At 40.2% G+C, this 57,671-nt stretch carries 54 protein-coding genes, 1 tRNA gene and 1 pseudogene (1 of these 56 running past the window's edge); 21 read left to right on the top strand and 35 right to left on the bottom strand.

The window, feature by feature from the left end; all coding sequences use genetic code 11:
• The 3 genes from NZ900_06775 to NZ900_06765 all read right to left on the bottom strand — a co-directional run.
• Positions 1-12: the 5' end (the start) of an ABC transporter permease gene (locus tag NZ900_06775; GenBank protein ID MCS7233793.1), read on the bottom strand. The gene continues 843 nt to the left of window position 1, outside the view; only the first 12 of its 855 coding nucleotides appear in the window; the start codon lies at positions 10-12; the stop codon falls past the left edge of the window.
• The gene (locus tag NZ900_06770; protein MCS7233792.1) at positions 9-1,031 is read right to left on the bottom strand and encodes an ABC transporter permease; all 1,023 of its coding nucleotides are present in this window, start codon (positions 1,029-1,031) and stop codon (positions 9-11) included. Before NZ900_06770 ends, NZ900_06775 begins: the two co-directional genes overlap by 4 nt.
• 71 nt (positions 1,032-1,102) lie before the next feature.
• Positions 1,103-2,674 (bottom strand): ABC transporter substrate-binding protein, encoded by a 1,572-nt coding sequence (locus NZ900_06765; GenBank protein MCS7233791.1) that lies wholly within the window; start codon positions 2,672-2,674, stop codon positions 1,103-1,105.
• Positions 2,675-2,734: 60 nt separating this feature from the next.
• Here NZ900_06765 and ggt point away from each other — a divergent pair, with 60 nt between their 5' ends.
• Positions 2,735-4,339, top strand: coding sequence for a gamma-glutamyltransferase (gene ggt / locus NZ900_06760; GenBank protein ID MCS7233790.1), 1,605 nt, complete (start codon positions 2,735-2,737; stop codon positions 4,337-4,339).
• 20 nt (positions 4,340-4,359) lie between these two features.
• Here ggt and NZ900_06755 read toward each other — a convergent pair whose 3' ends face one another.
• Entirely contained in the window at positions 4,360-5,076 is a 717-nt protein-coding gene (locus NZ900_06755) for a hypothetical protein (protein MCS7233789.1), read from the bottom strand.
• 172 nt (positions 5,077-5,248) lie between these two features.
• Between NZ900_06755 and NZ900_06750 the strand changes: the two genes are divergently transcribed.
• Genes NZ900_06750 through pdxA form a run of 3 tightly spaced genes read left to right on the top strand, consistent with a single transcriptional unit; the run spans position 5,249 to position 8,631 of the window.
• Positions 5,249-6,196, top strand: a complete 948-nt coding sequence (locus NZ900_06750) for a 2-keto-3-deoxygluconate permease (protein MCS7233788.1) — start codon at positions 5,249-5,251, stop codon at positions 6,194-6,196.
• Between the two features lie 31 nt (positions 6,197-6,227).
• On the top strand, positions 6,228-7,571 hold the full coding sequence (locus NZ900_06745; protein MCS7233787.1) for a four-carbon acid sugar kinase family protein: 1,344 nt from the start codon (positions 6,228-6,230) through the stop codon (positions 7,569-7,571).
• Between the two features lie 25 nt (positions 7,572-7,596).
• Positions 7,597-8,631 (top strand): 4-hydroxythreonine-4-phosphate dehydrogenase PdxA, encoded by a 1,035-nt coding sequence (pdxA, locus tag NZ900_06740; GenBank protein ID MCS7233786.1) that lies wholly within the window; start codon positions 7,597-7,599, stop codon positions 8,629-8,631.
• Between the two features lie 5 nt (positions 8,632-8,636).
• Here pdxA and NZ900_06735 read toward each other — a convergent pair whose 3' ends face one another.
• From NZ900_06735 to NZ900_06680, 12 genes are all read right to left on the bottom strand, one after another.
• Positions 8,637-9,383 carry an SDR family oxidoreductase gene (locus NZ900_06735; protein ID MCS7233785.1) on the bottom strand — a complete coding sequence of 249 codons (747 nt, stop codon included), beginning with the start codon at positions 9,381-9,383 and terminating at the stop codon, positions 8,637-8,639.
• On the bottom strand, positions 9,374-11,002 hold the full coding sequence (locus NZ900_06730) for an FAD-binding protein (protein MCS7233784.1): 1,629 nt from the start codon (positions 11,000-11,002) through the stop codon (positions 9,374-9,376). The genes NZ900_06735 and NZ900_06730 overlap by 10 nt, the downstream gene beginning before the upstream one ends.
• A gap of 5 nt (positions 11,003-11,007) precedes the next feature.
• Positions 11,008-12,873, bottom strand: coding sequence for a TRAP transporter fused permease subunit (locus NZ900_06725; GenBank protein ID MCS7233783.1), 1,866 nt, complete (start codon positions 12,871-12,873; stop codon positions 11,008-11,010).
• A 107-nt stretch (positions 12,874-12,980) separates the two neighbouring features.
• The gene (locus tag NZ900_06720; protein ID MCS7233782.1) at positions 12,981-13,982 is read right to left on the bottom strand and encodes a TAXI family TRAP transporter solute-binding subunit; all 1,002 of its coding nucleotides are present in this window, start codon (positions 13,980-13,982) and stop codon (positions 12,981-12,983) included.
• Between the two features lie 44 nt (positions 13,983-14,026).
• Entirely contained in the window at positions 14,027-14,911 is an 885-nt protein-coding gene (locus tag NZ900_06715; GenBank protein ID MCS7233781.1) for a dihydrodipicolinate synthase family protein, read from the bottom strand.
• A gap of 112 nt (positions 14,912-15,023) precedes the next feature.
• Complete coding sequence (locus NZ900_06710; GenBank protein MCS7233780.1) at positions 15,024-17,111, bottom strand: DUF3160 domain-containing protein; 2,088 nt, start codon at positions 17,109-17,111, stop codon at positions 15,024-15,026.
• Between the two features lie 32 nt (positions 17,112-17,143).
• Positions 17,144-17,674 carry a hypothetical protein gene (locus tag NZ900_06705; GenBank protein ID MCS7233779.1) on the bottom strand — a complete coding sequence of 177 codons (531 nt, stop codon included), beginning with the start codon at positions 17,672-17,674 and terminating at the stop codon, positions 17,144-17,146.
• 154 nt (positions 17,675-17,828) lie between these two features.
• Positions 17,829-18,695: an FkbM family methyltransferase gene (locus NZ900_06700; protein MCS7233778.1), complete on the bottom strand. Its 867-nt coding sequence runs from the start codon at positions 18,693-18,695 to the stop codon at positions 17,829-17,831.
• Positions 18,696-18,896: 201 nt separating this feature from the next.
• Positions 18,897-19,907 carry a 2,4-diaminopentanoate dehydrogenase gene (gene ord, locus NZ900_06695; protein ID MCS7233777.1) on the bottom strand — a complete coding sequence of 337 codons (1,011 nt, stop codon included), beginning with the start codon at positions 19,905-19,907 and terminating at the stop codon, positions 18,897-18,899.
• A 15-nt stretch (positions 19,908-19,922) separates the two neighbouring features.
• Positions 19,923-21,167 carry a DUF1015 family protein gene (locus tag NZ900_06690; GenBank protein ID MCS7233776.1) on the bottom strand — a complete coding sequence of 415 codons (1,245 nt, stop codon included), beginning with the start codon at positions 21,165-21,167 and terminating at the stop codon, positions 19,923-19,925.
• A gap of 3 nt (positions 21,168-21,170) precedes the next feature.
• Entirely contained in the window at positions 21,171-22,367 is a 1,197-nt protein-coding gene (locus NZ900_06685) for an MFS transporter (protein MCS7233775.1), read from the bottom strand.
• Positions 22,368-22,370: 3 nt separating this feature from the next.
• On the bottom strand, positions 22,371-23,585 hold the full coding sequence (locus NZ900_06680) for an MFS transporter (protein ID MCS7233774.1): 1,215 nt from the start codon (positions 23,583-23,585) through the stop codon (positions 22,371-22,373).
• A 149-nt stretch (positions 23,586-23,734) separates the two neighbouring features.
• Between NZ900_06680 and NZ900_06675 the strand changes: the two genes are divergently transcribed.
• Both NZ900_06675 and NZ900_06670 read left to right on the top strand, forming a co-directional pair.
• Positions 23,735-24,514, top strand: coding sequence for an FprA family A-type flavoprotein (locus tag NZ900_06675; GenBank protein ID MCS7233773.1), 780 nt, complete (start codon positions 23,735-23,737; stop codon positions 24,512-24,514).
• Positions 24,515-24,875: 361 nt separating this feature from the next.
• Positions 24,876-25,361, top strand: a pseudogene (locus tag NZ900_06670) (methyl-accepting chemotaxis protein).
• Positions 25,362-25,363: 2 nt separating this feature from the next.
• On the opposite strand, the gene NZ900_06665 reads toward NZ900_06670, so the two are convergent.
• A complete protein-coding gene (locus NZ900_06665; protein ID MCS7233772.1) occupies positions 25,364-26,410 on the bottom strand; it encodes a pyridoxal-phosphate dependent enzyme in 1,047 nt (348 codons plus the stop codon).
• Positions 26,411-26,427: 17 nt separating this feature from the next.
• Positions 26,428-27,240, bottom strand: a complete 813-nt coding sequence (locus NZ900_06660; GenBank protein ID MCS7233771.1) for a D-alanyl-D-alanine carboxypeptidase — start codon at positions 27,238-27,240, stop codon at positions 26,428-26,430.
• 154 nt (positions 27,241-27,394) lie between these two features.
• Here NZ900_06660 and NZ900_06655 point away from each other — a divergent pair, with 154 nt between their 5' ends.
• Positions 27,395-28,087 carry a DUF4198 domain-containing protein gene (locus tag NZ900_06655; protein ID MCS7233770.1) on the top strand — a complete coding sequence of 231 codons (693 nt, stop codon included), beginning with the start codon at positions 27,395-27,397 and terminating at the stop codon, positions 28,085-28,087.
• A gap of 71 nt (positions 28,088-28,158) precedes the next feature.
• Here NZ900_06655 and NZ900_06650 read toward each other — a convergent pair whose 3' ends face one another.
• On the bottom strand, positions 28,159-28,767 hold the full coding sequence (locus NZ900_06650; GenBank protein MCS7233769.1) for a class I SAM-dependent methyltransferase: 609 nt from the start codon (positions 28,765-28,767) through the stop codon (positions 28,159-28,161).
• Between the two features lie 107 nt (positions 28,768-28,874).
• Here NZ900_06650 and NZ900_06645 point away from each other — a divergent pair, with 107 nt between their 5' ends.
• The 3 genes from NZ900_06645 to NZ900_06635 are packed head-to-tail and all read left to right on the top strand — an operon-like array spanning position 28,875 to position 33,161.
• Positions 28,875-29,756 carry a fumarylacetoacetate hydrolase family protein gene (locus NZ900_06645; protein MCS7233768.1) on the top strand — a complete coding sequence of 294 codons (882 nt, stop codon included), beginning with the start codon at positions 28,875-28,877 and terminating at the stop codon, positions 29,754-29,756.
• Positions 29,757-29,814: 58 nt separating this feature from the next.
• A complete protein-coding gene (locus tag NZ900_06640; GenBank protein MCS7233767.1) occupies positions 29,815-30,705 on the top strand; it encodes a glycyl-radical enzyme activating protein in 891 nt (296 codons plus the stop codon).
• A gap of 5 nt (positions 30,706-30,710) precedes the next feature.
• Positions 30,711-33,161: a glycyl radical protein gene (locus NZ900_06635; protein ID MCS7233766.1), complete on the top strand. Its 2,451-nt coding sequence runs from the start codon at positions 30,711-30,713 to the stop codon at positions 33,159-33,161.
• A 226-nt stretch (positions 33,162-33,387) separates the two neighbouring features.
• On the opposite strand, the gene NZ900_06630 is transcribed toward NZ900_06635, so the two are convergent.
• Genes NZ900_06630 through NZ900_06595 form a run of 8 tightly spaced genes read right to left on the bottom strand, consistent with a single transcriptional unit; the run spans position 33,388 to position 37,843 of the window.
• Entirely contained in the window at positions 33,388-33,792 is a 405-nt protein-coding gene (locus NZ900_06630; GenBank protein ID MCS7233765.1) for a hypothetical protein, read from the bottom strand.
• Positions 33,789-34,040 (bottom strand): hypothetical protein, encoded by a 252-nt coding sequence (locus tag NZ900_06625; protein MCS7233764.1) that lies wholly within the window; start codon positions 34,038-34,040, stop codon positions 33,789-33,791. The genes NZ900_06630 and NZ900_06625 overlap by 4 nt, the downstream gene beginning before the upstream one ends.
• Before the next feature lie 10 nt (positions 34,041-34,050).
• A complete protein-coding gene (locus tag NZ900_06620) occupies positions 34,051-34,494 on the bottom strand; it encodes a hypothetical protein (protein ID MCS7233763.1) in 444 nt (147 codons plus the stop codon).
• 34 nt (positions 34,495-34,528) lie between these two features.
• Positions 34,529-35,671: an FAD-binding oxidoreductase gene (locus NZ900_06615; protein MCS7233762.1), complete on the bottom strand. Its 1,143-nt coding sequence runs from the start codon at positions 35,669-35,671 to the stop codon at positions 34,529-34,531.
• Positions 35,668-35,952, bottom strand: a complete 285-nt coding sequence (locus NZ900_06610) for a (2Fe-2S)-binding protein (protein ID MCS7233761.1) — start codon at positions 35,950-35,952, stop codon at positions 35,668-35,670. Before NZ900_06610 ends, NZ900_06615 begins: the two co-directional genes overlap by 4 nt.
• Positions 35,942-36,439: a 4Fe-4S binding protein gene (locus tag NZ900_06605; protein MCS7233760.1), complete on the bottom strand. Its 498-nt coding sequence runs from the start codon at positions 36,437-36,439 to the stop codon at positions 35,942-35,944. The genes NZ900_06610 and NZ900_06605 overlap by 11 nt, the downstream gene beginning before the upstream one ends.
• Entirely contained in the window at positions 36,432-37,538 is a 1,107-nt protein-coding gene (locus NZ900_06600; protein MCS7233759.1) for an NAD(P)/FAD-dependent oxidoreductase, read from the bottom strand. The genes NZ900_06605 and NZ900_06600 overlap by 8 nt, the downstream gene beginning before the upstream one ends.
• Positions 37,535-37,843 (bottom strand): (2Fe-2S)-binding protein, encoded by a 309-nt coding sequence (locus tag NZ900_06595; GenBank protein ID MCS7233758.1) that lies wholly within the window; start codon positions 37,841-37,843, stop codon positions 37,535-37,537. Before NZ900_06595 ends, NZ900_06600 begins: the two co-directional genes overlap by 4 nt.
• 366 nt (positions 37,844-38,209) lie before the next feature.
• Here NZ900_06595 and NZ900_06590 point away from each other — a divergent pair, with 366 nt between their 5' ends.
• The 7 genes from NZ900_06590 to NZ900_06560 all read left to right on the top strand — a co-directional run bounded on the left by NZ900_06590 (position 38,210) and on the right by NZ900_06560 (position 43,980).
• Positions 38,210-38,779 (top strand): nitroreductase family protein, encoded by a 570-nt coding sequence (locus NZ900_06590; protein ID MCS7233757.1) that lies wholly within the window; start codon positions 38,210-38,212, stop codon positions 38,777-38,779.
• A 52-nt stretch (positions 38,780-38,831) separates the two neighbouring features.
• Positions 38,832-38,910, top strand: a tRNA-Pro gene (locus NZ900_06585).
• A 56-nt stretch (positions 38,911-38,966) separates the two neighbouring features.
• Entirely contained in the window at positions 38,967-39,836 is an 870-nt protein-coding gene (rsmA, locus tag NZ900_06580) for a 16S rRNA (adenine(1518)-N(6)/adenine(1519)-N(6))-dimethyltransferase RsmA (GenBank protein ID MCS7233756.1), read from the top strand.
• 45 nt (positions 39,837-39,881) lie between these two features.
• Complete coding sequence (locus NZ900_06575; protein MCS7233755.1) at positions 39,882-40,925, top strand: C-terminal binding protein; 1,044 nt, start codon at positions 39,882-39,884, stop codon at positions 40,923-40,925.
• Complete coding sequence (locus tag NZ900_06570) at positions 40,925-41,623, top strand: RraA family protein (GenBank protein MCS7233754.1); 699 nt, start codon at positions 40,925-40,927, stop codon at positions 41,621-41,623. Before NZ900_06575 ends, NZ900_06570 begins: the two co-directional genes overlap by 1 nt.
• A gap of 1 nt (position 41,624) precedes the next feature.
• The gene (gene larA, locus NZ900_06565; GenBank protein ID MCS7233753.1) at positions 41,625-42,908 is read left to right on the top strand and encodes a nickel-dependent lactate racemase; all 1,284 of its coding nucleotides are present in this window, start codon (positions 41,625-41,627) and stop codon (positions 42,906-42,908) included.
• A gap of 13 nt (positions 42,909-42,921) precedes the next feature.
• A complete protein-coding gene (locus tag NZ900_06560) occupies positions 42,922-43,980 on the top strand; it encodes a 2-dehydro-3-deoxygalactonokinase (GenBank protein ID MCS7233752.1) in 1,059 nt (352 codons plus the stop codon).
• Here NZ900_06560 and NZ900_06555 read toward each other — a convergent pair.
• From NZ900_06555 to NZ900_06520, 8 genes are all read right to left on the bottom strand, one after another.
• Positions 43,952-44,605 carry a GntR family transcriptional regulator gene (locus tag NZ900_06555; protein MCS7233751.1) on the bottom strand — a complete coding sequence of 218 codons (654 nt, stop codon included), beginning with the start codon at positions 44,603-44,605 and terminating at the stop codon, positions 43,952-43,954. The genes NZ900_06560 and NZ900_06555 overlap by 29 nt on opposite strands.
• A gap of 35 nt (positions 44,606-44,640) precedes the next feature.
• On the bottom strand, positions 44,641-45,777 hold the full coding sequence (locus NZ900_06550; GenBank protein MCS7233750.1) for a citrate/2-methylcitrate synthase: 1,137 nt from the start codon (positions 45,775-45,777) through the stop codon (positions 44,641-44,643).
• 134 nt (positions 45,778-45,911) lie between these two features.
• Positions 45,912-47,279 carry an MmgE/PrpD family protein gene (locus tag NZ900_06545; protein ID MCS7233749.1) on the bottom strand — a complete coding sequence of 456 codons (1,368 nt, stop codon included), beginning with the start codon at positions 47,277-47,279 and terminating at the stop codon, positions 45,912-45,914.
• A gap of 2 nt (positions 47,280-47,281) precedes the next feature.
• Complete coding sequence (locus NZ900_06540) at positions 47,282-48,784, bottom strand: tripartite tricarboxylate transporter permease (protein MCS7233748.1); 1,503 nt, start codon at positions 48,782-48,784, stop codon at positions 47,282-47,284.
• A gap of 12 nt (positions 48,785-48,796) precedes the next feature.
• Positions 48,797-49,276, bottom strand: coding sequence for a tripartite tricarboxylate transporter TctB family protein (locus tag NZ900_06535; protein MCS7233747.1), 480 nt, complete (start codon positions 49,274-49,276; stop codon positions 48,797-48,799).
• Between the two features lie 57 nt (positions 49,277-49,333).
• The gene (locus NZ900_06530) at positions 49,334-50,311 is read right to left on the bottom strand and encodes a tripartite tricarboxylate transporter substrate binding protein (protein ID MCS7233746.1); all 978 of its coding nucleotides are present in this window, start codon (positions 50,309-50,311) and stop codon (positions 49,334-49,336) included.
• 31 nt (positions 50,312-50,342) lie between these two features.
• The gene (locus NZ900_06525; GenBank protein MCS7233745.1) at positions 50,343-51,317 is read right to left on the bottom strand and encodes a tripartite tricarboxylate transporter substrate binding protein; all 975 of its coding nucleotides are present in this window, start codon (positions 51,315-51,317) and stop codon (positions 50,343-50,345) included.
• An 18-nt stretch (positions 51,318-51,335) separates the two neighbouring features.
• Positions 51,336-52,508 (bottom strand): 3-methylitaconate isomerase, encoded by a 1,173-nt coding sequence (locus tag NZ900_06520; GenBank protein MCS7233744.1) that lies wholly within the window; start codon positions 52,506-52,508, stop codon positions 51,336-51,338.
• Positions 52,509-52,623: 115 nt separating this feature from the next.
• On the opposite strand from NZ900_06520, the gene NZ900_06515 reads away from it, so the two are divergent.
• The 4 genes from NZ900_06515 (at position 52,624) to NZ900_06500 (ending at position 57,660) form a co-directional block, all read left to right on the top strand.
• Positions 52,624-54,579 carry an aconitate hydratase gene (locus NZ900_06515; protein MCS7233743.1) on the top strand — a complete coding sequence of 652 codons (1,956 nt, stop codon included), beginning with the start codon at positions 52,624-52,626 and terminating at the stop codon, positions 54,577-54,579.
• Positions 54,580-54,582: 3 nt separating this feature from the next.
• Positions 54,583-55,779, top strand: a complete 1,197-nt coding sequence (gene icd / locus NZ900_06510; protein ID MCS7233742.1) for an isocitrate dehydrogenase (NADP(+)) — start codon at positions 54,583-54,585, stop codon at positions 55,777-55,779.
• 133 nt (positions 55,780-55,912) lie between these two features.
• The gene (locus NZ900_06505) at positions 55,913-56,185 is read left to right on the top strand and encodes a hypothetical protein (protein MCS7233741.1); all 273 of its coding nucleotides are present in this window, start codon (positions 55,913-55,915) and stop codon (positions 56,183-56,185) included.
• Between the two features lie 2 nt (positions 56,186-56,187).
• Positions 56,188-57,660 (top strand): sodium/solute symporter, encoded by a 1,473-nt coding sequence (locus tag NZ900_06500; GenBank protein ID MCS7233740.1) that lies wholly within the window; start codon positions 56,188-56,190, stop codon positions 57,658-57,660.
• Positions 57,661-57,671: the final 11 nt, after the last annotated feature.

Raw genomic sequence — 57,671 nt, 5'->3', positions numbered from 1 at the left:
GCTTCTTTTCATTCCTTTCCTCCCAGTCTTATCCTCGGATCTATTACTACATAAGCTATATCCACAACCAGATTGACTATGACATAAATAATCGTAGTTAGTATAACCACACCTAAAACTGCTGGAAAATCCACATTTGTCATAGCTTCAACCGCATATCTTCCAAGACCCGGCCACCCAAATATGCTCTCGGTCAACACGGCACCTGCTAAAAGATAGCCAAACTGGTAACCTATAAAGGTTAAAGGAGCTATCAGAGCATTACGCAAAGCATGCCTAAATACTATTTGCCAAAAACCTAACCCCTTGGCCCTTGCAGTCCTTATATATTCCGCACTTATCACATCAAGCATAGAAGAGCGCATCACCCTTGCGGTCATGCCAGTAGTGGCATAAGCTAAGGTCATAGCGGGGAGTATAATATGCTTTATGCTACTTGTGAAGGCATCCCACCTTCCCGTAAGAAGGCTATCTAATATATAAAGACCGGTTATCATAGGAGGTGGAACTATATGAGGATCAAGCCTTCCCGGCCCGGGAAGGATACCAAGCTTAAAGTAAAAAACTAAAAGCAATATAAGCCCTAGCCAGTAGACAGGCATGGAAACCCCACTTAAAGCAAAAATTCTTATAATATGATCTAAAGAGGAGTTTCTCTTAATCGCAGAAATAACCCCTAAAAGGATCCCCATTGGAACCATGATTAGCATACTTGCTAAAGTCAGTTCAAGCGTAGCTGGGAAAAACGTCATAAGATCATCAAGAACAGGCCTCCTGGTCAAAATAGATCTTCCCAGATCCCCCTTAATTAGCTTTTTAAGATACATAAAATACCGAACATAAATGGGCTTGTCTAAACCAAGCTCAAGATTAATTTGCTTAAGCTGATCACCTGTAGCACGTGGACCAGCTATAAGCCTTGCAGGATTACTCGGAACAAGATAAATAAGGAAAAAGGTTATAGTGATAACTCCAAGAAGAACAGGGAAAAGAAGAAGAATCCTTCTAATCACATAATGACGGAGCTTCAACTAGCTTAAACACCTCACTATAATAAGATAATTCAGAGGGCTCTCCTAAAATTAGAGAGCCCTCAAAGGATCTACCTATAAAGATCATAAAAACAAGGAGTTTCGTAATAAATGGGATTTAAGACGTACCCCTTTATCCAATCTCTTATTGATACTATCTGAAGCCTTTCAGCACACCATATAGCTGGACAATCTTCCATTACAATCCTAACTGCCTTAGCAAACAATTCTCTCCTTTTAGCTTCGTCAGTCATATACCTTGCTTCATCAAGCAACTTATCGACCTCGGGATTAGAATAGTAAGACTCATTAAACCCTCTATCCCCCCACATAGAGGAATGATACTGATAGTAAAGAAAATTCTCCACATCCGCATAATCAGCATACCAGTGAGTATTAAAAACCTGAGGGGCCTCTTCCTCCTTAGCCATCTTAGCCCATATAGTGGTCCATGACAAGAACTGAATGTTGACCTTTATCCCAAGCTCCTTAAGGCTTTGCTGAAAAACCAAGGCCGCCTGTTTATGTATATCACCACCTGTTTCAACTATGAAATCCAAAGTGAAACCACCGTTAGGATATCCGGCTTCAGCTAGTAGTTTCTTCGCTTTTTCTATATCCCTCTTATAATATGGATAACTCTCATCATAGTTCCATATAGCGCTTGGAACAGGCCCCTTCAGCCTTTGAACAAATCCACGCATTGCATCGTTTATAAAAGCATCATAGTCAAAAGCATATGCTAAAGCCTTCCTAACTCTAACATCTTGCAAGGGACCCTTCTTAACATTAAACCCAATATAAAATATAGTTAAAGAAGGCTGTGTTAAGACCTTTATCCCTTTTTGGTCCCTTATCTTTAGCAAATCATCCTCAGAAACTCTGAAAGCTATATCCACATCTCCCTTCTCAAGCAGAAGCCTTCTTTCGGATGGCTCCTTTATAGTCCTTATTATAGCCATCTCAAACTGATTATCCTTCCATCCTTTAAAATAACCCGGATTCTTAACCAAAACTATCTGCTGTTCATGAACCCACCTATCAAGCTTATAAGGACCAGAGCCTGCAACTTTATCATGAAGCCAATCTAAGGCCCACACATCTTTCTCAGTAGCATGAGCTTTCACTAACTTGCTATTCAAAATGGAAGCACCAGACTGAGCTAAAAGAGTTAAAAACCATGGGGTAGCATGATTAAGCTCAAACTTAACAGTATATTTGTCAACTACTTCGATATTCTTTACTATCTCCTTAAGCTGAGCCCCTGGACCCTTGTTCACCCCTATAGTTCTATCAATAGAATATTTTACATCCTCTGCAGTAAGCTCCGTACCATCATGAAACTTAACTCCCTTAACTAAGTAAAATACATAGGTTTTACCCTCGTCCCTAACTTCCCACCTTTCAGCAAGCTCCCCCTTAACTTTAGTTGCGCTTTCCCCATCCATTACAACAAGCGTGTTATAACAGTTCTTTATAACAAGCTGAGCCTTAGGTTCCCAAGCTACAGCAGGATCAAGAGTAGTCGGATCCTCAGGTGTAGCGACTATTACTATCTTTGATCTATCCAGAGCCATAACTGAAAAAGAAAACAAAACCCCTAAAGCAAGAGAGAAAAACAAAAACCAAGCTATCTTCTTCAAAACAAACACCTCCTTCAAAGTTTTAATTTAAATTATATAATAAACTTGGAGGTGAGAGAAATGAGTTTCAACCCATTTTCTTATAGATATCCTTCAAGAAGAAGCCTAGTTTATGGAAATAAAGGCATGATCGCAACATCCGTTCCCCTAGCAGCCCAAGCTGGCCTTGAGATTTTAAAAAGGGGTGGCAACGCCATAGATGCCGCTATAGCTACAGCTATATGTCTAACAGTCGTCGAACCCACAAGCAATGGTATAGGTGGAGATGCATTTGCTATAGTTTATCATAACGGTAAGCTCGTTGGTTTAAACTCAAGCGGCTTTGCTCCAAAGCTCATCTCAGCAGAGAAATTCATCGAACGAGGCTTAAAGAGGATACCAAAATATGGTTTTCCTCCGGTAACTGTCCCGGGAGCGCCTGCAGCCTGGGCATATCTATCCAGAAAGTTTGGAAAGCTACCCTTTAAGGAGCTCTTTGAACCAGCTATAGCTTACGCAGAAGAAGGCTTCCCGATATCAGTAACCGTGGCAAGCTCATGGAAAAAGGCCTTCGAAACATACTCGAAACTCTCCGGAGAAGAGTTCTCCTTCTGGTTTAAAGCTTTCTGCTATGAAGGGCGACCACCCGAACCAGGAGAGATAATTAAACTTAGAGATCATGCAAAAACCTTAAGAAAATTAGCAGAAAGTCACTCTGAAGAGTTCTATAAGGGGGAAATCGCCGAACGAATAGATAACTTTTCAAGAAAGTATGGAGGATATATAAGAAAGGAAGATCTTGCTTCCTTCGAACCTGAAGAGGTAAATCCCTTAAGTATTAATTATAGAGGTTATGAAGTTTACGAACTTCCTCCTAATTCCCAGGGAATGGTGGTACTAATAGCCCTGGGAATACTTTCTGGTTTTAAGATGCCACCTCCCGATACCCCAGAAGCCTTACATCTTCAAATAGAATCGATAAAGCTTGCTTTTGAAGATGCTTTCCACTTTATATCCGACCCTAGATTTAGAGAAATCCCTATAAAAGAGCTTTTAGGCGAAGATAGACTAGAAAAGAAAAGGGCCTTAATAAGCGATAGAGCTTATCTTCCAAAAGTAGACATAATTAAGGAGTTTGGAACAGTTTACTTAGCCACAGCAGATAAAGAAGGAAACATGGTATCCTTCATACAAAGCAACTTTACTGGCTTTGGCTCAGGTTTAGTTGTTCCAGAAACCGGAATAGCCCTTCATAATAGAGGTTACAGTTTTAGCTTAGATCCTAAAAGTCCTAACTTTTTAGAGCCAGGCAAAAGACCTTATCATACGATTATCCCAGGCTTTCTGATGAAGGAAGGAAAGCCGATAGGTCCCTTTGGTGTTATGGGAGCTTTTATGCAACCTCAGGGACACCTACAGGTACTTTCTAGGATTATAGACTGGGGGATGAATCCTCAAGAAGCCTTGGATGGCCCAAGATGGCAATGGAGAGGAGAGAAAACATTACATCTTGAGAGCAAATTTTTAAAAGAAGTAGCTGAAACTTTAAAACAGATGGGGCATGAAATTTTATATAGCGATGATGTAGACTCTTTCGGGAGAGGACAAGTTATATGGCAACTTGAAAACGGAACCTTAATAGGAGCTACAGAACCAAGGGCCGATGGTTATATAGCTGTATTTTAAAGATTAGTTCAAAAACTTAGCTATGCAATTTTAATACTAGTTATTACATTATCTGGGATTACAACTCCTAACGCCTTTAGAATCAAGAGATTAATTCTTTCGCTCTGCGGTATCTTCCACAGCTCAAGCTTGTCAGGCTCTCCACATATATCAACTCCGATAATCTTTTCCCTTGAAATAGAGATCAATAAATTTAAAAGCTCATCTAAAGAAAGCCATCCCCTACCCCATCGTGTCAATGGAAGATCAAGCACATCCTTATCTATGCTTATATAAACTTGCTTGCCCTTAATAAGATTGCTGAGCTTAGATGGATCTGGTGGAAGAAAGCAAATCTTGTCCCGCCTTACTTCAGCCTTACAAATAAATACAAGCTTAAACAAGTTCTTAAGCCCTAAGGCATCTCTTATCCAAGAATCGCATCTGATAAAGTTATCCTCTCTTTTTAGAGCATCAAAATGCTTATCAAAAAGAAGCAAAACAAATGGAAAGCTTATCCTTCTTAAAAAGAGCAGAGAAAAATGATGATACTCCCCACCCCCAAGAAAGCAGATAAGCTTTTGCCTTTTCGGAATCAGATCATCAATTTCACAAAGCTTAGAAGGAAAACACATGAACTTAACCCCATCTACCTTTCTCAAATCTATAACCCTACCCAGGGAAGATAAGTAATATTGTTCGCCATATATACCATCAAAATCAAGAATGATAATTAAAGGCTTTTCCTCTCTAAACATTCTTCACCTCTATTCGTTCAAAAGGATTAAATTATAGGAGATAACAACAAACATAAGAATAAATATAATCGAAAATATCCTAACAATCAGTTGACAATTATACTAAATAGTGATATTTTCATCTTATGAAAGATTTATCATTATAAAGCTAAATAATAGGAGGTGTATTTTCATGATCAATGTCCCAATAGTAACTACCTTACAGCGCGTTCCCGGTGGAATGATGCTGATACCTCTTCTTCTTGGATCTATAGTAAGGACAACCTCTCCCGGCTTCTTAGATCTCGGATCATTTACCACAGCGCTCTTTAAAAACGGTGCTTTACCACTTATCGCCTTATTAATATTAGCTACAGGAGCACAGATTAATCTCCGCCAAAGTGGAGCAGTAATGATTAAAACAGGAGTATTGCTTTTAGCTAAAACGATTATACCAGCTATACTTGTGGTCATCTATGGTTACATATTTGGGCTTAATGGGATATTCGGTATGTCTTTGCTTGCCGCAATGACAGCCTTTATAAACTCTAATGGCGGTCTCTGGTTAGCCTTAGCAGCTCAATACGGCAATCATGAGGATCGTGGTGCCTATATCGCCAGCGCATTAAACGATGGCCCATTCTTTACACTCGTCTTCTTAGGACTGAGCGGTTTAGGAGCTATACCTCTTAAATATATTTTAGCAGCTATAATACCATTCCTGGTAGGCTTTATTTTAGGCAATCTAGACCAAAAGTTTGCAGACATGATGAAACCAGCAAGCTCAATAACCGTACCATTTTTCGCCTTTGCTTTGGGAGCAGGAATAGATCTAAAATCATTAGCACTAGGAGGAGTAACCGGTATATGGTTAGGCTTACTTGTATCTTTGATAACCGGAACTCTGGGATATCTATCCTATCGTCATATTCTAAAGGAAAGAAGCGCTGTTGGATTTGCAATCGGGACAACCGCAGGCAACGCTGTGGCTACCCCTGCTGTAGTAGCTCAAGCGGATCCAAGGTTCGCTCCATTTTCCTCAGTGGCAACAGCTCAAGTTGCTGCCTCAGTCTTAGTCACCGCAATAGTAACTCCTCTTATAACCCATTATCTACATAAGAGACTTAACAAAAACAAGTGATCCGCTTATAACTCTAAAAGAGGTGTTAATTTTGAAAAGCAGGGTTTTTGCCATAATAGCGGATGATCTAACCGGGTCAGGAGACACCGGTGTCCAATTTGCGGTAGCAGGATTAAGAACAAGGGTTTTACTTGGGGAATGGACACCAGAATCTTTATTAGAAACTGATGTAATCGTGCTTAACACTGAAAGTAGACCATTAAAAGCAGAGGAAGCATATAATGCAGTTCTCTCAACTGCAAAATCTGCCAAAGAAAAAGGCGTATATCCCATATATAAGAAAATAGACTCCACCATGAGAGGCAACGTAGGCGTAGAGACCGATGCGATGATGGATGCTTTCGCTTTTGACATGGCTATAATATGCCCCGCTTTTCCAGATAACGGAAGGACCGTAATAGGAGGATACCTATTAGTAAATGGAGAATTAGTATCCAGAACATCTATATCTCGCGATCCAGTTTCACCGGTAAGAGAAGCTCATATACCAACCTTGTTATCAAAAAACGTTCGGCGACCTGTACTTAGCATAGATATAAAACAACTACAATATGGACCAGAAAAGCTAACCGAAACCCTTGCTAATTTTAAGAGAGCTGGCGGAAGTATAGTGGTGATAGACGCCATAACAAACGAAGACCTAGAAACGATAGTTAAATCTTTATTCTTACACGAGGAAGATATACCATACTTCTTGGATGAAAAAGGAAACCCCTGTAGAGTAATTTTGACTGGCTCAGCTGGATTAGCCCGTCCTTTAGCAAAGACCTTAGCAAAGAAGCTTAAAAAAGAGCCACCTAAGCCTAAGTTAAAGACGATATTATTACTCATTGGATCAGTTAACCCTGTAACAAGAGAACAATTATCCTTGCTTAAAGAAAAGAAAAATCCATGGATAATAACTTTAGATGTAAGCGTTGTCTTAGAAAATGAACACTTACAGGATAAAGCTTTAATGGAAGCATTAAACTCCTCAGAAACCGCAATTAATCAAGGGCATAACATAATGGTTCTAACAACACCAGCCGATCCAAACTTTATAGATTCAATAAAGATTGAAGCTGAAAAAAGAGGAATTGACAAAACGACTTTATCTCTCAAAGTTGCTAAGCTCTTAGCCAAGCTAGCTTCCCTAATGTTAGAGAAAATAAACGTTCACGGAGTAATAGCTACAGGTGGTGACACCGCAAGAGCGCTTCTTAACGAGCTTAGGGGTAATGGTATCGACTTAATCTCTGAGGTTTCACCAGGAGTTCCAGTCGGTACAGTAAGCGGTGGAAGCAAACCTAACCTTAAGATAATAACTAAAGCAGGGGGGTTTGGCAAACCCGATATTTTGATACAAGCGGTAGATTATCTAGTTAACATGCCATGAAAATTAAAAGGGAGGGATTGGCCAAATGAGTGAGCTTCCGGTAGTTGGTATAACAATGGGGGACGCTGCTGGAATAGGACCGGAGATAATAGTCAAGGCCTTAGCTAAAAGGGAAATCTGGGAAACATGTAAACCATTGATAATAGGAGATTTTCATATAATGGAGCAAAACCTAAAGTTTTGGCCAAAAGATTCGGAGATCAAAGACCCAAAGCTTATCTTAATTAGCTCTCCAGAATACGCTTCCTGGGAAGTAGGTAAAATTAATATCATACAGCCAATCCCTTCCTTAAAAGGGATAGAACCTGGCAAACTTTCCTTAGAAGCAGGAAGAGGAGCAGCCTTATATGTAAAGGCAGGAGCAGAGCTTGCCAAAAAGGGACTTATACATGCTATAGCTACAGCTCCGCTAAACAAAGAGGCTATAAATAAAGCCGGCTTTAACTATCCAGGCCATACGGAGCTTTTAGCCAGTGAATTCGGAATAGAACGATACTCCTTAGTTTTAACAGCAAGAGACATTTTTATCTTCCACGTAACAACCCATGTTTCCTTGCGTGAAGCAATTGACCTTATAAACATAGAACGTATATTAAATCAGATAAGGTTAGCGCACCTATTCTCCAAGGCCTTGGGGTACGATAAAGAGAAGATCGCTGTATCAGCTTTAAACCCACACGCAGGTGAAGGGGGGCTTTTCGGAAGAGAAGAAATCGAGATCATAGAACCAGCCGTTAAAATAGCTCAAAGCGAAGGAATAAATGCGATAGGTCCTCTACCTGGGGATGCCCTCTTCCCAGCTGCCACTAAAGGAAAATACCGTTTCCTCATAGCCATGTATCACGACCAAGGACATATATTCTTCAAAAGCTTATTCTTCGATGAGGGAGTTAACATAACTGTTGGACTACCTATCCTAAGAACGTCAGTAGATCATGGTACAGCTTTTGATATCGCTGGTTTAGGAATAGCCAACGAAAGTAGCATGGCTCAGGCAATAAAGTTAGCAGCCAAGTTAGGACCTAAATGGAAAGAGATATACAAAAACCTTGAAATTTAACTTTATTAATCCATATATGCTCCACCATTGATATTTATAGCCTCACCGGTTATAAAGTTCGACATATCTGAGGCCAAAAACAAAACTAAATTAGCTACATCTTCAGGCAATCCAAGCTTACCCAAAGGGATCTTGCTTATAACTTGATCGCGATAATCCCTCTCCCAGGTAGATACCATCTCCGTCTCTATAGGACCGGGACAAATAGCATTGACATATATGTTATATTTACCCATCTCTAAAGCTAGATGCCGAGTTAAATATATTATTCCTGCTTTAGAAGCACCATAAGCAGGAGATGCATTCGGATGGGGAGCTTTTCCTCTTGTAGAGGATATATTTATAATCTTGCCATATTTCTGATTAATCATATAAGGCAAGACCGCCTTACAGCAATAAAATGTACCGCTTAAGTTTACTTCTATTATCCTACGCCATTCCTCTGGTTCAGTATCCAAAGTAGTAGTACGCGTTATTATGCCTGCATTATTAACAAGAATATCAATATGGCCAAATTCATCAAAAGCAGATTTCGCAAGCTTGACCCCCGTATCGGGATCAGACACATCTCCAACTTGAATAATACATTTCCGTCCCATGCTCCTTATTTCATCCCTCAACTTCTCCAAAAGTTCACCCTTAGTCCCATTAATCACAAGAAAAGCACCATGCTGAGCAAAGACCAAAGCTATAGCCTTACCTATACCCCTGCTCGCTCCAGTGATTATGGCTACCTTTCCCTTTAAAAGCAAGACTTGAAACCCTCCTCAGTGGGACTCCGAGATACTTTTCTCCAGCAGACGGAACCATCCTCCCCCTTAAATATCTCAATCGAGCACTGCCACTGGGGCTTAATAAAGGGATAATCCTCTCTATAGTGAGAACCACGTGTTTCTTCCCTTAAAAAGGCAGCTTTTATCAGCAATAAAGCAGAAAGAACTGTCTGATATGAGAAGGTATCGAGCTTAAGCTCGGTAGATTCGAGAATATCGCTTATAAGATTAAATGCCCTCTCAAGTTCACACCCACTACGTCGAAAACCAAAAGCCTTTCTTAATATATCTTTTATTAAACAAATTTTCTCTCCCATAATAGAAGCGTTTCTCTTAAACCTTATAGAACTATCTATTAAGCTTTTCTTTCCCAAAGCTTTTTCAAACTCCCTTTCATTCTCTTCTCTTTCTTTAGCTATTTCCTCCGCTGCTAAAATTCCTGAGACTAAAGCTTGTGTAGCAGCATTACCACCCAACCTACATGCACCATGTATTCCACCAGCAGCCTCCCCTATAGCGAAAAACCCTTTCACAGACGTCCTATACCCTCTTTCCACCTTTATACCTCCAGAGTGACTGTGAGCCATTGGGCCAACTTCTAAGAGGTCCCTTTTTGGATCCAGACCAACACTAACAACTCTATTATAAAACCATGGATAAGCCCTTAACGTGCTCTCAGGTATATGTCGCAAATCAACATAGATCCCACCGTGAGGTGAACCATTACCCCTAGATACTTCATCCCAAATAGCCATGTTAATCAAACTCTTAGGCGCTCCAGCCTCCCCTTGCGGTCTAAATCTTAGCAAAAACCTCTCACCATTTTTGTTTAACAGGTAAGCCCCCTCACCAAGCATAGCAGTAGGGCAGGGCTCGCCTCTTAAAGATGGGGGATGAAGTAAAACAAGGGGCTCAAACTCTAAGAACTCTAAGTCAATAAGAGAAACTCCAGCTTCAAAGGCAATAGCAAGACCTCTTCCATCCACATCTGAAGGGTAGGTAGAATCAGGAAAAAGCGTACCTATACCACCCCACGCAGCAACCACAACAGGAGCAAATATATTTTTAGAATCACTTTCATCATGGGTAACAAAGCTCACACCGTAAACCCTACCATCATAAACTATTAAGTTATTACAAAAACCCCTTACAAACTTTACTCCTTTTCGCAAAAGAACCTCTCTCAGTAAACTACTAATTTGTCCTCCTATCAATCCACTAGTTTGACAGAGTGACCGGGGATAGCTTGAACCAGAGGTACGTCTGCGAAGAAAATCACCATCCTTTGATGCAAATCTTACTCCCCACTCTTGCAAAAGTTCTATACATCTTGGAGCAGAAAAACACATCTCCTCAACAAGCATCGGATCATTTATCCAGAAACCTGCTTCCATTGTATCTAGGTAATGCTGCTTAACACTATCCCCCCACGGATTATATGGTAAAGCTACATTTATAGCCGCTATATATGGGGTAGCTCCTGATCCAGGAGATAGAACTAAGATATTCGCCTTTTCAAGCTCTAATATACGCATTGCAGCACATAAGCCGGAAAGTCCAGAACCCAAGATTATCACATCATAGCGAGACCCAATCATTCAAGTCACCCCTTTAAAGCTCTTCTTACATAAATGTGATTAAAAATAAGTATCAAAGCCCCAATGCTTAACCCTAAGATAGAGCTTATAATCTCGGGCAATATAACTCCTATAGCTGAAACCCCTAAGATAACCCTTAATAGTAAGCTTTTTATAGGAACCATAAAATATCCGACTAAACTAGAAGCTAATAAAACGCCTCCACAAATCACCAATAAAAAGGCACCGATTGATTCAGAAAATGATCCAAGTAACAACAACTCAGGCTTATATGCAAAAGCAAATGGGACAAGAAAACCGGTCAAAGCATAGCTAAAGGCAATCCACCCAGTACGCCATGAGCTTGCTTTTGCAATTCCCGCAGCGGTAAAAGAAGCTAAACAAACCGGCGGAGTAATTTGAGCTATAGCTCCAAAGTAAAAAACAAACATATGAGCAACAAGAGGAGGAAGTCCTAACTTTATCAAATTAGGTGCAAAGAAAACCGCTCCTAATATATAAACGGCTACTGTGGGAACAGCCATGCCAAGCACAATACAACCTACCATAGTTATAATTAAAGATAGAGCTAAATTATTATGCCCTACGCTAATCAATAGATTACTAGCTTTAGCAGCCAATCCTGATTGAACTACTATACCTATTATGATGCCACAGGCTGCCGTGGGAACTGCAACTCCCACTGCCTGTTTCGTCGCCTGAATAAGACAATCTAAGAAATCTCTTAAACCTAATACATTTTTAAATCTCAATATATAGTTAAACCCGTTTATTAATATAGCTATAGCGGTACTCATAATCGCAGCTCTACCTAGAGACGCTCCTGAGAAAATATACCAAATAAGGGCTATCATTGGTATTAAGGAATGCAAACGCGGCAAAATAGGCTCTATACTTAGAAACTGTTCCATCTGAATCTGCCTAATATTACGCTTTCTTGCGAGAAAATCAACCACAAACCATAAGGTCAAGTAATAGCATAGAGCAGGGAATATCGCTGATTTTGCTATAAATCCATATCTAACACCTAAAAACTCAGCCATTATAAATGCCCCTACACCCATTATAGGAGGCATAATTTGGCCTCCAGTTGATGCAACAGCCTCAATAGCTCCAGCTTCCTCCGGTTTATAACCTATCCTTTTCATAAGAGGGATAGTTATAACTCCCGTAGTGCTAACATTAGCCACAGCGCTACCACTCACCATACCCATTAAACCACTCGATATAACCGCAGCTTTAGCTGGACCACCATATTGTCTTCCACCTATCTTCAACCCAATGTCAATAAGAAGCTTACCGCCTAACTCTGAGAAAAAGGCACCAAACAGAATAATGTAAAATATCATGCTTGTCGATGTAGATAGGGGTACACCAAAGATACCATCAGGTCCCATTACCATCAATTCCACAAACTGATTTAACCCTATGCCGCTAAATTTAAGTAAGCCTGGAAAGTATTTCCCCCAAATCGCGTAAACTAAGAACATCAAACTCAAGATAAAGAGCTCTATTCCAACAGCACGCCTAACCGCCTCAAGTAAAAGAACAATTGTAATTAAACCAGCAATTATATCTATGCTTAATATAGGATCTACATAAGGCCACCTTGTTTGAAGCCTAAGGGTATGAGCTATAAAATAGTAAGCCAGAAAACCTAAAGCAATTCCACTCACTATATCAATCACTCTCAACCATCCCTTACCGCTTGGAAAATATACAAAAACCAATAAAAGAGCAAAAAGCAAATGTATTGGATTCTGTAACATAGGATGAAGGGGTTTAACTAAAGCTATATAAAGCTGAAACAAGATCCACGACACTGAAATCAAAATAGCAATATGGCGTTTAAAGAAAGATCTAAATTCCAAAACGAATTCACCTCCTAATCAGCTTTTAAAAAACCCTCCTGATAGGTTTGCAAACCTATCAGGAGGGCCAGAAATTAACATCACTAATATCTCTATATCAGCATTTACTATTTCATGTACCCTTTCTCTTTGTAATACTTCTCCGCACCAGGGTGAAGGGGAGCCCCGCATTTAAGCGGTTTCCATGCGGTAGCTGGATCAAATACCTCTAAAGCAGCAAAAGCAGAAACCAATTCCTTTTTACTTTCACAAAGCTTCTTCGTTATTGCATAGGCTACATCCCCTGGCAATTTATCAGTAGCTATTAAGACCGTTCCGCTACCAACCGTCTTAATATCCTTTTCCTGTCCCTTCCATGTCCCTGCAGGCATAACATAAGTATCCCATCCCATCTGATTAAGCTTTGCAATAATTTCATCAGGAAGCTGTATAAAATGAACCTTGGTAGTCATGCAAAGCTCACTTATAGCAGCTTGACCTGCAGGTATGTGGTCGATGGTTATATCAGCCTTGTCATCCCTCAAAAGATCCACGATCTGAGCTGGACCAGTATGTGTAATGGATCCACCCCATGATTTAATATCGTCATAGGTAACACCATAAGCGCTAAAAACATGTTTACATGCTATCTCACCAAAGGATCCCAAAGCCTTAACTGCTATTCTAACAGGATGCTTCTTCTTAACTAAATCCTCCATGGTAGCTATACCTGTCTTCTTAACAAAGTTATCAGTGAATATCACCACAAGGAAGGGAGTATCAAACCCTCCTGCGAGAGCGGTAACACCGCTAATTTTAGGCCTACCCGGAACAGTTCCCTCAAGAGCCCATTTAACTGCCGCCGCATTAGCAAACGTTAAATGTGCCTTTCCTTCAGCAATAAGAAAAGGAGCAGCAAGTCCTCCAGGGGATATCGTTTGAACATCAACTTTATAACCCTGAGGCAACACCGTACTAATTAGACCAGACATCACTGTAGCATAAGCATACCAGCTCGTCCCAGGACTTTGTGTGGCAAATATCAGGGTACTTTCAGAGGCAAAAGCACCGGAAGCCACCAACCCTATACAAGCTGTTACCATCAATACCACAACCAACTTTTTCCCCAAAACTACCCCCTCCTTCCTTAAAGCTTGTTTTTCTTTTTAATAACTTATAAAACTCCCAATTCTTTTAAATTCTGCTCCACATTCCTTAACAGATCATCAGAAACAGGGATAAAAGGTTGTCTAGGATATCCAGCATTTAACCCCCTCAATTTAAGAAGCCCGTAAAGCATCGGAATAAAAGAAGCCTGTCCAAAGGAATCCCTGATACTCAGTAGAACCTGTTGCATATGAAAGGCTTCCTCATAATATCTCTCTTCGCACTTCCTAAGAACATCTTTAACCAATTCAGGCAAACCATTAGCAATTCCGGAAACGCATGCACGACTTCCCGCCATCCAACTGGGAACCAAAAGAGAATCGCTTCCTTGAATTACCTCAAAACCTAAAGGAGCAAGCTTCCTCCTCAACTCCATGTGATATGAGAAATTAAGGGTACTGTCCTTTATGCCATTTATTCCCATATCCGCTAGCTCTTTTAAAAGCTCAACTGATAAATTAACATTCGTATTCTGAGGTATAGTATAAACATAAAATGGCAAAGAAACAGAGCTCAATATCGTTTCATAATAGCTTTTAATGGCACTCGAAGTGTGAGGATAGTAATAAGGAGGAACAGCCGCAATGGCATCAGCACCTGCCCTTTCAGCATGCTTAGCAAGATCCAACGCTTCATAAGTAGAGGGCGATCCAACATGAACGAATACTGGACAACAACCATTAACGTATTCAATAAACTTCTCCGTAAGCTCTTTTTTCTCATCTACTGTCATCAATGGACCAGATGAAACCGTACCGCATATAAAGAAACCGTCAACATGCTTACACCAAAACTCTATAAGCTCTTTGAGCGCAGTTTTATCAAGCGCCCCATCTTTCTTAAAGGGTATAACAGGAGGAATTATAATACCATAGGGAGCCTTTTTAACCATTTTTGTACCTACTCCTTTCATATTTTGGTAAGAATAATTTCATTTAAATATTCTAATTAAGTCTCATCAAAATGATATCATATTTATACAAAATTAGCAATGTATAATACCATCAAGGTGCCGGGGTTTCTTTTACTTTTATTTTCTCAGGAGATGTAAAGGAACCTGTCCAAGATGGTTGAGGCGGTGCTATATTTCTAGATAACATTTCCTGCCATCTTTCATCAGTCAATCTATCAGAGGCTGGCCATAAAAACTCATAATAACTGAAAACAGCCCCTCGAGTTAAAGTAGGCTTACCTTCTATAGGAACGATAACAAATATCTCGTTAGCATGCCCGATAGCCTCCTCCAAAACTTGATGTCCAAAACCTTCTACACGAATATCTGCGGTGTGAACATCAACGACACATGCCATGTTCCTATCAGAGGGATGAACTAATTCCATCCAACCTGAAGCTTTACCATCGCTAACTACTTCCAAAGCGAGGAAATCCATCTCTCCGCCTATAGTCTCTATCCTGATATAGTCTTGTTCGCTTAAAGGCTCTCCTTTAAGTTCTTTTTCAGCACATTTAAGTAAAAAATCAATCATATTTTCAAGTCTATTTAACTTCTCATCCACACCCTTAACAAACAATCTCTGGTAATTGAATAACTTTTTAGTTTGACGAATCAGAGTAAGCAAGCGCTTCCAAGCTTCAACGTTAGGCTCCACATAACCTTTAACAACTTCCTCACTTCCGTCTCCCCCTTCAGCGCCTACAAAGGATTGCTTAGCATAAAGTACGATATCATGACGTAGCTGAACCCAAGAGGCTAAAGCGGTCTGGATAGATTTATCTTTCCAGGCAACGTTTTTCATAAAAGGAGGGCATCTTTCATCAACAGGCTCAATCAAGCTTTTTAAGACCCAAAGCCAACCCCAATAAAGTGTAGAGGTCCAATCGCCTTCCCTAAGCTGACTAAACCTCTGGGCTAACTCATCGCGCCTATTAATATATTCCTTCCACACAAGTTTGCCAAAAGCTTCCGGCAAACCATAAACCCTATATCCTCCATCGATTATCTGATAAGCCCTATCACTTCCCATAACAGCTATAAGATCTAAACCGCATGGTATAGGACGCTCCTTAGGATCAGAAAGCTCTTGTAAAACTTCGCTATCGGGGGTATAACGCTGTCCCATCAGCCGAAACTGAGAGGCCTCAGGATCAGGTAAGTTAGGCAACCTTCCAGCAAGGTGAGCTAACTTAGGCTTAATCCTAGGCTGTCTTAGCTTAATAAACTTATCTATATATAATCTTAGTGCGCTCGGGTTAGAAAGATCAGATAGGTTATACCTCTTGCCATAAACGCTTTCTAAAAGACCTCTTACCTCTCTCACTGTAAGGTCATCAGAAAAACCAACAAAATAGTTAAGTGGTTTAAATAACCTATCCCATGTATCAACTAAACCAGCTGAATAAACATCATTAACTATGAGCATCGTCTGAAGGGCCACTCTCGAGCTTAACTTCAGGTTACCCTCAGAATCCCTATAGGCTGGGGAAAAGGGGACAAGGCCATACCAAGCCATAACCATAAAGTATCGCCTTAGGCTTTCCTTTCCCGCGTAATGCCCTCGAGGAATAAACTGAGTATAGTCGATCGCATATGGGAATATATTCCCTTCAACTAAACCAGGCCTTTCTCTGATAAGATTGAGCTCCCTCGAAACCATAGATTGAGCCTGAGGAGGAAGCTCCCCCTTAAGGCCAAGTAAGTTAAATGCCACACCTACATAAGCTACGTTTCGTAAGGCCGCTTCTTTAAGCTCCCCACCTTGAAGGCTATCATAGGTTCTAATAGTTTGAGATAGAAGCCCTCTTGTAAAGGTTTTAAGAAGGGGTAGAAATCTTTCTTCCTCCAATTTCCTTAAGGTGAAGTTAAAGAAAAGATGATAAAGATGAAGAACGCTATCAACGGTAACAAAGTTAGGTATACGGCGATATACGTTATCCTCGTATACAAAGAAAGGCTGCCAATGACTAGCAGGACAAACTACAAAGAGATTTTTCTCCAACAGGGCCTTAGAGCTATCGGGTATATGAAACCTATCAATATTAGAAACATCCTCAATCTTTACATAACTTAAGGATGGGCCAGATAAAAGGGAACAAAAACCTAATACTAAAAATAAAAAAATTTTTAATCTCATAATTCTACCTCCTTAAATTTTCACTTATCCTCTCAAGGATAAGGCCTTAAAAGAAATCCCCCGTTAAAAAATCGAACTATGCGAAATCCCCCATCTTGAAACTTTACCCCGACTACACTTCCATCATTGAAAAGCTCTCCACCATTAAACGGCTCACTATGCCAAATCACAATGAAACCAAAACCGACCCATCTATAAACTAATAAACAACGTCTGCCTTCGCGAGTCTCCTCTAAAGTTATAAGCTCATCCTGAGGCAAACCATCCAAGTTAAAAGCCGTAAAATCAATTAAGGGCTTAGACATGTGAGAACCAAGCCAGCGAGGATAAGCAAAGCTTCCATTCCATCCTAAAACAAAGATACTCCTATGCTTGTTAGGAAAAAATCGAGTTTTAATATTAACCCCAACCAAAAGCTCCTTTATACCATCACCATCGACATCAGCTATAACAAGCTTCCATGCTTCCCAGCGAGCGGGAACCCCTTTCCAAACTTCAACGCCCTCTCTAAAAACCCTGATAGCGTTATCAACATGAGGGTAAAAAGATACATCCTCTAACAACCCATCCCCATCCAAATCTAAAGATAAAGAAAAAACAAAAATCCAAAATATAATACCCCCAAAAACCTTACATAACAACCTACCTCACCTTTTCAAGAATATCCTCATAAAACCAAGTTCTCCAATTACATACCAAAGCCATCCAGCCCCCTCTTTACCAAGCATGCATAATACTTAAGGTGTTACCATGCACTTTTAGTATTATTTTATAGTTTAGGCCAAAGCCTTCAACTATTTTCGGTATCTCAATATAATCATCTGGAAGATGATAAGTACATATAGATAAACGAGGCTTATATCTGCGGATAACCTCAGAAGCACCCAAAAGTAGCTCCCTCTCATAACCCTCCACATCCGCCTTAATGAAAGATATAGGAGGCAAAAGATTAGATCTTAAAAGCTCATCAAGAGGAGCAACTCTTAATATCTTTCTTTCAAAGTCTAGCCACTCTTCTTTAAGATAGTCTATCTTATCTTTGGAAAAACTACTACTTATCACACTTTTTCTTGAAACAAACATTTCCACACTAGCATTTCTACTACCAAGACCTAAAGGGAAAACCTTAGCCCTTCCCTCATCTATATATTTCTTAAGCGTCATCTCAAGAGCCTTCGCTAATTCAGGTATAGGCTCAAAAACGAGAACGTTAGCTCCCTTCTCTAACGCATAAAGAGAAAAGAAGCCCTCGCATGCCCCTGCATCAACCACCCAGTCACCAGGTTGAATTAAGCAGTTCCCACCCTCATAGACCTTCCTGTCAAAGACCTCCCAGTAAATAAATCCTAAAAGGCTTTGAGAGTAGAAAGACAAAGGGAAATAAAACTCTCTTTCCCCAATCCTAAAAAAACCGAAACCATCCTCCTCCTTAACTAGACTCACTGAAGGGAATCTAATCTTCTCGGGAGAGTGAGAGGAAAGTATCTCTCTAAATACGCTCCACCAATCAACCTTATACTCAACGCTCATCGCATTCCTTAAAAGCTTAAGCCTCCAACCTCCAAAAGCAAATTTATAGACCAACTTTAAGGATGTGACTTCCCCAAATCCAGGAAAGGGAAATTCGGACTTTATCTGAAGCTAATATTTTCTCAAAAATCTTACAATCAATATCTACTCCTTGGTCTAATTAGCGCTTTATGCTCTTGTTTTATCATAAAGTATGAAAATAAGCAATGCCCTTCCTCTACCTTCAAACCCTTTAGATTAGATGAAGGCCACCCTTTATCTCCAGCATGATAACATCGATCTCGGCACAGGAAGATCGGCCATACACTTTAATCCAGACTCTGCCCTCAAGACAATTGGGATCATGTTAACTGCTATGGCAACAGTAGCTTTCCCACCAGGTATCTCAGGCCTTATAGCAAGCTTTATATCTGGATCACCATAAATCTCTATGTAATCACCGGTTTCGATCCCCTCAAGATGAGGATAGACTTGCTGAGGATGATAAAACTCGATCACGCATTTGTCTCCCATATAAGCCTTAACCAAGTGCTCACAGCCAGCAACTAAGCCAGGCTCAATCTTAACAACCGGGGTTTCCCTATAAACTTTAGATACGATAGGCCTTCTTTCCTCCTCTACCCTCGTTATCCTCCAACCTAAAGCCCTTGATATCATCCCGATGCTCTGATGGAAACCAATGTGCCCAACGACTTTTCCATCTCTTAAACCCTTCTCAAACTCGCTTAAGGTTTTACCAACCCCTTGGGATTCCATGACAGTTTTACCAAAGGGGGAGAGATCGTTTATTCTTCTTGCAACTATTCTTTCAACTTTCAAGCATACCCCCGTCAAGGCAATTATAAGAGTGTCTAATACAAAACCAGGATTTACGCCGGTTCCAAGTATGGTAACCCCATATCGTTTAGCCAAGTCATCTAAATAGCTGGATTCATCAGGATAAGTATAAAAGGGAAAGACCATTTCCTCAGCTATAGTTATAACATTGGAGCACGCCTTAACGGCAAACTCCACCTGAGGAAGAACCTCCCTAACAAAAGAGCTTGTGGCAATTATAACTAAATCGGGATTGACCTTTCTTATAATTTCTGGAGAGTCAGAAACTCTAATCCCATAAGGGCCTATCCCTAAGATCTCGCCCACATCCCTACCCGAAAGAGAAGGATCTCTATCTATTACCCCAACAAGCTTTATTAAATCGCTCTGAATTAAAGCAGTAGCTATCCCTCTCCCCATTGCACCAAATCCCCAAAGAGCTATGCGCAAAAGCTTACCCTCCCTCTACTCACTTAATCTGTGGACAAACAAACCGCTCCTTAACTTTGGCTCAAACCATGTAGATTTAGGAGGCATAACCATACCCGCATCAGAAACGGCCATTAGAGCTTTAACTGATACAGGATAAAGGGCAAAGGCTACCTTCATCTCTCCTGAATCAACCCTTCTCTTAAGCTCCTCAAGCCCTCTTATACCTCCAACAAAATCTATTCTCTTATCAGTTCTTGGATCTAATATACCTAGTAATGGCCTCAATAGATTTTCTTGCAAAATATAGACATCAAGGCTTTTAACTGGATCGGATTCATCATAACTTCCCTTCCTAGCCTCAAGCTTATACCACTTACCCTCAAGATACATACCAAAAATATGTTCCCTTTCTGGCTTATAGGGGTGAACTCCCTTTTCTTCTACTTCAAATTTATCCCTAATACTAATTAAAAATTCCTCTTCGCTTAAACCGTTAAGATCCTTAACTAAACGGTTATACTCCATTATGTAAACATCCTTATCGGGAAATACAGCTGCCAAAAAGTAGTTAAACTCCCCATCCTTATATTTAGAACCCTTTCTTCTTTCAAAACCAACCTTAACGGCAGCGGCACACCTATGGTGACCATCAGCTATGTAAAGAGAGCTAACCTTATTAAATAGGGCTTCTAATTTACCAATAATCTCATCCTCATCCACAATCCAAACGGTATGTTTAACTCCATCCTCAGAAATAAAATCGTAAATCGGAACATGAGCTTCTATCCAACTTTTAATCAAAGCGTCTATTTCCTCATTAAAGGGATAAAATAGGAAAACCGGACCAGTATTAGCATCACATATATCTATATGTTTTATTCTTTCAAGCTCCTTATCCGCACGGGTATGCTCATGCCTCTTAATAACTCCACTTAAATAATCATCTATGCTGCAACATCCAACTATGCCAGTTTGAGCTCTCCCCATCATGATTTCCCTATAAATGTAAAAGCAAGGCTTTTCCTCTAAAATAAATACTCCTTCCTTAATCATATTCTCCAAATTTTCTCTGGCCTTTTCATAAACGCTCACATCGTTAACATCAGGCTCATAAGGGAACTCGATCTCAGATTTTTCAACCCTGAGGAAGGAATAAGGGTTACCCTTAACAATTTCCTTTGCCTCCTTAAAACCCACCACATCATAAGGCAGTGCAGCTACAAGAGAAACTAAATGAGATTTAGGCCTTAAAGCCTTAAAGGGTTTTAAAATAGCCAAGTATCATCCCTCCATTCGAAGAGCTTTTCTTTCGAACACTGCACTTTTAAAGAAAATTATAATACCAATCACCATAATTAAAAATGAGATTAATATAGCACTGTTATAATTTCCATAAAGATCGTATAAGAAACCCCCCAAAATTGGCCCAGCAAAGGACGCAAGGGAATACCCTAGAAAAACAAAAGGATAAATCAATGTAACCTTATCAACCCCATATCTTTCAGCGGTCTCCCTCGCAAAGAGAACAAAGTTCGCACCATAGCTAAAACCAAGCAAAAATACCATAACTAAATACAACACAACGCCGAAAGAAAGAACATTTAAGCTCAGCAAGGTAAAAGCCCCGCAAAGGAAGCTTAAAACTATAGCTCGAGGGGAACCAATAAGATCACCAATCCATCCCCACACTATTCTACCCATAAAGTTAGCAAAGGCAAAGAGGGAGATACTTATAGTTACCACAGATTCATTATTCAGCTTACTTAACCCTATACTTTTTAAACTCCCCGCTACCATCATTCCACCAAAGGTCCCACAAAAGATGCCAAGCCAAAGCCTCCAAAAAGTCCACCTTTTGAAAATGTCTTTTACCTTTAAGCCGCTTTCCTCCTTGACGAAGTTTTCCTCGTAATAAGGCTTATCAAAAAGAAGGGCACTAAAACCAACTATAACTAAATAGGACAATCCGACGATCATAAACACTTGAAAGATGTTATATCCTAAGCCAATCAGATAAGAGATTATAAAGGGTAAAACTATGGCTCCTAAACCAAAACCACCTACAGAAACTCCTGTAACTAATCCCTTTCTATCTGGAGGAAACCATCTTATAGGAATACCTACTCCCAATGTATAAATGATACCTATGCCTAGAGCACCTAAAACTCCCAAGAAAAGCCAAATTTTGAGGAAATCCCCTCCGGAGAAGCCAACGAGAAAGTAACCACTGCTAAAAAGAATCGCTCCAGTTAAAACAAGCTTTTTAAGAGTTCTTAATTTACGCTCTAACTTACCCACAAGGATCATAAAAGCAGAAAAACCACCCACTATAGAGCTAAAAATTACCTGAGACTGTGTAGCAGAAATATACCCTCCCTTCATAAGTTCATAGGCGAAGGCACTCCAAGCATAGATCCCACCCACACAGAACATCATTGAAAAGCTCGCAAGCAGTATAATCCATCTGTTTTTAAACACGCCTTATCCCCCCTTACAAAATCCAAGATGTTTTATTAAGGATAGGATAAGCCTTAGCACATCCTTCGCAAAGAAGGAAACCCCTAATAAGTTCACAAAAAAGGCAACTAAAATAACTTTATAATATCCACCAGAAAGATCATATAGAATCCCTCCAATGATCGGTCCACAAATTGCTGCTAGAGCATTACCAAGGAAGACATATGGGTAAATTAAGGTAACCTTATTAATCCCATAACACTCAGCGGTCTCCCTCGCAAAGAGAACGAAGTTCGCACCATAGCTAAAACCAAGCAAAAATATCAATAACACATATATAATAGCACTAATGGAGAGAGTGTAAAGTCCTATTAAAGCTAACGCTCCACAAAGCATGCTCAGAACTATAGCGCGAGGAGAACCAATTCTATCACCTATAAATCCCCATAAAACCCTTCCTATACAGTTAGTAATCGCAAACAAAGATATGCTTGCTGTAACAAGAAACTCATCATTAATAAGTGTCAATCCTATATTTTTCAAGTTACCTATTATAGTCACCCCTCCGAACACACCACAAAAAATACCTAGCCAGAGCCTCCAGAAACACCATTGATTGAAAAACTTAATCTTCACTGAAATTCCCTCTCCAGATAAGGATCCCTCAGGATCATTTGGCCTATCAAAAAAGATAGCGCTTACCGAAATGACTGAAAGATAAATAACACCCACAATTATGAATATTTGATGAACAGAGTAACCCAAGCCCTTAAAATACATAATTATGAACGGCAATACTACCGATCCCAATCCAAAGCTACCAACAGCTAAACCGGCAACCAAACCTTTCCTATGGGCAGGGAACCATCTTATAGGAATACCTATACCTAAGGCATAAAGAATCCCTATACCTATCGCACTTAAAAAGCCTAAAGAAAGCCATACTCCCCAAAAATTTCCATTAAAAAGCCCCGCAAGAATATAGCTTATACCAAACAGTATCCCGGTAAGTAAAACTACCTTTTTTAGCCTTCTAACCTTCTGCTCCAATCTGCCTGCCAAGATCATATAAAAGGGTATTCCTCCACTTATGGAACTGAAAACTATTTGAGACTGTGTTACAGAAAAATATCCTCCTTTGATAAGCTCATAGGCAAAGGCACTCCAAGCATAAACTCCACCTATACAAAACATGATTAAAAGAGTTGATATTAAAACAACCCATCTACTATGAAGCATTCTCAATACTCTCCTTTCTCAGGAATTTAAACTCATAGAGTCATAATACTTAATAATTTTTACCACAGCTTTTTAAACAGCTCAAGGTAGATGATATAATTGAACTATAATCAACTTGACTTCTATTCCACAAAATGGAGGTGTCAAAGATGCAAAATATAAAAGGGACAGAAAACATCACCCTATACGAAGACAGTAACCATAAGTTCCTATTTCTCGCTTGGGAGGAAAAGGAGGAAGAAGGTATCGTTCAAACCAACCAGTATATGATAATCGATGGAAATGAAGCGGTCTTACTTGATCCAGGCGGAGTTCACGTTTTCCCAAGAGTTTTAGCTAACGTATCTGAAATAATAGAGCCAAGCAAGATAAAGTATATCTTCTTCACTCATCAAGACCCAGATGTATCCTCCGGAATAATGCTTTGGCTCTCCATAGCTGAAAACGCAAGGATATATATATCGAAACTGTGGATAAGATTTCTTCCCCACTTCGGCATATACGATTACAGAAGAGTAGTGCCCATACCAGATAACGGAGATAAGATAAAGCTTTCCTCAGGGGTCGAGCTTGAGTTAATACCTGCTCATTTCCTTCACTCAACAGGTAATTTCAACCTCTATGATCCCAGGGCCAAGATTCTTTTCTCTGGCGATATAGGAGCTGCAATATTTGAAAAGGGCAAGAGATACCCAATTGTGGAGGACTTTAATAGTCATACAAAGCTAATGGAAGGCTTCCATAAAAGATATGTTGCCTCAAGCGTTGTGCTCAAAAAGTGGCTCAGCTTGGTCGAAAGAAAGGAAATAAACGTAATAGCACCACAACATGGAGCTATAATTAAGGGAGAAAACGTTAAGAAATTCCTTGAATGGCTTAAAACCCTAAAGTGTGGAATAGATATAATAGATGAAATCTACGGAAGGTGATAACATGATAAGGTCCAAAGATAAATGCAGTGAAAGAGTTTTATCGGCGTTTTTTGCAGAAAACCTAATGACATCATTCATGTCGCAACTTGACGAGGCTCTTCTTTCAAGAGTAAGAAAATCTCAAGGAAATCTAAAGGAGCTCGAAAAAACCTTTGAAGAAACTCGCAAGAAAATAGAAGAGCTTTCAGAAAAATTTGGGGAAGAAAGTAAAAACCTTATAGAAAGCATAGAAAAATCTAGAGAGGTTAATAAACAAATAGTTGAAGATCTGGAGAAATCTGGTGCAGATATATCTAAGATAAGCGAAGTGGTTCTCTCATCCATAAATAAAACCTCTCATACGCTTTCTATGTTTAGTGAAATACAAAGCATGGCTATTGAAATAACTAAAATTGCAAAGCAAACAAACCTACTAGCTTTAAATGCATCTATAGAAGCTGCAAGAGCTGGAGAGTTTGGCAAGGGATTTGCTGTGGTGGCTTCTGAAGTGCAAAAGCTAGCTGGAGAATCAAACAAAGTAGCTAAAAGCATAACAGATCAGGTAAGGGAGCTATCAAAAGCAGTTAGCGAGGCCTTGGAAAGCACTAAACTTGTGGGAGAAATTTTCACCAGCGTTCAGAAATCCTTACAACAGCTAATGGAATTCATGCAAAGTAATTACACTTTGCTTTATCGCATAGCAGAGCTCCTTTCAGGAACAAGAGAAAATCTCCTTGAAGAGAAAAATAATTTTGATAGGGCTCTTGAAGTTATGGAAAAAACGGTTGAAAAATTCGAAACGCTATCCAGAGTAATATCCTCTGTAGTAAAAGCTCAAATGAAGCTTAAGGATGTGAACATATAGCATTAAACGCTCTTTAAACCAGAGCCAGTTAAAGGGATCAAAACCTTCGCCTTTCCCTTAAAATAACCTTCATTAAATAAGATCTTAAATCCAGCATAAGTTGCAGCTGATGTAGGTTCAACAAGAAAACCAAAAGAAAGGAGTTCAGCTAAAGCTTCACTTATCTCACTATCTCCCACAGAAATAGCTTTTCCACAGCTTTCCTTAAGGATTTCTTTCATCTCCTCTTTTCTCGGTGGCTCTGGGATAGCTATTCCTTCAGCTAAGGAACTCTTTTCTTCGCTTCTTTCAATTAAACTCTCAAAACCTTTAGCTTGGACAGCTATCATGACAGGCATGGTAAGCTTACCATATTTTTCAAGCTCTTTAAAGCCCTTATAAAGACCTATAAATAGACTTCCACTTCCTACAGGGCTTAAAACGTAATCTATCGAGCCTACCTGCTCATAGACCTCGTAAGCGATCAATTTTGTACCTTCAAGGAAGAAGGGATTAAACCAATGAGATACATATAGTCCCCCTTCAAAGCTTTTTGCCTTTTTATATACATCCATTCTCGAGCCCTCAACCTCATGAACCTCAGCATCCAAAAACTTAAGGAGCCTCTTTTTACCCTTGCTTGTGTGACTAGGTATAAATATGTGAGCCTTTAATCCTTCACACTTAGAAAAAAGAGCTAGGCTTAAAGCAGCATTACCTGAAGAGTCTAAAGTAACCTCTTGTATACCCTCTTCCTTAAGCTTTGCTACCGTTACATAGGTTCCTCGATCTTTAAAGGAACCGCTTGGCATCAAATACTCAAGCTTAAAGAAAACCTTTACATTACTAAAGGTCCTTTCAACAATAGGAGTTAAAGGTAATGTAAGGCTTGGATAAAAAGCCTCTTTTAACGGAAGCAACTTAACATACCTTCTTATGTCCAAAAACCTCTTATCAATGCAAACATCGAAAACTCTAGGTCTTTCATAAAAATAGTCCAATAACCCACCACAATCACACGAAATTTTAAAACCAACGAAGCCTTTTCCACAAACCCTACACTTTAACAAAAAAAACCACCCCTCCCCTAAAACTCAAAAGCGAGGTCAAGAAGGAAAGGCGCATCATCCCAGCGATTGGGAGCATTTAAGAGGATCAATAAAACCTTTCTATTGCCTCTCTCTGCCCAGGCCACTAAACATCTCCCCGCTCTATCTGTATAACCCGTCTTCACTCCAATAACCCCTGGATAGCAATCGATAAGTTTATTCTTATTCTTAAGTTTAAAGGTTCTCTTACCATCAACAGTTTTCACTTCCATTTCAGGAATTGAAACTATTCTGGCAAAGGCTTGATTTCTCATAGCAGCTTCGGTTAATATCATTAAATCGTAAGCGCTTGAGTAATGATTCGGGTGATCATGACCACAAGAGTTGACGAAATTTGTGTTCTTCAAGCCCATCCTCTGCGCACGAAGGTTCATCATCCTTACAAAGTTAGACTCACTTCCACCCACATATTCCGCTATAGCCCTACAGGCATCATTAGCAGAATGTATTAAAGCTGCACAAATTAAATCTATAGCCCTTAACCTATCTCCCTCTTTAAGCCTTATCCTCGATCCGTCTTCCATAGCAGCACTTCTGCTAACCCGAACTATCTCATCAGGTTTAATCTTCTCAAGGGCGATCAAGGCAGTCATAATCTTGGTCAAACTTGCAGGAGGAAGCCTTTTATGAATATCCTTAGCCCATACGATCTTACCATCTATCTTAACTAAATAAGATGAAGCTATAAAAGGAAATGGATCTATTAATTCCTTAGCCTCTGAGAAGCCACCTGTAGTAAAAAGCAAAAATAAAAACACCACAAAAGCTCTCACGAAAGATCTCCTTTTCACGCCTTACACTCCCTCAATTAAAATTCCCCACCTTTAAGAATTTTAAATCAAAAAAGCCTATCAAGCAACCCTTGACATAGTAATACCCCATTGATATAATGCTTGCCTAATAGCACAAAAAATAAAATTCGTGTTAAAAGGAGGTAGATTAAAGTTGCGCTTACTGTTAGCGGTACTGCTGGTATTTACTATTACGGGTGTAGCATGGGGACACGACGTTTGGTTTATACCAAAGGGAAATCTTTTCCTTATAGCCTATGGACACGGAAACGATCTTGAAAAGTACGATGTCAAGAAGGTCAAAGAGGTTAAGGGTTTTTCCCCTAAGGGAGAACCTCTAGGGGTAAAGCTGATCGAAGGAGATGGCGAGGTAGCTGTGAGTTTGACTGATTCCTCTAAAAATCTGGCTATTTTAACCGTTTTCTTCGACAATGGTTACTGGGTAAAAACGCCTGAGGGATGGAAAAACATGTCAAAAGTTGAATACGGAAAACCTGTTGAGGACTCCTCTCATCCATTAAAGTACAGCAAACTAATTTTAAGTTGGAGTGAAGCATCTCTAAAACCGGTTGGTTTAGAGTTTGAAATAATACCTTTAAATCAACCTATAAAAGACAAAGAGCTTGGACTTCAAGTGTTGTACAAGGGGAAACCCACGCCCGATGTAACAATCGAAATCCAAGGTTCAGATAAGACATTTAAAACGGATAAGAACGGCACGGTTATCATAACCGGTATAAGGGAAGGTTATAACGTAATAATAGCAAGCACAAGGATACCCCTGGAGGATAAAACACATGCGGATAGACTATCCTTATCTTCAACCTTATGCTTCGAGCTAAAATGAAATTATAACTTATATATGCTGTCTTTCCGGCCACAATCTTGTAAGATTGTGGCCGGAGACTGAAAATGAAATTATAAATTTAGTCTTGGATTCTCAACCTTTACACCAACGACAAGATACTTGTCCTCATCGTCTATACTTTCAAGGATTTCCAATCCATTCTTTTTAAATAAAAGAGAAATCTCTTCTGCCGAAGGAAGGATATCATCCTTGGTTATCTCATTCATAGAATGAATCCTGCGGATATCTTCTCTCCCCAAGGTATGAACTATAGCAAATATTCCCCTCCCATCAAGAAAATTAACGAGATTTTTGATTGCCTTTTCCTTATCCTCAAAGTGAGGAAAGGAGGAGTAGCAGATTATAGCATCAAAGTTTATATCAAACCTATAACTTTCCGCGTCACCCCAAATGTAAAGTATTCCATCACTTCCAAACTTCCTCCTAGCTATAGCAAGCATCCTTTCAGCTATATCCATCTCAACTATCAAGGAGGGCATAAAAAGCTTTCTTAGGAAAGGTATAAGCACGCCAGTTCCAGAACCCACATCTAGTATCACGCTTCCCCTTGGTATAGGTAGCCGAGAAAGAAGCTGTTCCAGCTTCTCATAGGATATATCTTGTATCTCATCCCATTTATCAGCCATCTCGTTAAAGAAGGTCCGAAGCTTTTCCTTCACAGCGTGACACCTCCATTAAAATTAATAACACGATTTAAAAAAATTATAATACCATGCTAGATAAAGATCAATACGATATAATAGAAGAGAGAAAGGAGGGTTCAAGCTTGAAAATTGTACGTTTCATTCTCAGGGATGAGGTTCGTCTCGGTGTCTGGGTAAACGAAGAAGTTATAGACATAACCGAGGCGAAAGATGATAAGTATCAGAGCATATTAGATTTATCTATTGATGCAAAAAGGAAAAATAGAAGCATTGGGGATCTTCTGAAGGAAATAATAACTGAAAATCCTCAAGGTCTCAAAAGGTTACCATTCAAAAACCTCAAGATCATAAAACCCATAGACCCTCCTGAGGTTTGGGGAGCAGGAGTAACCTATAAAAGAAGCGAAGAGGAAAGAGAAAAAGAAACGGGTATAAAGGGAATATATAGTATGGTTTATAGGGCAAAAAGACCGGAGATATTCTTTAAAGCTACAAATCATCGCTGTGTAGGCCCCGACGAGGAAATAGGGATAAGAGGAGATTCTAATTGGAGCGTACCAGAGCCAGAGCTTGCTTTTGTACTTGGATTCGATGGAGAAATAATCGGTTTCACAGCAGGAAATGATGTATCTTCAAGAGATATAGAGGCAGCAAATCCCCTTTACCTTTCCCAGGCCAAGATATTCGAAGCATGCTGTGCAATAGGTCCATCAATAGTTACCGTTGACGAGGTAGGCCTTGAACCTAAACTCAACATAGAATGTAGAATATTTAGAAACGGAAATATGATATTCGAAGGAAAAACTAGCACAGAGCAGATGAAAAGAAGCATAAGCGAAATAAGAGAGTATCTTTTAAAGTATAACCCTGTTCCTCCAGGAAGCGTATGCTTAACAGGAACAGGGATAATCCCTCCCGAGGATTTTTCGTTAATTGAAGGAGATATAGTAGAGATAGAAATAGAGAAAATAGGAATCTTAAAAAATAAAGTTAAATTACTTTAAAATTAAACGCCAAATTCGATTAGCATTTAAAAAAAGAGGTGTCTTTTAAACGAAAGGGCTGATTTTCGACATTAAAAGGTATACTATTCACGATGGCCCAGGAATAAGAACAACTGTATTTATGAAAGGTTGTCCCCTAAATTGCTGGTGGTGCCATAATCCTGAAGGTATATCAAGAAAAATAGAAATAGCTCACCTTGAGTATAAGTGCCTAAGGTGCAAAGGTTGCCTTGAAGCTTGTCCTTTGAAAGCCATAAGCTTTAGCGAGAAAAAGGTATTAATCGACCGCAACCGATGCAACGGTTGTGGAATATGTGTAGAAGCATGTCCTACAAGCGCTCTTAAGAAGATCGGAAAAGTAATAAGTATCCCAGAGCTTATAGAAGAGGTAGAAAAGGATTTACCTTTCTATGATAGCTCAAATGGAGGTGTAACTTTCTCAGGGGGAGAACCGTTAGCACAACCTGAGTTTTTAGCGCAATGTTTAAAAGAATTAAAGAAAAGATATATAAATACCATAGTGGATACCTCCGGTTATGCCCCGAGGGAAAGCCTTGCGTTGATCCTTCCTCACACAGATCTATTCCTCTATGATATAAAGCTTTTTAACTCTAACGAACACAAAAGATATACAGGTGTATCAAACGAAATCATAAAAGAGAACCTTAAATTTTTGTTAGAAAACGGAAAGAAGACCATCCTAAGACTTCCAGTAATACCTGGGATTACCGATAGCCTTAATAACGTTAAAGAGTGGGTAAACTTAATATCTAAGCTTGATGGAATCCTAGAGGTAAACCTCTTACCCTATCACGAGGTCAGTGAAAAATATCAGAGGCTAAATAAAGAATATAAAATGAAGCTAAATTTAAAAACAAGCGAGGAAACCTTAAGCTGGATACGAGGAGAGTTCGAGAAGATAGGCTTAAAGGTTAAAATCGGGGGGTAAAAGATATGGGTGAGTTTGTGTCTAAAGTATGTGAAGAGAAGATCGGAAGGGAGATCAAAAGGCGTAGATCCCCCATAAAACCAGTTAATGAAAGAATTTCAAAACTAAGGAATGAAAGCGTTGAAAAAGAAGTTAAGATTTCCCTTGAAAGGGCAAAACTTATAACCGAGTTTTACAAAAGCGATCTTCCGAAAGGGAAGTCAATCCCGATTCAAAGAGCTTTATTCTTTAAATATCTCCTTGAAAACTGCTCAATACCCTTAGAAGAAGGAGAACTTATAGTGGGCTTGAGAGGAACAGGAATAAAGGAGGTTCCAACCTATCCTGAGATTTGTGTTCATAGTTTAGAGGATTTAGAAATATTAAATTCAAGGGAAAACATGCCTTATAAGGTAAATGAAGAGGTCAAAAAAGCTTATAAAGAAGAGATAATCCCTTTCTGGAAAGGCAAAGATATGAGAAACATCATCTTTGAGAATCTCCCTAAAGAGTGGATAAACGCCTATGAAGCAGGGATATGGACGGAGTTTATGGAGCAAAGATCTCCAGGCCATACTGCAGGAGGAGAGAGAATTTTTAAAATGGGGATCCTCGACATAAAGGAGGAAATAAAGAAAAAGATAACCGAACTTAAAGAAAGCGATCCAGACTACTACGAGAAGATGGAAGAATTGAAAGCCATGGATATAGCAGCCGATGCCATAATGATTTATGCTGAGCGTTATGCAAAAAAATTAGAAAAAACGGCAAATGAAGAAAAGGATCCAGAGAGAAAAGCAGAGCTTGAAAAAATGGCGGAGATATGCAGATGGGTACCCGCACATGCTCCAAGAACTTTTTGGGAGGCTCTTCAACACTACTGGTTTATTCATGTGGGGGTAACTTATGAGACCAACCCCTGGGATTCCTTTAATCCTGGAAGGATAGATCAACATCTTTATCCATTTTACAAGAGAGATTTAGAGGAAGGAAGGTTAACAAGAGAAAGGGCGAAGGAACTACTCCAAGCCTTTTGGCTTAAATTTAATAACCAACCAGCTGTCCCAAAAGTTGGAGTTACAGCGGAAGAGAGCTTTACATACAATGATTTCTCAAAGCTAAACTTCGGTGGCCTAAAGGAGGATGGATCTGATGGAGTTAACGAACTATCTTACCTTTTCTTAGAGGTTTTAAGGGAAATGAGAACATTACAACCGAACACTGCGGTTTTGATAAGTAACAAAAACCCAGATAGGTTTCTAATAGAGGCCCTAAGGGTAGCTTCAGATGGCTTCGGTGAACCCCCGTTTTTCAACTTTGATGGAGTTATAGTGAAGATGTTAAGACAGGGGAAAAGCTTAGAAGATGCAAGAACCTCTGGGGTAAGCGGATGTGTTGAAACTGGTGCCTTTGGAAAAGAGTGTTACATATTAACTGGATACTTTAACCTCCCAAAGATACTTGAGATAACATTAAATAATGGAACTGATCCCTTAACGGGCAAGAGGATAGGATTAGAAACTGGCGATCCCAGAGATTTTAGAAGCTTTGAAGAGCTATGGAATGCCTTTCTAAGACAAGTAAAGCATTTCTTAGATATAAAAATGAGAGGCAACGATATAATAGAAAGCCTTTACGCCAAGCTTCTTCCAGTACCATTCTTATCCTTATGGATAGATGACTGTATCAGAAACGCAAAGGACTATAACGCAGGAGGAGCAAGATACAACACTCAATACATCCAATTAGTTGGACTTGGAACCTTAGCTGACAGCCTAGCTTCTATAAAGTATCATGTCTTTGACAAAAAGAAAATCTCCATAAACACACTCTTAGATGCTTTAAGATCTAACTGGAAAGGTTATGAACTACTAAGGGAGGTTTTACGCAACCCTGAAAAAACTCCCAAGTTTGGGAATGATGATGATTATGTAGATGAAATAGCTAAAATGCTAGTAGATTCCCTAGTAGAAATGATTGAAAGCTATCCACCCTCCTCTATAAGGAGAGCCCAAAGAAGGGTTTACTTTTTACCAACCACAGTTCATGTTTATTTTGGAAAGGTAACTGGAGCCACTCCTGATGGTAGAGAGGCAGGCTTTCCTGTATCTGAAGGGATATCACCCGTTCAAGGAATGGATAGAAAGGGTATAGCCGCAGTTTTTAAAAGCATAGCTAAATGCGATTGGGACAAAACTGGAGGAGCCTTACTTAACCAAAAGCTAACGCCTGATCTCTTTGAAACCGAAGAAAATCTCTTTAAGCTTGCACAACTTATAAGGACTTTCTTTAGGCTTGGTGGACATCACGTCCAATTTAATGTAATAAGCGCTGAAGTCTTAAGAGAAGCTCAGAAAAGACCTGCAGACTTCCAAGATCTAATGGTTAGAGTAGCAGGTTATAGCGACTACTTCGTTAACCTACCAAAGGGATTACAAGAGGAAATAATAGCCCGCACGGAACATAACAAGGTATGAAAACTTAGGGGCTATCCCTTAAGGGATAGCCCCTATTAGTTTCTATCTTGATCGAGAGTTTCTCCTCTTTTCGGCCTCAAAGGACCTTTTAATGCACCAACCTAATCCTCCAAAGACGAGGATAAAAACGATAACCATCATTAAGACCTATATCTAGCTCACCCTCTTTCCGCTTTTAGAGATTTTGGTATTATTTAATGGTTTAACCCAACCCGCAAGCTTATTATTAAGAGAATAAATTATTATAAAGGCAATAGCCCACTGAAAGAGCATAGTTCCAACAGTATAAGTAATATTTATCAATTGGAAACGGCATATACCACTCTCCTGGATACCAAGTTATCGCCTGGTAAATCCACCAACCAACAATTATAAAGAACCAAACCGGGAAGAGATATATTAGCTTCCAAAGCCAAGGAACATCTATATCAGACACGGGACGTATATATTTTTCATATATCTTATCTACACCCTTTTTAATTACACCATACCAGAAGAACATACCGCTTATAAGCAATCCTACGCCACATACCCAGTCCTGATTCTCAAGAATATAAGCCTTATAGGAAGAGGGCAATCCCAAAAGCGTGTAACTATACCTACAACCAACGCAGCTTTGGTGCGCTCTCAACCCGCATCAATTAAAACCCTGGTTGCAAGCTCAAGCATGGAAAGAAGCGAAGACAAAGCTGCAAAGATTAAAGCCAAGAAGAATATAGCAGCAACAATACTTCCACCAGGCATTTGGGCAAACAGGCTGGTGAGATGAATGAAAGCAAGACCAGTGTTCCCAGAACCTACAACCTTCATTGGAATGACAGCTAAAGCAGCTAACAATGCAGCAGCAGTATCAGCAAAACACGTTAAAGTGCAGTTCAAGGCTATATCTTCATCTTCCCTTGAATAGACATAGAATAAGCATTACAAATAGAGATGGGATCATTACTTTATTAGCAAAAAAGATCATCATTTGAGAGGAAGAATTTACAAAATTATTCCATAGAGCTTCCGTATTCACGCCAGGACTTATAACACCAGTTAGGGCATATACAAAATACCTAACGCAATACCCCATAACTACAGCATAGTAACAAGCTATAGCGTAAGAAATCCAACCTACAAAGCCTCCCATCCAAGAATATCTCTCTCCTAAAAACTCTTTAAAGGCGCCAATTACTCCTCTCCTTGTAGCCTTTCCCCAAACCGCCTCAGCCATAAGAAGCGGTATGGCCCAAAGTATAAAAGCGATAATATAAACTAAGACAAAAGAGCCACCACCATTCGCGGCACTTATCCTTGGAAAACGCCAAATATTTCCGGTACCTACGGCCATACCTACAGCTGCCATCATGAGGCGACAAAAATATTTAAACCACAGCAGGTTCTTTGATCAGGTTTCCTCTCTCAAATCTTCTATAGTTTAGCATTTCCACTGGTATAGAGCTTTCTCCATTAAGTATAAGTTCTGCCAAGACCTTTCCGGTTATCGGACCAAACATAAAGCCATGACCACTAAAGCCCGCTGATATGTAAAATCCCTCTATCTCGTCTATTCCCCCTAAGATAGGTTGAGCATCTGGAGACATCTCATAGGAACCTGCCCATTGTCTAACAACTCTAAGCCCACTTAAGGCTGGTAACAATCTCACAAACTTTTTTGCCATCTCCTCGAGAAATCCCCAAGTAGAGTTAAGTGCATGGCTTCTTAAATGCTCCTTAGGTCCATAACCCATTATGAAACTTCCATGAGGTCTTTGCTGAACGTAGAAGTTCCCAGAAAAAGACATAAGCATAGGCTTTGAAACCCTTTCTATAGGCTCAGTAACAAGTATCTCGTGCCTTTCAGGATATATCGGTATGTCTACTCCAACCATTGCCGCTACTTCCTTAGCATAAGGACCAGCGCAATTAACTACCACTTTAGTTGAGATATATCCTTTGTTTGTAATAACACCTCTAATTTTCCCATTCCTCACATCTATACCTATAGCTTCAGTGAAACTACATATCTCCACTCCAAGCCTTCGAGCAGCCTCAGCATAAGCGAAAGTGGTTAAAAGAGGATCCGCATGTCCATCTCTTTGGTGAAAAGTAAAGCCTACCACCCCTTCCGTATTCAGAAGGGGACATAGCTCCTTAGCTTCTTCTTCCGATATAATCTTTGACTTTATACCAAGGCTATTTTGAAGCTTCACGTTTTTCTTAAGCTGTTCAAACTCGCTCTCCTTATAAGCTATTATCAGGTAGCCTCCTTGATGCAAATCTATATCCCTTCCAAGCTCCTCAGAGAGATTTTCAAATATCTCTATAGAAGCTATACCTAAGCGACAGTTCATCTCCGTTCCCCATTGAGCCCTTATACCTGCAGCGCATCTCCCAGTGGAACCGCTTGCAATGGTATTCCTTTCAAGAATTACTACGTTTTTACAGCCCATCTTAGCTAAGTTATAAGCTATAGCACACCCTTGGATTCCTCCACCTATAATAACAACATCAGCGCTCTTTCTCATTCCCCCTCATCCTCGCCTTGAGCGAGGACCCCAAGTTTAATAGGTTTAATAGGAGGCCTAAAGGTAGGCATCGGTACCTCATCTATCCTTTTACCTGTCAAGCGAACTATCTCCCTTATTATAAGATCCCTGCAGGTCCTCCCTTGACAGGGCCCCATACCAGCTCGAGTAATCCTCTTTATTTCATCAACTGTAGCATATCCTTTCTTTATAAGTTCACGTATCTCACCCAATGTTACATCCTCACACCTACAAATTACGATATCCTTCTCATCTGCCACCATTCCTCACCACCCTTATGTGCCTTACTTCCATCGCAAGCTCTTTAGGAACCGCTACAGAAATAACCTTTGTACCATCTTTGAAGGGCTCAAAAACATGAAGAACCTTACCCTTCGAAACGACAATCCCTTCTCTGTTTAAACACTCTACAATTTCTCCCTTTTGAGGAACGGGAAGAAACTCATAAGGAAGTTTAACGATCGCTTCTTTGTCAGAATAGGTCATGTCAACAACGAAAACAGCCAGACCCGGACACTTAGCAACACAAAGGGCACATCCTGTACACTTATTCCAATCTACCCTTGGAAGATCATTTATATCTTCAAACTCTAAAATAGCTCCCGTTGGACAAGCTGTATGACACGGATCGCAAGGGATCTTTTGAAAGCATTCAACTATAACAACAGGCTTAGAGTTTAGAATTTCTTCCGGAGGTGTCACTTCCTTTATCTGTTCAGGAGTAGGTACGCCCGTTTTCTCAAGCATATTCTTGCACTCCTTCCACAGTAGCCCTTGGAAGTCCCTGTCTTATCTTTTCAGTTACGGGACCCTTCCTCAAAATCTCAAGCTGCATCCAAAACTTGTTAAATCTCTCTTCAAAATCGGGCAACTTATATCCTAAGCTTGCTGCAGCACATAAACCAGCTATTCTACCTTCAATCATTGCTGTAGAGGCCTCCTCTATGGCAGCAGCATCTCCTGCAACATAGAAATCCGGATGTGAAGTTCGCATCTCCTTATTCCTTACGGGAACATAGCCTCCGAGTTCAGGAATATACCTCATCTTGCACCCCGCCTGCCACAGAAGCTCAATTAGGGGAGATAACCCAACAGCAAGACAAATAAGGTCAGCTTCTATATACTTTTCAGTCCCAGATATAAACTCCCACCTTTCATCCACTTGCACTATAGTTGCCCCCTCTACATAATCTTCACCATGTATCTCTTTAACAGTATGAGATGTATATATAGGTATGCCTATCCTTCTTATCTTCGAAGCGTGAACTAAATATCCACCTATCTTAGGCATAGCTTCCACAACCGCTTGAACCTTAACGCCAGCTTGTGCTAGCTGGTAGCTTATTATAAGCCCTATATTCCCAGCTCCAACCATTAAAGCCTTCTCGCCAGGTTTAACTCCATAAACATTCATCAGAGTTTGAACTGCCCCAGCACCATAAACCCCAGGAAGATCACAGTTAGGAACAGGAATGGTCTTTTCATAAGCACCGGTAGCAATTACAACCTTCTTAGGCTTCACCTTAAAGTACTTTTCCTCCCCGGTTAAAGCTCCAAAAACCCCATCATCAGCGTAATACCCCGTAACAGTTGTATTAGTGATAGCTTCAAATCTATCCTTATACTCCTCGAGCTCTTGAAGAAGAAGATCCGCTATCTTGAAACCCCTTGTCCCAGCGTATTCTTCCTTCGAGCCAAAAAACTTATGCGTCTGCTTTACAAGCTGGCCACCTAGTCTAAGGCCATCATCTATTATTAAAACCTTGGCTCCTGCACGAGCGGCCTCAATTGATGCGCTTAAACCGGCAGGCCCGCCACCTACCACCAATATCTCTGTCTCTTTCAACGTATCTCACCCTTTCCAGTTTGAGTTTGAATCCTCATTCCCTCTTTAAGAGGAGTTATGCAAACCCTAACGTTAGGAACACCATTCACAACCATAAAGCAGGAGGAACACTTGCCAACAGCGCAGAAAAAGCCTCTCGGTCTTCCCAACTTTACACTCCTTCTATAAACTTTAATACCATTAGCATGAAGGGCAGCGGCAATCGGCTCTCCCTCATATCCTTCGCATTCCCTCCCATCAACGTAAAACTTGACCTTTCTACCATGCTTAAAACTCAAAATAGGATGCTCCCCTATCCATCCCACCACAAGATCACCCCTTATAAAAACTCTAAAATAAGTCGATGGGAGGGTTTCTCATGATCCCTCCCACCGACACGGAAAGCCATATCCTAATTTTATAATAAAGGGCTTTCATCAAAAACACACAAAACAAAAAGCATAATCACTTTCTCCTCTTAAATCAATATCTCCTAGAATAGCAATCCTTCAACACTTTTATATTCTACAAGAAGTTCTAAAAAAGGTCAAGTATTTTAACATATTTGTAAAATGAAGTAAAAAGATTTAATACATTTAAAACAAGGCTTTTTCAAAATGCTATATAAAACTTAAGATTATACATCTATTAATATTTTCAAGTCTGATATAATTTAAAAGGGAGGTGAGAACATGGATGTAAAAAGAGCTATAGAGGAAAGAAGAGCTTACAGATCTCTCGATAAGATCAACATACCTCTGGAAACACTTATAGACTTAGCAAAATGCGCCTCTTTATCTCCCTCTTGCTTTAACAATCAACCTTGGAGGTTCATCTTTGTGAACTCAGAGGAAAAGCTATTAGCGATGCGAGAAGCCTTATCAAAAGGAAACGAATGGGCTTATGATGCATCCGCTTTTATAGCCGTTTGTAGCAAACCAGATCTCGATTGCATGCTTAAAGACGGAAGACAGTATTACGCCTTCGATGTAGGGATATCCGTTGGAATATTGATGTTAAGAGCAACCGAGCTTGACTTAGTAGCACATCCCATAGCAGGATACTCACCGGATAAGGTAAAGGAGATTCTTAACATACCTAAAGAATATGAAGTGATAACCCTTTTAGTAGTGGGAAAACACTCGAAAGATATAAAACCAACCTTGACCGAAAAACAAATTAAAGCTGAAAAGGAAAGGCCTCCCCGCCTACAGCTTAAAGAGTTCGCTTTCTTGAACAACTTTGGAAACCCGCTTGAATAAGAGGCTCCCCTTGACTTAAAAGAAAAAAAAGTTTAAAATTTAAATTAGCGGTCGGGGCGTGGCGCAGCCTGGTTTAGCGCACCTGCATGGGGCGCAGGGGGTCGGAGGTTCAAATCCTCTCGTCCCGACCATTTAGTTTTAAAAAATAAGGACCGGTTTAACCCGGTCCTTTTTATTTAAGAAAGCCATGAAATATCTAACCCTAAAACAGATGAAGGTCCTGGCTCACAAAGTTAAATTAAGATTTAGCAAGGCTAAGGGGCAGAGCTTTCTATACGATCCCCAGCTACTGGATAAGATATGCAGAGTAGCAAATTTAGGTAAAAATACCTTCGTATTAGAAATAGGTTCGGGAATGGGCAACCTATCTCTTTTCCTATCTAGATATGCAGCAAAGGTCGTAGGTGTAGAAGTCGATGAAAAGCTATGCAAAGTACTAGATGAAGTGATGGGAAGTCAACCAAACTTTTATCTAATAGAAGATGATATTCTTAAGGTAGATCTATCTTTTTTAGAGGAAGAGAAGAAGAAATATGAGGTAAAAGTTGTGGCAAATCTCCCCTATAGAATTGCAACTGAAATAATACTATACCTTTTAGAAAAGGGTAAAGGGCTTATAGATGAACTATACCTAATGCTTCAAAAGGAGGTAGCGGAAAGAATCGCCTCACCCCCAAAAAGAAAAACCCGCGGAGCTTTAAGCGTGATAGTGCAATATTATGCAGAGGTCCAGATCCTTTTTAACGTTCCTTCAAGGGTATTTTATCCCCAACCTAAGGTTGAATCCTCCTTCATAAAACTTAAACCTTATGAAAACCCGAGAGGAAAATGGGGTATTAAGGATGAAGACCTATTTTTCAAGATAGTCAAAGAAGGTTTTAAAAGGAAGAGGAAAACCTTACTTAACAATCTCAAAGTCCTCTTCGAAGAAATCAAGCTAAAGTCTATATTAGCGGAAATGAATCTACCTGCAACGGTAAGAGCAGAAGAGCTCCCTTTAGAGGATTGGGTTAAGATAACTAATAGTATCAAAGAAAGCTTGACAAAAGAAGGTTAACCAAGTAGCCTTAAATCAGAAAGCCAAATAGGGGGTGCTTAAGATTTGAACAGACCTAATTTCAAATACAAAGTAGTAGTTACTGATTACGATTATCCAGATCTAAGCATAGAAACATCTATATTAAGAGAAATCGGTGCTGAAGTTATAGGAAATCAATGTAAAACAGAAGAAGAGCTAATAGAGGTAGCTCATGACGCCCATGGAATACTCGTTGAGTATGCAAAGGTAAGCGAAAGGGTCATATCCGAAATGAAAAACTGCATTATCATAGCAAGATATGGCGTTGGCGTTGACATTGTAGATGTAAAGGCAGCTACCAAAAATGGAATAATAGTAACAAATGTGCCAGCGTACTGTATTTCCGAGGTGGCGGATCACGCACTAGCGATGTTTTTAACAATGGCCAGGCGAATAAGGGAATATGACAAAGCTGTCAGAGAAGGAAAGTGGCATTGGGACGCGTGCGGTTATAAAATCCATAGAATTGCTGGAATGACAGCAGGAATCGTAGGCTACGGAAGGATAGGTAGCGCCATAGCCTCTCGATTAAAGCCCTTTGGCCTTAAGATCCTGGTGTATGACCCTTATGCTGATAAATCTAAGATAGAAAGCGACGGTTGTAAAGCCGTTTCCTTTGAGGAACTTTTAAGAAACTCTGATGTAATTTTTATTCAAGCTCCTCTTACTGAGGAAACGAGAGGGATGTTTAATAGAAAGGCTTTCTCCATGATGAAACAAGGGGCCTTTATCATCAACACCGCACGAGGCCCTATAATAGAAAACGATGCCTTGTATGAAGCCTTATCCTCGGGAAAGATAGCTGGGGCAGCTCTTGATGACCTTGAGGAGGAACCAGCAAAGCAAAGAAATTGGAAGCCTATAAATCCTATATTCAAGCTAAGCAACCTTGTAGTCTCACCACATGCTGCCTATTACTCTGAGGAATCCTTGATCGAAGCCAGGACAACCGCAGCCTTAGAGGTCTCCAGAGCATTAACAGGAACTTTGCCCAATAACATAGTTAACAGAGAAGTACTTAACTCGCCTAACCTCCGATTCAGGAGGAATATAAAGGAGGGATCCTAATGTGTAAAGAGGAAAAGAAAAGCTTTCCTAAGATTTTAGCTCACGCAAACGTTGATTGGGAAGTAGTTGAGGGATTCAAAAAGCTCCTTCCAACCTATAGCATAAGTTGCGTTGTGGCAGATGCACAAGAAAGAGCTGGAGTGATGCACTCTCAAATAAAGCTTATAGATCGTTCAAAGAAATTTGCTGGGCCGGCCTTAACTGTTAAACTATATCCTGGTGATCTCGTAGATCCCCTTTATGCTCTATCTGTAGCTCAACCTGGAGATGTAATCGTAGTCGATGCTCGCGGGGAAACGGAAACATCCGTATGGGGAGGACTTATGGCGAATTTATGCATGCATAAGGGAATAGCTGGTGCGGTTGTAGATGGCTCCATTAGGGATACCGATGAAATAAGAGACTTAGGATTTCCAATAGCTTCTCGGGGAGTAATTCCAAGGTCAACCCACTCTCCTTACTCTGGACGCCTTGATACTTTAGAGATAAATGTACCCATAACCTGTGGAGGCGTTATAGTAAAACCCGGAGATATCATCATAGCTGACGAAATAGGAGTAACAGTGGTTCCGCAGGAAAAGGCAAAGGAAGTTTTACTAAAAGCCCAAGCTTTAGCTGAACAAGAAGAATTAACCAGAAAAAGAATCAGGGAAGGCAAGGGATTAGAGGATCTTCTTAAGGAATTCGGGAGGCTTTAACTTGATAAAAGTTACCATACCTTTTGGCCATAACTATATAAGCGCAAACATTCCAACGGAAAACCTGATGGGAATTTACGAAGCTCCAGGGGTAGAACCAGCAAAAGATCCTATAGAAGAGATCACAAAGGCGCTTGAAGAACCCATAGGAACTCCGCCCTTATCCAAGCTAGCTAAGCCGGGTAAAAAGGTCTGTATAGTAGTAAGCGATATAACAAGACCTATACCTTACAAAGTAGTGCTACCTATTCTCCTTGAGTATTTAAATAGATGCGGAGTGAAAGACGAAGACATCACTCTTCTTATCGCAACAGGATTACATCGAGGATTAACCATAGAGGAACAAAAAAACCTTTATGGAGAAAACATCGTTAAAAGAGTTAAGATAATAAATCACGATTACAAAGATAAGTCTAATTTAGTATATCTAGGGGAAACAAGCAGAGGAACCCCTATAGAAGTTAACAGAATAGCTGTAGAAACAGATGTACTTATACTCACAGGATATATAGAGCCCCACCAGCAATTTGGTTTCACAGGTGGGAGAAAAAGCATCATGCCCGGGATAGCAAGCGAAAAAGCTGTAATGCATAACCACAATGCTAAGATGATGGACCATCCGCTTGCGGTAAACGGTGTACTAGAGGGGAATCCCCAACATGAGGATGCTATGGAGTTTGCAAGAGCGATAAGGGTAGACTTTATCTTAAACTTAGTCTTAAATCAAAATGAAAAGCTCACCTGGGCCGTAGGCGGAGATTTAGAAAAAGCATGGCTTAAAGGAGTAGAGCTTTCTAGAAGCTTCAGAGAAGTCGAACTTCCTCATCCTTGTGACGTGGCTATAACAGCAAGCGGATTCCCACTAGATCAAGTACTTTATCAAGGACCGAAGATAACATCAGCAGTTTTTAGAACAAAAAGTAAAATCATAAAAGATGGAGGAACTATAATACTGCCTATGGAGGGAACGGAGGGAATCGGACACCATCGAGAGTTTTACGAGCTAATGTGTTTAGGAAAACCTGAGGCTATAATTGAAAAGTGCTATACATCCCCGGTTAAAGATCAATGGGGAGCTCAAATATGGGCGAGAACATTAGAAAAGGTTAGAATGATAATAGTAACGCAAAAGATAGAGCCTCATATAATTGAGAAGATGGGAATCGAAAGCTGCCTTACATTGCAAGAGGCCATCGACAGAGTAATTGCTAGATATGGAAGACAGTGTAAGATAGCTGTTTTCCCAAGATCCACAACTGTACTTCCAAAGCTAGCACAAAATTAATGAGGGTAAAGGGATGGAAAAGAAATTCTTCATAACGATAGATGGAGGCACAACTAACACAAGAGTAAGACTAGTAGATTTAAGCAGTCTATCTATAGTGGCTAAAGTAAGTGAAAATATAGGTGCTAAGGATACAAGATTAAAAGGTAAAGAGGCCTTAGAGGAAGCCTTAATTAAATGCATATCAAGGGTAATTGAGGAAGGGAGTATATCCTCAAATGAAATAATGGGAATCGCAGCCTCGGGGATGATAACCTCAGAGGCAGGCCTTCTTGAAGTCCAGCATGTTATTGCTCCAGCTGGCCTTGAAGAGGTAGCCTCAAACATAGTTGAAAAGCTCTTTGAAAGGATATGGCCAAAACCCATTTTATTCATACCAGGAGTAAAGACGATCCCAAAAGAGGAAAAAGGCTCTCTCTTTGAGCAAATAAAATCTTGCGACATAATGAGAGGCGAAGAATGTGAAAGCTTTGGGATCATAGAGCTCGAGAAAATAGAAAAACCAGCGATAATAGTTATACCTGGCTCTCATACAAAGTTCATATTTATAGATGAAAATAAGCGCATAAAAGGCTCTTTAACAACCATAACAGGAGAGCTTGCAAGCGCCTTGGTATCTTCAACGCTATTGGGAAGATCTCTTGAAGACTTAAAGCTAAGCTACCTTGATGAAGAGTTCCTTCTTAACGGCTTTAAAATGGCTCGCCAATGCGGATTAACTCGAAGCCTATTTATGATAAGGCTTCTTCATCTAATGAGCGAATCTAATACTGACCAGAGAAGAAGCTTCCTTTGGGGCGCGCTCGGTAGTATAGATATCTTAGCTCTCGAGAAAGATCAAAGATTCAAGAGCTTAATTGATCAAGGAGAGGCCAACATATTCATTGGGGGAACAGGTCCACTAAGAGAAATTTTCGGAAAATTATTCAACATGTGGATCTCATCGGAAGCACTCAAAATCAATGTGAAGGTCCTTTCATATGAGGTTGCCGAAAAGGCATCGGCAATCGGAGCAATCCTAGTAGCTCTAAAGAGGCTTAAGCTTAAATTAAGCCCTCCTCAAACCTTTTAAGGAGAACTCTTAAAATACTATTTATGTGCTCCTCTACTCTCTTTTCAGCAAGAGAAATATTTTTACTTTCTATGGCTTCATAGATATCCATATGCTCCTTATAAGAATCCTTAAACCTACCTGGATAGGATATTGAAAGAACTCTAACCCTATAAAGCTTCTCACTTAAAGAATCTATAACACGCCGAAGCTCTTCATTTCCAGCCCCTTTAACAATTATCGCATGAAACTCAGAGTTAAGCCTGGTCATCTCTTCTACACTGCTCATACCAGAAGCTAGCTCCATCTCCTTAAGCTTCTCCCTAAGGAGATCAATATAAGCATCATATCCTCGCTCTATAAATAGCTTAGCAGCAAGCCTTTCAAGATAAGCCCTTAATGAAAGAAGGTCTTCTATTTCCTTTCTACTCCACTTCTTAACTAAAAATCCCCGGTGAGGCTCTGAAACCAACAATCCCTGAGCTGCCAGATAGTGCAAAGCTTCCCGTACAGGAGTCACACTAACCCCAAGCTCCTTAGCAAGACTGTCTATAACCACTTTCTGCCCAGGAAGATAACGCCCTGAAACTATATAGCTTTTAACCTTCTCTAACACCTCATCCTTCAAAGACCTTCTCTCTATCATGAGTAAAAGCACCGCCTCGCCCCCATAAAATTTATTTATGAAGCCGCTCCCTTACTAATTTGTTTCTTAACTTCCTTATAACTTAAATTTACAGGACCATTATAGATCGCTAATGGTCTAAAAAGCCTATTATTCTGACGATACTCGATCACATGAGCCGTCCATCCCACGATCCTTGCCATGGCAAACAAAACTGTAAAATAGTCCCTTGGTATACCAAAATGATTGTACAAAATACCAGAGAAAAAGTCTACATTAGGATAAATCCTTTTATCCTTAAACTTTTCCAAAACTAGCTCCTCAAGCTTCAAAGCTATATCCAAATATTTCACCTTTTGAATTTCATTCAACTCGCAAAGCCATTCCTTCATAAGCTTTGCTCTCGGATCATAGGTCTTATATACTCTATGACCAAATCCCATAATCCTTTCCTTTCTTGAAACCATAGCGTTAAAGTAGCTTTCAGTGTTTTCAATACATCCTATTTCCTCTAACATCTCTAAAACCTTTTCGTTAGCCCCACCATGAAGGGACCCCTTTAATGTTCCTATAGCGGAGACCACAGCAGAGTAAATATCGCTTAACGTAGAAGAGGTAACCATCGCAGAAAAAGTAGATGCGTTTATCTCCTGCTCTGCATGAAGTATAAGCATCTTATCGAATAGATCAGAATACTCAGGAACCTCGCCAAACATCATGTAAAGGAAATTATCAGCATGACTTAAGCTTCTATCAGGTGGTATCAACGGTAAATCGTTTCTTAACCTATACCAATAAGCAGCTACTGTGGGAAGTTTAGCTGTTAAATGTATAGCATTTTTGAAAGAAATAGAGTCATCCTCTGAGTAAAAACTTAGAATAGAAGCTACGCTTCTTAGAACATCCATTGGATGAGTTTTCTTGGGAAAAAGTTTCATTATATTTACCACTTCCAAAGGTATATCTCTCTCCTTAGAAAGCTCTGATGAAAGCCAATTTAATTCATCACTCGTCGGCAACGCCCCAAACCACAAAAGGTAAGCCACCTCTTCAAAGGAAGAATTACAAGCTAGTTCCTCAACAGCGAAACCTCTGTAAGAGAGCAATCCCTTCTCCCCGTCCAAGTAAGAGATGGAGCTCACCGTTACAATGACACCCTCAAGCCCCCATTTTACCTCTCCTTCAACACACAACAACTTTCCCTCCCTTCACTTTTAAATACATCATATATTGTATGATGTATAATTGCTCGATATTATACCTAAGGTAATCTCCTTCGTCAAGTCCAAAACATCAAGAAGGAAGGGAAAGATGTTTCACAAGCTTATTAAGTTTTCAATAAATTACTCAACTCACTTATATCCTTTAAACTTTCCATGTTAACCAGCATTTCATAAAGCCTTTCAGCTTTCTCCTTAAGTATAGGCTGGGTTAATCTCATAAACTTATCCTTTATCTCTTCGGTATTCATAGGATTCCTCCTAGAGTCTCCCTTAGCAGCGTAAATCCTAGTAGTAAATCTTTCTCCTCTCTTTGTTAGAACCGTGACCTCACAACCCCATTCAAGAGGATACCTAGACGTAAATTCCTCATCCTCCTCTATATACACTTTATCCGATAGGGCTAAAACCTTAGGATCTCTTATTCTCTCCGGACTAAACTGCTCTACAAGAGCACAACCATCATATAAAGCTACTGCAACACCATAAGCCATAGAGAACTTCGCTTCAGCAACGTTAACAGGTTTTTTAGTGAAGGCACATTGCTTAATGGCAACTTTATAAGTCTTTATATATATAGACTCTATATCCTCAGGCTCAAGATTATATTCCTTTTTTAACTTAAGTATCGCATCTATAGGAGGATGCATACTTCTACAACAAGCATAGGGTTTGCGATCAACATTAACTATCTCAAAGGCCTCTCCCAAATCTTTCGTGACTAAGGAAAGATCATACTCATCCGAGGTAGCGCGAAATAATCCTCCATCTTCCGCATCAAGTATCCTACTTGACCCTGTCATGCCAGCCTTAGAGAGAAAAGCGGACAAAACGCCACAATAGGCAGCATGTCCTGGATGAAGCTTTTTACAGGTAGCTCCATCTGCAGTAAAAGCCCATAACCCAGACGATTGGGTACCAGCCAAACCTAGGCCACTTACTATTTGAGATTCATCAAGTTTTAATAGCTTCGCTACCCCAGCTGCCGCTCCAAAAGTTCCAGCTGTGCCCGTTACATGCCACCCTTTTAACCGATGACTGCTAACACCTATACCCATACCAATTCTTATCATTACTTCATAACCTGCCACGATAGCTTCTATTATCTCTCTTCCAGAGGAAGCTAAAAGCTCACCTACACTTAAAACAGCAGGAATAACAACCGTACCTGGATGGGTCTTTGACTCTTTATGGACATCATCAAGCTCCAAAGCATGTCCCATGATTCCATTTAAAAGAGCAGAGTTAAAAACCGAAGCTTTACGATTATAACCCCATACGGTCGATTCAGAAGATTCGTCATGACTTAAAATCTCTTGAACAACATAAGGAACTTCCTCAAAGCAGGAGGCAGCTATAGCTACAGCTAAGGTATCTATAACTGATTCTTTAGCCCTTTCCTTAACGATATCCGGTAAACTCTCATAACTAAGACCTTTAATGAAGAACGCTAGCCTCTGAGTTGGAGAAAGCATTGCTAAACGCCTTTTACCTTTTCCCTAAACGCCTTTATATACGGCCAAACAAGCATGAATATCGTTATGGCTACAAGAGAAATAGTTAAAGGCCTTCCAAGAGCAGCGCTCCAGCTGAAACCAGATATTATAAGCGCTCTTCTAAGATTATTCTCTATAAGCTTCCCTAAAACCAAACCTAAAACTAAAGCAGCTACAGGAAAACCATACTTCCTCATGAAGTAACCTATAACCATAAATACCAGACATACCCAAACATCATCTATATCATTATCAAGACCATAGGAACCTATAAGGGAAAGAAGCAATATAGATGTTCCTATAACATAATAGGGTAGCCTAAGGGTCTGAACAAATAGCTTCACTCCAAGCTTTCCAATAAAAAGCATTAATACGTTAGCTAAAAACATTCCTATTATTATAGAATAAACAAGCTGCGGATCCTTAGCATAAAGTAAAGGCCCAGGTTGAATTCCATACATAAGGAAAACACCTAAGATAACCGCTGTAGTTCCACTCCCTGGAATACCAAGGGAAAGCAAAGGAACCATTGCTCCTCCTGTAGAAGCATTATTTGCTGTCTCTGGAGCGGCAACGCCTTCCATTATTCCGGTTCCAAATTTATCCCCATGCTTAGACGATCTTTTAGCTACACCATAACTTACAAAGGCAGCTATAGTTGCACCAGCTCCAGGAAGAATCCCTATACCTAATCCTATGAAAGCCGATTTAAGTATCGTCCACTTTATAGCTAAAAACTCCCTTAAGGATGGAATCTTAGCTGTTATTTCCTTCTTGTAAAGAACTATCTCCTCACCTAAACCCTTCTTTCTATCCTCTATCTGTCTTAAAACCTCCCCACCAGCAAAGGCCCCTATCATTACGGGTATAAACTTTATACCACCAAGAAGGGCTGACGAGCCAAAGGTAAAACGAGGAACACCTGTTATAGCATCTATACCAACAGTAGCTAAAAGCAAGCCTAAGGTTACCGAAAGTAAAGCCTTTAACTGCTCTTTAGGTCCATAACCTAAACCAGCTACAGCACTTAAACCTAAAAAGGCAACAGCAGCATAGTCAGCAGGGCTAAAACTTAACGCTGCTTTAACCAAAAGAGGAGAAATCAAAGCCATCATTACAACGCTAAAAGCTCCTCCAAATGCCGAACAAGCTATAGCTGTTCCAAGGGCCTTTCCACCTTCACCTTTCAACGTCATCTTGTAGCCATCAAATGTGGTAGGTGTCGCTTCTGGAGTTCCAGGGATATTAAACATGATTGCGGTTATAGATCCTCCAAAAACGCCACCACAGTAAGTTGAAACCAATAGTATAAGAGCATAAACAACATCAAGCTTATAGGTAAAAGGTAACATTAGAGCAACACCCATAGAAGTACTTATACCTGGAAGCGCTCCAAAGAGTGTGCCAGCTGCTACACCGATAACCATTAAAAACCAGCTTATCGGGTCGAGCATAACCTTATAAAAAGCACCTAAAAGCTCCATTCTCCTCACCCCTCAATATAGGTAAAAACTTAAATCTCTAAAAACCCAAAGACCCCTGGGAAGAATTACACCCATAACGGAACCGAAAAACAAGGTCAAACTTAATACGGCAACTAAAGATACTAGAAGATGCATAAACCTGAATTTCCCCTCTATTATGAAACAAGATAAAATCCCACAGATAATAGAGGTTACTAAGAAGCCTAATACATTCTGGAGAGCAACCAAGGCAGTTATATTAATAACCTGAGCTAAAAGCCAAGGCCAAGCTCTAGCTTTACTTTCCCTCTTAGTAACCTTTAAAGCTTTCCACTCCTTCAAAGCTCCGAAAATAAGCACCAAGCATATAATTAACATTATGAATAATATCATTTTAGGCCACCAGTAAGGCCTCATAACAGAGATAGGATTAGGAGCATCTGAAACTACAGCAACTACATAAAAGAAAACCGCCAAACCCAAAGCAGATAGTTCAAATACAAGTTCTCCCACTTTCATCACCCCTTAAAAAGTCGAGGGTGGGGTACTCTCCCACCCTCGATCAGAAACTTACTGTTTAACATAACCAAGCTCTTTTGCGATCTCCTCGTATGCTTTCCTTTCCTCCTCTAACTCCTTGAGGAACTGCGGTCCAGGAAGATAACCAGGTCTTAAATCTCCCATGGTTTTCTTAAGAAAATCTAGGTACTCTGGATCTTGAATAGCCTTCTCGATAGCCTTGGATAACACTTCAATTGCCTCAGGTGGTGTTCCTTTCCTAACAGCAAAGGCTCTAAACACGCCTATATAGTCTTCAACTCCAAACTCCTTAACGCAAGGAACATCAGGCCAAAGAGGAAGCCTTTCCTTCCACATAACTACGAGAGCTCTACCCTCACCACTAGCTATAATATCCTTTATCGGAGCAGGTTCCTCCATGTGAGTAAGAACAAAGCCACCTAAGGTAGCAGCTATAGCTTGAGAACCGCTTTCAAAGGGAACAAAGGTTATCTTGATATCAAACTTCTTAGCAAAATAACGATCTCTAAACTCATCAAAACCCAATGGAGAAGTTCCAGCAACGGTTAAGGCATAAGGGTTCTTCTTTGCCCAATCTAAGAGCTCCTTAAAGCTCTTAAACTGACTTTTCCCAGAGGTCCAAAGAACAGAAACGTCATGCTGAAGCCTAGCTAGTATCTCGAAATCCTTAAAAAGATCTACTTCCGCTCTCTTCAAAATAGATGCTATAAGATGCGATGTAGTAAAGAGAAATATAGTATAACCGTCAGCAGGTTGCTGAGCCGCATAAATCATACCTTTCAATCCTCCACCGCCTTCTACATTAACTATCACAACGGGAACTCCTAAAGCCTTAGATAACGGTCCCTGTAAGGCTCTAGCGAATGTATCAGCACCGCCACCTACACCAAAGGGAACAACGATTGTTACCTGTCTTTCCGGAAACTTCGCATAAGCAGAAAAAGACACAAGGAGAAGCGAAGCTAGGACGAATAACAAAATCCACCTTTTCTTACCTTTACTAACCATAAGCTATCCCTCCCCTCACTCATGCCTTCTATTATTTCAAATAACCAAATTCCTTGGCTATCTCAGTAAACATCACTTTGGCATCCTCCATATATTTTGCGAACTCTGCTGGCCCCATATATCCGCCCCTAGGTATAGAACCGAGCTTTTTTATATATTCCTTAAACTCAGGGCTATTAACCGCATCCTTTATAGCAGCCTCAAGGACCTTTATGGCCTCTTCCGGTGCTCCCTTCCTAACAGCAAATGCCCTAAAGGAGCCTATATACATCTCAACTCCAAACTCTTTAACACAAGGAACATCTTTCCAAAGAGGATCGTTGATTCTCTCAGGAGTCATAACAAGCAACGGTTTAACTGCACCAGAAGCAACTTGCGGAGCAACTGATTCCATCTTATAAAGCATTGCCTTTATGTGACCGCCCATTAAAGCTGTGAAGGCTTGGGAACCGCTTTCAAAGGGAACAAATGTAACGTTAATACCAAACTTTTTAGCAAAAACGCGGGTAACGAACTCATCAAGCCCCATAGGAGAAACACCGCCCATAGTTAGAGCATAAGGATTCTTCTTAGCCCACTCAAGCAAGTCCTTAAAGGTATTAAACTCACCTTTAGGACTTACAACAAGGGCATAGATATCATCATCTCCTCTACCTAAAACCACAAAGTCATTAAAAAGATCATATTCTGATCTCTTTAAAACGGAGGCTATTATATGAGAGGGAGTAAATTGAAATAGCGTATAACCATCTGCCGGTTGCTGAGCTGCATAAACTAAACCCTTAAGTCCGCCTCCTCCTTCCACATTAACTATAACAACGGGAACTCCTAAGGCTCTAGACAGCGGCTCCTTCAAGGCCCTAACAAAAGTATCGCTTGCGCTACCCACACCAAAGGGGCAAACCAGGGTCACAGGTCTTTCAGGAAACTTAGCGAAAGCAAAACTCCATAAGCCTAAAGTTACAACTACTACCAAGGCAAGAACAACATACTTTAGTTTTCTCAACATTAACACCCCCTTATGTCAGATTTCCACATCAGCCAGCTTATCCTCACTGCTATCATACCACCTCCCATAAATACGACTCTCAGGAACATAAACGATCCCCTCCATTATCAGCCTTGCGGTTCTACCTATGGTAACCTCTTCAATTTCACCATCTGAAGACTTCTTAAATGAGAGATCTATAACCCCAGAAGGATGACCTATAAAAACTTTTCCTTCCTCCCTGCTAACCGCTACCTCATTTACAATTGAGCCCTCAAGCCCAAACGCGGCAGCTAAAGATATAGAGCTAGTAACGGGGAAAGCCTTATGTAATTTATTGCCAGTTATAACTCTAGCAAGCAAGCTACACTCCTCTTTCTTAACCCTCTTTCCATTTATAGGAGAGATAAAATCTGAAGGAGGAGCTACTACTATGAATTTTGGGAGGTATTGATACCTTGCTAACGCAGTTTTCTTATCTGGAGCCATTCCTATATTTACTAAAACTTCACCCCTCATATCATTAATTAAATTAAGTAAACCTATGTTATTGTCTATATCACCAGGCCCTTCCTTCCCAGTGAGACCTAGATCCGAAGCTTTTACAAACATACCTAAAACTCCGGCATCAACCAAAGAATATTCAATCCCGTTACTTAGAACATCTCTAACTTTTCCAGTAGGTAAAAGCTTGCCAGTTATAGAGCCTGCAGGATTTAAGAAAGTCACATCTATCCTTGCACCCGGGAAGGGAACGCCATCTATATAGAAATCGCCATCATAGTAAGGCATTCCATCCTTAACGGGCACCTTTATCCTAACATGCTTCCTAATATTTACATCATAGACGTTAACCATAGTAAAGGGCTCCTCAGCTTTCTTAAATCCCTTGAGAAGAGCAAAAACCCCTACCCCAGAGACTAAATTCCCACAACTTAAAGAAAAGTCTACAACAGGCTCCTTTATTCCCACCTGACCGAACTTGTAATAGACATCAATTTCTTCCTTATCTGATTTATCTATTATCGCTACTTTGCTTGTTACTATATCGGCTCCCCCTAAACCATCTATCTGTCTTACATCAGGGCTACCAAATATACCTAGGATGATCTTCTTCATAAGCGTTTCATCCTCAGGTAGGTCCTTCCTCATTATGTAAATACCCTTGCTCGTCCCTCCCCTTATGATCGTAACAGGTATTTTTATCAACTTTTCTCCCTCCAATACCTATTGTCAAAGCTGATTATTTCCTGTATCATATAATATATGATACATGACTTACTTGTCAAGAGTTAAAGCCAAAAGGAAAGGAGCGGGTGGAATATTGGGTAAGAACATAGTCCAAAAGATAATAGAAAAGCACCTATTAAAGGGAAAAATGGAGAAAGGAGAAGAAATAGCGATCAAGGTAGATCAAACCCTTATCCATGATGCAACCGGGACGATGGCCTGTCTCGAGTTTGAAAGCATGGGATTCAAAGAAGTCAAGACCTTTTCAGTAACCTACATAGATCACAACACGGTCCAAGTGGGATTCGAAAACATGGATGATCACAAATACCTTCAAAGCGTGGCAGAAAAGTTTGGAATGATTTTCTCTAAACCGGGCAACGGAATATGTCACCAAGTTCACTTAGAGAGGTTTGCAAAGCCAGGTATAGTTCTTCTCGGTGCCGATAGTCACACACCAACAGCTGGAGGGATAGGAGCGCTCGCTATAGGCTCAGGTGGATTAGATGTAGCTGTAGCTATGGGAGGAGGCCCGTTTTACCTTACCTACCCTAAGGTAATAAGAGTAGAGTTAAAGGGAGAATTACCTCCTTGGGTATCAGCGAAGGATGTAATACTTAAAGTCTTATCAATTATCACAAGTAAAGGTAACGTAGGCTGTATATTAGAGTATGGGGGAGAGGGAGTTAAAACGCTATCTGTACCTGATAGGGCAACTATAACGAATATGGGAACCGAAACTGGGGTAACCACGTCAATTTTCCCCTCTGATGAAGTAACATTAGAATTCCTAAAGAAACAGGGCAGGGAAAAAGATTGGATACCATTGGAAGCAGATGAAAACGCAGAATACGATGGATTAATAGAAATAGACTTATCCAAGCTTGAGCCGTTAGCGGCCTGTCCTCACCATCCAGACAATGTAAAACCCGTTAGGGAAATAGAAGGCATCAAGGTAGATCAGGTTGCAATAGGAAGTTGCACAAATTCCTCTTACAGAGACCTTATGATAGTCGCTCACATACTAAGCGGAAGAAAGGTTCACAAAGATGTCCAGTTAGGGGTAACACCAGGATCAAGACAGGTTTTATTAACAATAGATAGAGATGGCGGATTAGCATCGATACTAAAAGCGGGAGCAAGGCTGCTTGAAACCACTTGTAACTTCTGTGTGGGGGTTTGCTTTGCACCAAACTCGGGTGGCGTTTCTGTAAGAACCAGCAACAGAAACTTCAAGGGAAGAAGCGGAACCCCAGACGCTTTAGTCTACCTTGTAAGTCCTGAAACAGCCGCGGCAACAGCTTTAACAGGAAAGATAACCGACCCAAGAAAACTGGAAGATATGGGAATTAACTACAAGAGGTTCTCTCTTCCAGAAAGCTTTGTTATAGATGACTCAGGCTTCATTTTCCCACTACCAAAAGAGGAAAGAGAAAAAATCGAAATATATAGAGGACCCAATATTAAGCCTGTGCCGATAAAGGAGAGGTTAAAGGATAGCATAAGAGGTGTCATAACCATAAAGGTTGGAGACAAAATAACCACAGACCATATAACGCCTGCTGGAGCTTATCTCAAGCTGAGATCAAACGTCCCCGAATATGCAAAGCATGTATTTGAACCTCTAGATCCAAGCTTCTACGAAAGGGCCTTAAAAAATAAGGAAATGGGCTTAGCAAACATTGTGCTCGCTGGAGAAAGCTATGGACAAGGATCATCAAGGGAGCATGCAGCCATATGTCCGATGTTCCTAGGCGTTGAAGCAATTATAGCCAAGTCTATAGAGAGAATACACTTCTCAAACCTTACCAACTTCGGCATAGTTCCCTTAACTTTGGCTAACCCTAACGATTATGATAACCTGAATGAAGGGGACGAGGTAATACTACCTACACTAAGAAGAGACATAGAGGAAGGAAGAGAAGTAACAAAACTGATAAGACTCAAGGATAATAAGGAGATACCCTTAAGGCTCAACTTAAGCGAAAGGCAAAGAAAGATGATTCTTGAGGGAGGAGTTTTACCATTAGTTTCAAGAGGAGGTGTTTAAAAATTGTTAAAGCTCCCAGATAACCCAACTATACCTTATATAGTTGGAGACGGAATAGGAAGAGACATAACACCAGTAGGTTTAAAGGTAATTGACGCTGCTGTAGAAAAAGCCTATGGAGGGAAAAGAAAAATTACATGGAAGAAAATCCTAGCTGGCGAAGAAGCTATAGAGGAGATGGGAGATGTTTTACCATCAGAAACGATTGAAGAGATTAAAAAATATAAGATAGCGATAAAGGGACCGCTAACCACACCAGTGGGAGGAGGGTATCGCTCAGTAAATGTAGCTATAAGACAGATATTGGACCTATACGTATGCTTTAGACCTGTTAGATACTTTAGGGGGGTCCCTTCTCCTCTAAAAAGACCAGAGTTAGTAGATATCATAGTCTTTAGAGAAAACACTGAAGATGTCTATGCTGGAATAGAGTGGCCCTTTAATGCTGAAGAATCCAAAAAGATAAGAGAATTTTTAGAGCAAGCCTTTGGGATAAAGCTAAGGGAAGACTCTGGAATAGGAATAAAACCCATAAGCATATATGGCTCAAAGAGGATGGGGAGAGCAGCCATAGAATATGCTTTACACCATGGGAGAAAGTCGGTAACAATAATGCACAAGGGGAATATAATGAAATACACTGAAGGGCTATTCAGAGATGCCATATACGAATTAGCTAAAGAAGAATACAAAGATAAGGTTATAACTGAAGAAGAACTAATTAGAGACTATGGAGGGAAAGCTCCAGAAGGTAAGATAGTGCTAAAAGATAGAATAGCCGATGCAATGTTTCAACAGCTACTTTTAAGACCCGATGAGTATGATATATTGGTCACACCTAACCTAAATGGAGATTACGTTTCCGATGCGGCTGCAGCTCAAGTGGGAGGCTTAGGAATGGCTCCGGGAGCAAATATAAACTTCGAAACCGGAATAGCGGTCTTTGAAGCCACTCATGGCTCTGCCCCCAAGTATGCTGGCAAAAACATGGCTAATCCTTGCTCCTTCATACTATCCGGAGCGGAAATGCTTGAATATATCGGTTGGAAAGAAGCCAAGGAACTAATAATAGAGGGTATACAAAGAACAATCGAAGAGAAGTTCGTAACCTACGATCTAGCTCGACAGATAGAAGGAGCAAAGGAAGTCTCCACAAGCGACTTTGGAGAAAGGATAATAGAACACATAAAGAGTATGTAAACAGAGTCTTTCTCTTAAAAGCCCCATCTCAAAAGAGGTGGGGCTTTTTTTGTGCCTTTCATGCACTAACCAAACTTTAAGTATTATAATAATACTAAGGTGCATACAATTTTTCACACGGGGGTGATGAACCTTGAAGAGGAAGACTATTAAGCTACCCGAGAGTTTTTATCCATCGGAGATTCCAAGCTTCCTAGTTGGGTGGATAATCTATTTCGCTTTCCTTTACTTTCTTGTTTGGATCCCAGGTAAGTTCAACTATACGACAGAACTATCTTTGGGACCGTTTATGATCCCTTGGTTTGTATGGACCTGGATTATCGTAAATATCTTAACGATAGTTGGCATGATAATCCTTTACTTCCAGCTCAAGAAGAGTGGTCTACTTGAGGAAAAGGAGGGATAGCCATGCAGGCACCTCAGGTAACTCCTGTTCCCGGAACATTTTTAGTAGTAGTCTTATTATACTTAGCTTTTGTGCTTTATCTCGGTTGGGTTTCATCTAAGAAAGCTCTAAACCTTAATGAATTCTTTGTTATGGGCGGATCTGCAGGGATACTTTTAGGTGGGCTTGGTTATTTCGCAACTCAATACAGTATAAGCACCTTCCTTGGCGTTCCCGGAACTATATATAACGTCGGATGGGCTGGATTAGCTGTAAGCGTACCAACTGCAGCATTTAGTATGCTAGTTCCGGCAGCTTTAGTTGGAGGACCACTTTTAAGGCTAGGTAAAAAGCTTGGGCTTTTAACGCTACCGGATTACCTTGCCGATAGATACGAAAGCAAAGCCATAAGGGTTATTTCAGCAATTGCAATTATCGTCTTCCTTATACCCTATATGGGAGCTCAAACTATAGGAGCAGGTACCATATTCAATACCTTTACTGGTTGGCCATACTGGGTAGGCGTTTGTGTTATGGGCTTAGGCGTTACAGTTTACTGTTTCATGGGTGGAATAAGGGGAGCGATGTATACGAATATCGTTCAAGGAATATTAATGGTGTTTACGGCTATCCTCACATTTTGGGGAGCAGCAAATTTGGCTGGAGGCGTTGAAGCAGCGAACAAGGCACTCTTGGCCACAGATCCTAAAGCCTTTACAATGCCAGGTAGCCCAACAAAATACATGCTATATCCATTTTTCCTCTCAAACGTTATGCTATGGAACCTCTTCGCTGTAGGACAACCTCAACTTGCTACAAAGTTTTTCCTTATGAGAGACAGAAGAGTATTATGGGGGGCAGCTATAGCAAGCGGAATAGGCATGTTCCTATCAGTAATATTCATGTATAGTGCAGCGGTCTTAGCGAGGGCTGCTATCCCTGGTATACCACCTAAGATGACTGACTGGGTCGTTCCAACGCTAGTTTCCAAAGCCCTACATCCCATAATTGGTAGTATCTTAATGGCGGGTGTTCTATCAGCTGGAATGTCAACTATAGATTCGGTTGTTGTCGCAGTGTCAGGAGCTTTCGCACGTGACCTATATCAGCAAGTCATAAATCCAAAAGCATCGGAGCAAACGGTTTTGAAGGTAGCGAGAGTCGCAACTCTTCTTGCCGGAATAGCTGCCACTCTTATAGGAATATACCGTCCAGCTACCATATTCCAGATAATCCTGTTTGTCTTTGGAGGCCTTGGCATAAACACTATACTCTTAGTTTTAGGAACAAGATGGAAAAGGGCAAACAAATATGGAGCCTTATCTGGTTTAATCATTGGTTTAATATCCGTTATATACTTCACAAAGACCCCTGCTTTAACTAAAGGCTTCCATGCGTTAATCCCATCAGCAATAATAACCCTGATAGTAATGATAATTGTTTCTCTTATTACTCCTCCACCAAGTAAAGAAGTAATTAAGAAACACTTTGAATAAAGGAGGCAAAA

It is taken from the genome of Synergistota bacterium (genome assembly GCA_025060595.1).
Taxonomy (GTDB): domain Bacteria; phylum Synergistota; class GBS-1; order GBS-1; family GBS-1; genus 42-11.
This window is presented reverse-complemented; position numbering and strand designations above follow the sequence as displayed.

Coding starts and splice junctions, on each gene's coding strand:
- NZ900_06540 (MCS7233748.1), bottom strand. CDS start 48,784: ATGGAGCTTTTAGGTGCTTTTTATAAGGTTATGCTCGACCCGATAAGC.
- NZ900_06530 (MCS7233746.1), bottom strand. CDS start 50,311: ATGGTTAGTAAAGGTAAGAAAAGGTGGATTTTGTTATTCGTCCTAGCT.
- NZ900_06680 (MCS7233774.1), bottom strand. CDS start 23,585: ATGCTTCATAGTAGATGGGTTGTTTTAATATCAACTCTTTTAATCATG.
- NZ900_06715 (MCS7233781.1), bottom strand. CDS start 14,911: ATGGTTAAAAAGGCTCCCTATGGTATTATAATTCCTCCTGTTATACCC.
- NZ900_06500 (MCS7233740.1), top strand. CDS start 56,188: ATGCAGGCACCTCAGGTAACTCCTGTTCCCGGAACATTTTTAGTAGTA.
- NZ900_06710 (MCS7233780.1), bottom strand. CDS start 17,111: ATGAGATTAAAAATTTTTTTATTTTTAGTATTAGGTTTTTGTTCCCTT.
- NZ900_06615 (MCS7233762.1), bottom strand. CDS start 35,671: ATGAGAAAGAGCGCTGATGTTGTTATTATAGGTGGAGGAATCCAAGGG.
- ggt (MCS7233790.1), top strand. CDS start 2,735: ATGAGTTTCAACCCATTTTCTTATAGATATCCTTCAAGAAGAAGCCTA.
- pdxA (MCS7233786.1), top strand. CDS start 7,597: ATGAGTGAGCTTCCGGTAGTTGGTATAACAATGGGGGACGCTGCTGGA.
- NZ900_06755 (MCS7233789.1), bottom strand. CDS start 5,076: ATGTTTAGAGAGGAAAAGCCTTTAATTATCATTCTTGATTTTGATGGT.
- NZ900_06620 (MCS7233763.1), bottom strand. CDS start 34,494: ATGGCCGTAGGTACCGGAAATATTTGGCGTTTTCCAAGGATAAGTGCC.
- NZ900_06590 (MCS7233757.1), top strand. CDS start 38,210: ATGGATGTAAAAAGAGCTATAGAGGAAAGAAGAGCTTACAGATCTCTC.
- NZ900_06605 (MCS7233760.1), bottom strand. CDS start 36,439: ATGCTTGAGAAAACGGGCGTACCTACTCCTGAACAGATAAAGGAAGTG.
- NZ900_06750 (MCS7233788.1), top strand. CDS start 5,249: ATGATCAATGTCCCAATAGTAACTACCTTACAGCGCGTTCCCGGTGGA.
- NZ900_06730 (MCS7233784.1), bottom strand. CDS start 11,002: ATGATTGGGTCTCGCTATGATGTGATAATCTTGGGTTCTGGACTTTCC.
- NZ900_06570 (MCS7233754.1), top strand. CDS start 40,925: ATGTGTAAAGAGGAAAAGAAAAGCTTTCCTAAGATTTTAGCTCACGCA.
- NZ900_06555 (MCS7233751.1), bottom strand. CDS start 44,605: ATGATAGAGAGAAGGTCTTTGAAGGATGAGGTGTTAGAGAAGGTTAAA.
- NZ900_06635 (MCS7233766.1), top strand. CDS start 30,711: ATGGGTGAGTTTGTGTCTAAAGTATGTGAAGAGAAGATCGGAAGGGAG.
- NZ900_06545 (MCS7233749.1), bottom strand. CDS start 47,279: ATGCTTTCTCCAACTCAGAGGCTAGCGTTCTTCATTAAAGGTCTTAGT.
- NZ900_06675 (MCS7233773.1), top strand. CDS start 23,735: ATGCAAAATATAAAAGGGACAGAAAACATCACCCTATACGAAGACAGT.
- rsmA (MCS7233756.1), top strand. CDS start 38,967: ATGAAATATCTAACCCTAAAACAGATGAAGGTCCTGGCTCACAAAGTT.
- NZ900_06560 (MCS7233752.1), top strand. CDS start 42,922: ATGGAAAAGAAATTCTTCATAACGATAGATGGAGGCACAACTAACACA.